The 57,671-nt window shown below is 51.2% G+C and carries 46 protein-coding genes, 1 other RNA gene and 2 pseudogenes; 28 read left to right on the forward strand and 21 right to left on the reverse strand.

Features of this window, described 5'->3' with window-relative positions:
- Positions 1-199: 199 nt before the first annotated feature.
- The 3 genes and pseudogenes from DBY90_RS07360 to DBY90_RS13335 form a co-directional block, all read left to right on the forward strand.
- Positions 200-643: pseudogene (locus DBY90_RS07360) on the forward strand (RHS repeat protein); the annotation flags it as partial.
- Between the two features lie 83 nt (positions 644-726).
- Positions 727-879 carry a hypothetical protein gene (locus DBY90_RS13330; RefSeq protein WP_234405115.1) on the forward strand — a complete coding sequence of 51 codons (153 nt, stop codon included), beginning with the start codon at positions 727-729 and terminating at the stop codon, positions 877-879.
- A complete protein-coding gene (locus tag DBY90_RS13335) occupies positions 842-1,099 on the forward strand; it encodes a hypothetical protein (protein ID WP_209283190.1) in 258 nt (85 codons plus the stop codon). Before DBY90_RS13330 ends, DBY90_RS13335 begins: the two co-directional genes overlap by 38 nt.
- Positions 1,100-1,193: 94 nt before the next feature.
- On the opposite strand, the gene DBY90_RS07370 is transcribed toward DBY90_RS13335, so the two are convergent.
- The 5 genes from DBY90_RS07370 to DBY90_RS07395 form a co-directional block, all read right to left on the reverse strand.
- The gene (locus tag DBY90_RS07370) at positions 1,194-1,853 is read right to left on the reverse strand and encodes a phosphoesterase (RefSeq protein ID WP_070490963.1); all 660 of its coding nucleotides are present in this window, start codon (positions 1,851-1,853) and stop codon (positions 1,194-1,196) included.
- A gap of 113 nt (positions 1,854-1,966) precedes the next feature.
- The gene (locus tag DBY90_RS07375; protein ID WP_199904705.1) at positions 1,967-2,815 is read right to left on the reverse strand and encodes a hypothetical protein; all 849 of its coding nucleotides are present in this window, start codon (positions 2,813-2,815) and stop codon (positions 1,967-1,969) included.
- 33 nt (positions 2,816-2,848) lie between these two features.
- Positions 2,849-4,078: an ATP-binding protein gene (locus DBY90_RS07380; RefSeq protein WP_107986918.1), complete on the reverse strand. Its 1,230-nt coding sequence runs from the start codon at positions 4,076-4,078 to the stop codon at positions 2,849-2,851.
- 1,444 nt (positions 4,079-5,522) lie between these two features.
- Positions 5,523-5,735, reverse strand: a complete 213-nt coding sequence (locus DBY90_RS12845) for a hypothetical protein (RefSeq protein ID WP_141743812.1) — start codon at positions 5,733-5,735, stop codon at positions 5,523-5,525.
- 129 nt (positions 5,736-5,864) lie between these two features.
- The gene (locus tag DBY90_RS07395) at positions 5,865-6,347 is read right to left on the reverse strand and encodes a metallophosphoesterase family protein (RefSeq protein WP_234405116.1); all 483 of its coding nucleotides are present in this window, start codon (positions 6,345-6,347) and stop codon (positions 5,865-5,867) included.
- Positions 6,348-6,496: 149 nt separating this feature from the next.
- Between DBY90_RS07395 and DBY90_RS07400 the strand changes: the two genes are divergently transcribed.
- The 3 genes and pseudogenes from DBY90_RS07400 to DBY90_RS13665 form a co-directional block, all read left to right on the forward strand.
- The gene (locus DBY90_RS07400; RefSeq protein WP_070490969.1) at positions 6,497-7,390 is read left to right on the forward strand and encodes a metallophosphoesterase; all 894 of its coding nucleotides are present in this window, start codon (positions 6,497-6,499) and stop codon (positions 7,388-7,390) included.
- A 1,297-nt stretch (positions 7,391-8,687) separates the two neighbouring features.
- Entirely contained in the window at positions 8,688-8,876 is a 189-nt protein-coding gene (locus DBY90_RS07405) for a hypothetical protein (protein ID WP_003782610.1), read from the forward strand.
- Between the two features lie 32 nt (positions 8,877-8,908).
- Positions 8,909-9,886 (forward strand): annotated as a pseudogene (locus DBY90_RS13665) (tyrosine-type recombinase/integrase); the annotation flags it as partial.
- 142 nt (positions 9,887-10,028) lie between these two features.
- Here the strand turns inward: DBY90_RS13665 and ssrA are convergent.
- Positions 10,029-10,391: a transfer-messenger RNA gene (gene ssrA / locus DBY90_RS07420) on the reverse strand.
- A gap of 114 nt (positions 10,392-10,505) precedes the next feature.
- Positions 10,506-11,720: a pyridoxal phosphate-dependent aminotransferase gene (locus tag DBY90_RS07425; RefSeq protein WP_070490971.1), complete on the reverse strand. Its 1,215-nt coding sequence runs from the start codon at positions 11,718-11,720 to the stop codon at positions 10,506-10,508.
- A 208-nt stretch (positions 11,721-11,928) separates the two neighbouring features.
- On the opposite strand from DBY90_RS07425, the gene DBY90_RS07430 reads away from it, so the two are divergent.
- The 5 genes from DBY90_RS07430 to uvrC all read left to right on the forward strand — a co-directional run bounded on the left by DBY90_RS07430 (position 11,929) and on the right by uvrC (position 17,580).
- Positions 11,929-13,047, forward strand: a complete 1,119-nt coding sequence (locus DBY90_RS07430; protein ID WP_107986922.1) for a methyltransferase — start codon at positions 11,929-11,931, stop codon at positions 13,045-13,047.
- Positions 13,048-13,087: 40 nt separating this feature from the next.
- Entirely contained in the window at positions 13,088-13,771 is a 684-nt protein-coding gene (locus DBY90_RS07435) for a 16S rRNA pseudouridine(516) synthase (RefSeq protein WP_039405933.1), read from the forward strand.
- Between the two features lie 499 nt (positions 13,772-14,270).
- On the forward strand, positions 14,271-15,206 hold the full coding sequence (locus DBY90_RS07440; protein ID WP_070490976.1) for an immunity 49 family protein: 936 nt from the start codon (positions 14,271-14,273) through the stop codon (positions 15,204-15,206).
- Between the two features lie 79 nt (positions 15,207-15,285).
- Positions 15,286-15,606, forward strand: a complete 321-nt coding sequence (locus tag DBY90_RS07445) for a stress response protein (RefSeq protein ID WP_070490978.1) — start codon at positions 15,286-15,288, stop codon at positions 15,604-15,606.
- Between the two features lie 138 nt (positions 15,607-15,744).
- The gene (gene uvrC / locus DBY90_RS07450) at positions 15,745-17,580 is read left to right on the forward strand and encodes an excinuclease ABC subunit UvrC (protein WP_070490980.1); all 1,836 of its coding nucleotides are present in this window, start codon (positions 15,745-15,747) and stop codon (positions 17,578-17,580) included.
- Between the two features lie 67 nt (positions 17,581-17,647).
- Here the strand turns inward: uvrC and DBY90_RS07455 are convergent, their stop codons facing one another.
- The 7 genes from DBY90_RS07455 to DBY90_RS07485 form a co-directional block, all read right to left on the reverse strand.
- Positions 17,648-18,370: a thermonuclease family protein gene (locus tag DBY90_RS07455; RefSeq protein WP_070490983.1), complete on the reverse strand. Its 723-nt coding sequence runs from the start codon at positions 18,368-18,370 to the stop codon at positions 17,648-17,650.
- 69 nt (positions 18,371-18,439) lie between these two features.
- The gene (rpiA, locus tag DBY90_RS07460) at positions 18,440-19,111 is read right to left on the reverse strand and encodes a ribose-5-phosphate isomerase RpiA (protein WP_070490985.1); all 672 of its coding nucleotides are present in this window, start codon (positions 19,109-19,111) and stop codon (positions 18,440-18,442) included.
- Between the two features lie 70 nt (positions 19,112-19,181).
- Positions 19,182-19,661, reverse strand: coding sequence for a 2-C-methyl-D-erythritol 2,4-cyclodiphosphate synthase (ispF, locus tag DBY90_RS07465; protein WP_039856019.1), 480 nt, complete (start codon positions 19,659-19,661; stop codon positions 19,182-19,184).
- A 259-nt stretch (positions 19,662-19,920) separates the two neighbouring features.
- Positions 19,921-21,780 carry a dihydroxy-acid dehydratase gene (gene ilvD, locus DBY90_RS07470; protein ID WP_070490987.1) on the reverse strand — a complete coding sequence of 620 codons (1,860 nt, stop codon included), beginning with the start codon at positions 21,778-21,780 and terminating at the stop codon, positions 19,921-19,923.
- Between the two features lie 304 nt (positions 21,781-22,084).
- The gene (locus DBY90_RS07475) at positions 22,085-23,539 is read right to left on the reverse strand and encodes a LutB/LldF family L-lactate oxidation iron-sulfur protein (RefSeq protein WP_070490989.1); all 1,455 of its coding nucleotides are present in this window, start codon (positions 23,537-23,539) and stop codon (positions 22,085-22,087) included.
- Positions 23,536-24,237 carry a LutC/YkgG family protein gene (locus DBY90_RS07480; protein ID WP_070490991.1) on the reverse strand — a complete coding sequence of 234 codons (702 nt, stop codon included), beginning with the start codon at positions 24,235-24,237 and terminating at the stop codon, positions 23,536-23,538. The genes DBY90_RS07475 and DBY90_RS07480 overlap by 4 nt, the downstream gene beginning before the upstream one ends.
- A complete protein-coding gene (locus DBY90_RS07485) occupies positions 24,234-25,013 on the reverse strand; it encodes a (Fe-S)-binding protein (protein WP_070490993.1) in 780 nt (259 codons plus the stop codon). The genes DBY90_RS07480 and DBY90_RS07485 overlap by 4 nt, the downstream gene beginning before the upstream one ends.
- A 427-nt stretch (positions 25,014-25,440) precedes the next feature.
- On the opposite strand from DBY90_RS07485, the gene DBY90_RS07490 reads away from it, so the two are divergent.
- Positions 25,441-26,850, forward strand: coding sequence for an MFS transporter (locus DBY90_RS07490; RefSeq protein WP_070490995.1), 1,410 nt, complete (start codon positions 25,441-25,443; stop codon positions 26,848-26,850).
- 286 nt (positions 26,851-27,136) lie between these two features.
- Positions 27,137-28,690, forward strand: coding sequence for a YdgA family protein (locus tag DBY90_RS07495; protein ID WP_070491037.1), 1,554 nt, complete (start codon positions 27,137-27,139; stop codon positions 28,688-28,690).
- 293 nt (positions 28,691-28,983) lie between these two features.
- On the opposite strand, the gene DBY90_RS07500 is transcribed toward DBY90_RS07495, so the two are convergent.
- Positions 28,984-30,525 carry an L-lactate MFS transporter gene (locus tag DBY90_RS07500; protein ID WP_070490997.1) on the reverse strand — a complete coding sequence of 514 codons (1,542 nt, stop codon included), beginning with the start codon at positions 30,523-30,525 and terminating at the stop codon, positions 28,984-28,986.
- A 183-nt stretch (positions 30,526-30,708) separates the two neighbouring features.
- Between DBY90_RS07500 and DBY90_RS07505 the strand changes: the two genes are divergently transcribed.
- The 4 genes from DBY90_RS07505 to trxB all read left to right on the forward strand — a co-directional run bounded on the left by DBY90_RS07505 (position 30,709) and on the right by trxB (position 34,224).
- Positions 30,709-30,975, forward strand: a complete 267-nt coding sequence (locus DBY90_RS07505) for a hypothetical protein (RefSeq protein ID WP_003743117.1) — start codon at positions 30,709-30,711, stop codon at positions 30,973-30,975.
- A 140-nt stretch (positions 30,976-31,115) separates the two neighbouring features.
- Positions 31,116-31,841: a hypothetical protein gene (locus tag DBY90_RS07510; RefSeq protein ID WP_070490999.1), complete on the forward strand. Its 726-nt coding sequence runs from the start codon at positions 31,116-31,118 to the stop codon at positions 31,839-31,841.
- Positions 31,842-31,994: 153 nt separating this feature from the next.
- Positions 31,995-32,996 carry a porphobilinogen synthase gene (gene hemB / locus DBY90_RS07515; protein ID WP_070491001.1) on the forward strand — a complete coding sequence of 334 codons (1,002 nt, stop codon included), beginning with the start codon at positions 31,995-31,997 and terminating at the stop codon, positions 32,994-32,996.
- A 277-nt stretch (positions 32,997-33,273) separates the two neighbouring features.
- Positions 33,274-34,224, forward strand: a complete 951-nt coding sequence (gene trxB / locus DBY90_RS07520; protein ID WP_003743113.1) for a thioredoxin-disulfide reductase — start codon at positions 33,274-33,276, stop codon at positions 34,222-34,224.
- Between the two features lie 448 nt (positions 34,225-34,672).
- Here the strand turns inward: trxB and ftsH are convergent, their stop codons facing one another.
- A complete protein-coding gene (gene ftsH / locus DBY90_RS07525; protein WP_070491026.1) occupies positions 34,673-36,628 on the reverse strand; it encodes an ATP-dependent zinc metalloprotease FtsH in 1,956 nt (651 codons plus the stop codon).
- A 64-nt stretch (positions 36,629-36,692) separates the two neighbouring features.
- Entirely contained in the window at positions 36,693-37,313 is a 621-nt protein-coding gene (locus DBY90_RS07530) for an RlmE family RNA methyltransferase (protein WP_070491029.1), read from the reverse strand.
- A gap of 108 nt (positions 37,314-37,421) precedes the next feature.
- Between DBY90_RS07530 and yhbY the strand changes: the two genes are divergently transcribed.
- Positions 37,422-37,706 carry a ribosome assembly RNA-binding protein YhbY gene (yhbY, locus tag DBY90_RS07535; protein ID WP_019271240.1) on the forward strand — a complete coding sequence of 95 codons (285 nt, stop codon included), beginning with the start codon at positions 37,422-37,424 and terminating at the stop codon, positions 37,704-37,706.
- A 197-nt stretch (positions 37,707-37,903) separates the two neighbouring features.
- Here yhbY and DBY90_RS07540 read toward each other — a convergent pair whose 3' ends face one another.
- The gene (locus DBY90_RS07540) at positions 37,904-40,105 is read right to left on the reverse strand and encodes a TonB-dependent receptor (RefSeq protein WP_070491031.1); all 2,202 of its coding nucleotides are present in this window, start codon (positions 40,103-40,105) and stop codon (positions 37,904-37,906) included.
- A 250-nt stretch (positions 40,106-40,355) separates the two neighbouring features.
- On the opposite strand from DBY90_RS07540, the gene DBY90_RS07545 reads away from it, so the two are divergent.
- The 9 genes from DBY90_RS07545 (at position 40,356) to ruvB (ending at position 49,224) form a co-directional block, all read left to right on the forward strand.
- Complete coding sequence (locus tag DBY90_RS07545) at positions 40,356-42,125, forward strand: ABC transporter ATP-binding protein/permease (protein WP_070491033.1); 1,770 nt, start codon at positions 40,356-40,358, stop codon at positions 42,123-42,125.
- Positions 42,126-42,359: 234 nt separating this feature from the next.
- A complete protein-coding gene (locus DBY90_RS07550; RefSeq protein WP_107986924.1) occupies positions 42,360-43,670 on the forward strand; it encodes a DUF2130 domain-containing protein in 1,311 nt (436 codons plus the stop codon).
- A gap of 143 nt (positions 43,671-43,813) precedes the next feature.
- Positions 43,814-44,221: an NfeD family protein gene (locus tag DBY90_RS07555; protein ID WP_070493284.1), complete on the forward strand. Its 408-nt coding sequence runs from the start codon at positions 43,814-43,816 to the stop codon at positions 44,219-44,221.
- 39 nt (positions 44,222-44,260) lie between these two features.
- A complete protein-coding gene (locus DBY90_RS07560) occupies positions 44,261-45,220 on the forward strand; it encodes an SPFH domain-containing protein (RefSeq protein WP_070493281.1) in 960 nt (319 codons plus the stop codon).
- 297 nt (positions 45,221-45,517) lie between these two features.
- The gene (locus DBY90_RS07570; RefSeq protein ID WP_070491781.1) at positions 45,518-46,753 is read left to right on the forward strand and encodes a multifunctional CCA addition/repair protein; all 1,236 of its coding nucleotides are present in this window, start codon (positions 45,518-45,520) and stop codon (positions 46,751-46,753) included.
- A 248-nt stretch (positions 46,754-47,001) separates the two neighbouring features.
- On the forward strand, positions 47,002-47,355 hold the full coding sequence (locus tag DBY90_RS07575) for a hypothetical protein (protein ID WP_003743101.1): 354 nt from the start codon (positions 47,002-47,004) through the stop codon (positions 47,353-47,355).
- A 90-nt stretch (positions 47,356-47,445) separates the two neighbouring features.
- The gene (locus tag DBY90_RS07580; protein ID WP_234405117.1) at positions 47,446-47,751 is read left to right on the forward strand and encodes a hypothetical protein; all 306 of its coding nucleotides are present in this window, start codon (positions 47,446-47,448) and stop codon (positions 47,749-47,751) included.
- Positions 47,752-47,814: 63 nt separating this feature from the next.
- Positions 47,815-48,123 carry a hypothetical protein gene (locus DBY90_RS07585; RefSeq protein ID WP_070491768.1) on the forward strand — a complete coding sequence of 103 codons (309 nt, stop codon included), beginning with the start codon at positions 47,815-47,817 and terminating at the stop codon, positions 48,121-48,123.
- A gap of 69 nt (positions 48,124-48,192) precedes the next feature.
- Positions 48,193-49,224 (forward strand): Holliday junction branch migration DNA helicase RuvB, encoded by a 1,032-nt coding sequence (gene ruvB, locus DBY90_RS07590; RefSeq protein ID WP_070491766.1) that lies wholly within the window; start codon positions 48,193-48,195, stop codon positions 49,222-49,224.
- Between the two features lie 118 nt (positions 49,225-49,342).
- On the opposite strand, the gene DBY90_RS07595 is transcribed toward ruvB, so the two are convergent.
- Complete coding sequence (locus tag DBY90_RS07595; protein WP_070491777.1) at positions 49,343-51,367, reverse strand: site-specific recombinase; 2,025 nt, start codon at positions 51,365-51,367, stop codon at positions 49,343-49,345.
- Between the two features lie 156 nt (positions 51,368-51,523).
- Entirely contained in the window at positions 51,524-52,315 is a 792-nt protein-coding gene (gene nadE, locus DBY90_RS07600; protein WP_070491764.1) for an NAD(+) synthase, read from the reverse strand.
- Positions 52,316-52,798: 483 nt separating this feature from the next.
- Between nadE and DBY90_RS07605 the strand changes: the two genes are divergently transcribed.
- Positions 52,799-54,826: a BCCT family transporter gene (locus DBY90_RS07605; RefSeq protein ID WP_070491762.1), complete on the forward strand. Its 2,028-nt coding sequence runs from the start codon at positions 52,799-52,801 to the stop codon at positions 54,824-54,826.
- Positions 54,827-55,034: 208 nt separating this feature from the next.
- Here the strand turns inward: DBY90_RS07605 and DBY90_RS07610 are convergent, their stop codons facing one another.
- Positions 55,035-57,506 carry a heavy metal translocating P-type ATPase gene (locus DBY90_RS07610; protein ID WP_070491760.1) on the reverse strand — a complete coding sequence of 824 codons (2,472 nt, stop codon included), beginning with the start codon at positions 57,504-57,506 and terminating at the stop codon, positions 55,035-55,037.
- Positions 57,507-57,671 lie beyond the last annotated feature (165 nt).

Raw genomic sequence — 57,671 nt, forward strand, 5'->3', positions numbered from 1 at the left:
GGGAAGCGGTCGATGTGTTTGGCAATCATGGCTTGTGCGGTTTGCTGGAAGAAGGTGCTCATGGAAAATCCCCTAAATGTCTTGGTGGGAATTTAGGGGATTTTGGGGAATTTTGCAAAGGTCTCAGGACGGTCTGCCGACCCGGCGCACCAATGCGCTGGGCCATACCTTCGGTTACCATTACGACAAAGCCCGCCGCTTGGTCGGCCTCACCAATGAAAACGGTGCGCGCTACCGTTTTGCCTACGACGTCCTCGACCGCCTGATTGCCGAAAGCGGCTTCGACCATAAGCTGACCGGCTACCGCTATAACGCCGGCAACGAGCTGGTCGAGCAGCGCGAATTCGGCGACGATGCTTCCCTCGCCGCCAAACTGATGGCGCAACTGGGCGGACAGCCCGTCCCCAAAAAAGACGCCGCCCCGCTTTCAGACGACCTCGACAGCCAAACCCCGCTGCGGATTACCGAGTTCAAACGCGATGTATTGGGACGCTTAATCCACACCCTTGCCCGCGATAACGACAAGGTTCAGGAAACCGCTTACCAATACGACCCGAACGGCAACCTCGTCCGCGCCGCCAACCGCCAAAGCATCACCTGCTTCGACTACAACGAAAACGGCCAACTCATTGCCCGGCACCAATGAAAGGTGTCGTCTAAAGAAGAGAACGCCCGAAACGGTTTGCCGACAGCCAAAGCGGTTACGGCGCGGAAGAGATTGCCAATGTGCTGGATCAGCTGGCGTTTGCCTACCATTTTTACGGGCACACAGGCGAGGCATACCAGCAGAACTTGGCGGACAACGGCATCACCCTGTCGGTCAAAATCAAAGAATTGGAATTTGACCGACAGGCAAGTTGTCGGAAGGCTGTATGTTGATTTTGGAAGTGGAACAGAAGAAAGGGGACAAGCAGTTTACGCTTTCGCCTGTGCCGTTAAACGAGATCATTCATTTTATGCAGGACACTTGGCGGTATTGCTGATGCAAAAAGGACGGATTGAAAACCCGTCCTTTTGTTCTGTCGGCTGTTTTTCAGGCAGCCTGCACTATTCAAGGCTACCTGAAAATTCATTTCTAAAATATAGTGGATTAAAATAAAAATGAGACAAGGCGGCAACGCCCGTCGTGTACAGATAGTACATAAGGGCGTTGGTAACGCCGTATCGTTGCAATTTTAATCCACTATAAAAGCTCATTCATTCAATGCTGCCAATCTCGCCCGAACTTTTGCAGCCGCATCTTCCGTGCTGTTGCCGACGATAACATTTTGCTTGTCGTCGAAATACTGAACGGCAGGGAGGTCGCGCAGGAAGCTGTCAATATCTTGTTCGGTCAGGAAACGGCCGTGCATATCCCAGCCGACATTGAGGGCACGCCCTTTGACGGCGGCCATGCGGTCGTGCAGATGGCCGTAGAGGTGGTATAGGCCGTGGTGGATGCCGTCCCATTCGTATAAGGGATAGTGGCACAAAATCGCGGTATTGCCGATTTCGGGCAGTTTGAGCCGCAGGTAATGGCTGGCGGACGAGAGCAACGGATGGCCGTCGGCTTTGCGCGTGTTGAGGAAATGTGCTTCGTTTTGCCGAATCAGGTAGTCGTGGTTGCCGTAAATCAAATGGTGTTGCCCGTTAAGCCGTTGCAGCACGGCTTCGATGTGTGCGGGCTTTTTGGCAAAGCAGACATCGCCGAGGTTGTACACAGTGTCTTGCGGGGTAACGACGCGGTTCCAGCAGTCGATCAGGTATTCGTTCAACTCGTCGGCGTTATCGCTTTGCAGGCGAAATTGCGGGCAGTATCGGGCGATGTTGGGATGGGAGAAGTGCCAGTCGGCTGTGAAATAGGTTTGAGGCATGGGATACTCGGTTTCTGGTCATCTGACAATGAAAAATAAGGTGCAGGCTGCTTTAGAGGTCGTCTGAAACGGAGTTGGGGCGATAAAAAGCAGCCTGCACTTTTTTTGCCCGCCTATCTGCCGGTCAATACCAACCGTTGGCAGAAGGCTTCCCAATCGGCAAGGGGCACAACGCGTTTGCCGTCTGCTAACCGGTGCACATCGGAAGCGCAGGCGGTGTGCCAATAGGTGTAAAACGGTAGTTTGGCGATGTCGGCTTCCAATACGGCAGGAGCGTTATTTTGTCCTGGCGTATGCACAATCGGCAGGCCGAAATAGCTGTATTGGCCGTCTACGGCTTGGTTGTCTGTGTGGTCGGTTTGGCAGCGGTGTTTACCGGTACGGACAAACCGGCGGCAGAATGCGTTCCAATCGTGCAGAAATACGGCGGCTTGCCCGTCTATCAGGTTTTGGGCGGAACCGATGCTGCTGTCCCGCCAAAACGGGTAGAACGGCAATTCGGCGATGTGGTGCTCCATGACGACCGGACAATCGCCCTGTCCTGCCGGCCGCATTACCGGAACGCCGAAACAGGCGGTTTCAGGCAAGGCATGTGCAGGCTGCATGAAGGTGTTTTGCAGGATAACGGCCGCTTCTGCAGGGTCAATACCCAAACTGTCTATGGCAGGCTGCAAGGTTGCAGGCAGGTCGCAAAAGCAGCCTGCACCTTCCGGCAGGCAGTACACCGAGTTGTGCGTATGGGCCAGCGGTGCCGCCCATAGGGTAACGGGCGAGGTGCGGATTCGGCTGCCTGCGGTAAAACGTCCCGAACCATCTTGGACGACTGTGCCGTACACCACGGCATACTCGGATTTGCCGGGCGTGTGGTGGCGCGTGAAGGTCCAGTCGGTAAGCTTGCAGGAGATGAGGGTGCCGTCGTGGAAATGTTCGGATGGGATGGGGTTGGCGGGGGTGTTGGGCATGGTTCATTCCTTGAAGGGCGGTTTCAGGTAGCCTCAAACATAGGCCGCAGGCACGGCAACCAAATTCTCCGCCAACCAGATTTTTTGCGGGTACTGGTTGATGATCGTGCCGTGGGCGATGCCCAATTCGTTTGCCGGCAGCGTGTTGCGCAGCAGGTTGAAAGCGGCGGCCATTTTTTTATTGGGATTGGCGGTGGCTTTGATTTCAACGGGGTACAGCATCTGCTGGTGTTCGATCAGTAGGTCGATTTCTTTTTGATTGGTGTCGCGGTAAAAATAAATCGGCGGTTCTTGGCCTTGGTTGTGGAAGGATTTGATGATTTCGCCCACGACAAAAGTTTCAAAAAACTGCCCGCTCTTGGCTCCGTTTTGAATGGTTTCCGGCGTCAGCCATTTGGTCAGGTAGGCCATCAGACCGGTGTTCAGCATATAGACTTTCGAGGTTTTGATGGCGCGTTTGAGGTGGTTGTTGCCATAGGGTTGCAGCAGATAGACGATGCCCGATGTTTGCAGCACGGTGAGCCAACGCTTGACGGTATCCACCGATACGCCGATTTCCTGGGCCACGCTGCTGTAATTCAATAATTCCCCGCTGCGGGCTGCAATAGCAATCATGAACCGAGTGAAATTGCCGCTGCTGCCTACATTGACCAATTGGCGCACGTCGCGTTCGATATAGGTGGCGACATACGACGCATAGTAAACCTGCCAGTCGGTTTCGGGCTGCTCGTATAAGCGCGGCATATCGCCGCGGTGGATAATCTGCCAGATATTTTCGTGTTCGGGCAAACTGGATACGGGGTTTCGGTCGGCCAAATAGCCTTCGTCCGGCACAAAGGCCGTCTGAAAATCATCGCCGCGCATTTCGCGCCACGACAATCCGTTTAATTTCAATACCGCAATGCGCCCGGCCAGGCTTTCGCTGACGTTTTGCATCAACTCAAAAGCCTGCGAATCGGACAGCAGATACAGGCCGTTCTGCTTGCGCCGGTCTATATCCATTTTCACCTGGGGGAACAGCTCGGGGGCGTATTGGACTTCGTCCACAATCAGCGGCGGCGTGTGGTTCAATAAAAACAGTTGCGGCTCGTTTTTGGCTTGGTCGAGCAGCAAGGGATCGTCTAAGGTAAGGTATCCGTATTCGGGCGCAATGTGCTGAAGCAGCGTGGATTTGCCGACCTGCCGCGCACCAGTCAGCAACACGGCGGGAAATTGGGCGGACAGCTTTTGCAGAACGGGTTGCAGGTGACGTGGGTAATACATAACAAAATCCAGTTTAATTTAAGACATAATCTTAGGTTAAACTGGGTTTTTGCGCAATACTTCTTGATTTTGTGTGGTGATGATGCCGTAGGCTGCACCGCGAAACAGCCGCCATATACACTCCTCGTTATACAGGCGGACATAGTCCTCGGGTGTGATGCGCCACTCATTCTGGCTGTTGGGCAGGTCATCAACAATGGAGACCGGGCTGCATGAAACGGTAGATTCTCCAGCTGTACAAAAGTTACGTAAAGAGTTGACATCATTGAGCAATCAGCGAGAACAACAGGAAGTAGCTGCTGATGGTGACGCCTACAGGTACGCTACCCAGACTGAAAAAGAACCGCTCGTTCCAGTTAGGCAAGCTGACCGACAAAGGCACGTCTGTACAACTGCTGAAACTAGAACATGCTCTTTCGCAGCTACAGAGCATTTTTGACGTGGTTCAGATGGCGCCAAGGGGGTGAGCTTATGGAGTACGGCACACAAGCCTCCCTGCTTCAACCAAACTCAACAGAACAGCAACGGATACTACGTTCGATCTGTGTCGACATCAATGTAGTCTTGGAAACGGTACAAGGAACCCAAAATCCTTCCCATAATCTACTACACCCAGCCAAAGATATTCAGTCCCGTCCTTCCCAAACGCCATCGGTATCTCGACCCCCAACTACAACCCTGACGACTATTGGTGGAATCAATATTAACCAAACCGCCAGCTAATAAAACAAGCCGCCCTGATTTGGGTGGCCTTTTTGTCATCGGGTGGAGAGATACATCTCACGAATCTGCTCTTAGGTGGGTTTGGTTAAACCCCATGGTCATTGACACAGTGCAGGATGAATTTATTGCTTCGGCAAACATAACGCTCCATCCACCAACTTGCATATATTTCCATGTCGGCGTATTCGACCATTTCCCTTTTTATCATCAGCCCACCTACCAACCCGACAGCCATCGAGCCAAACCCGATGGGAGAAAACAAGCTTCGCCCTCGCTCGGTTGAGACCGAGCTCAGAGTATGCCGACGGGCTTCTTATCGAATCCCGTCTCGCCAACCCGACGGCCATCGGTTCAACCCCGATGGAAGAAAACCAGCTTCGCCCTCGCTCGGTTGAGACCGAGCTCAGATTATACCGACGGGCTTCATACCGAATCCCATCTCGCCAACCCAAAGGCCATCGTGTCAAACCCGATGGAAGAAAACCATTTCAAAATTCCAAAATCACCGATGTATATATACTATATATGATATATATATTCTTATAATAGGTATTTATATTATATATATAAATATAAGTATGCGCTTTAAACAAAAAAAGCAATCTCTATAACACATCTTAACTCCACTTTCCCCAGACCTATAATTTCAAAAAATTTGGGAGGTAAAACAATAAAAGTTTTACCTCCCGAGAAAAATTTTTCCGGAATCTTCATATATCGCTCATATTTTTTCAGAGTCTCTTCCTCCAAACGGTCGAGCAACAGTGAGCACATAACCAGTCACCAGCCGCGCCTGCCCTTCCAGCTGCGTATCAATCGCCATATCCTCGCGAACCATCAGTAGGTGCATGACAAAATCGTAGTGCCATTCGCTGTTGTGGTGGATGCTGTATTCCAGACTGCCTGAAACGGTTTGCCCGTCTTCGGCCAGCACAAGGTTAAATTCAGCTGTGGCGTTTTCCAGCGGGTAGATGGCGAGGTTTTGATTTTTTCGGACATAAGAAAAGCCTTTAAACGTTGATTAACCCTAAGATAAAGAGTAGGTTTAATTGTCGTTTAAAGGCTAGGGGGAAAACCGCTGTATCCATGCCCATTCTTCGTTGTACAGGCGGACATAGTCCTCAGGCGTGATGCGCCGCTCGTTTTGGCTGTTGGGCAGGTAATCAAAAATATAGGCGAAATCGGCCACGGAAACCTGCGCCAGATTGCAGTTTTGCTCAAACTGTTTGGCGCTGACTTGGTGCTGCCTGAAATTGCTGAACAGCGTGCCGCCGACAAAGGTCCAGCCGTTGATTTGCACGGTTTTGCCCGCGCGCAGATAAGGTTCGTCGCGCAATTGCAGGCGCACATCGCTCATGTTTTCATGATAATAATCGTGATTGCCAAGCACAAAAACATAGGGCTTGCCCGCCTCGTTGCAGGCTGCCTGAAACTGCCGCATGGCGGCCAAACCGTTGCCGAAATCGCCGGCGTGGGCAATCACATCGGCTTCGGGATGAAGGGCATAGGGGCTGCCGTGGGTGTCAGAAAGGAGCTGTATTTTCATATAGATATGGTTTCAGGTAGGCTGCAACGGGAGATGGGAAACGGTTCGCCGGTATTGTATCATTCCATCTGAAACCGTTTGACACGATTGGCGCCGAGTATCGGCGTTGATGGTTCACGCTCATCAATCATTCATAGAAAGTCCTCTTAATGCCGACACGCACCGTCCAACTCAACTACATTTCCGATATCCATCTGGAATGGCTGTTCGACAAACGCGGGCTGCTGCAAACCGATGTACTGGACGCAATCTACCGCCCCCTGTTCCGCTGCAATAAGCAGCCTGCAACGCAACACAATCTGTTGATGATTGCCGGCGATTTGACCGAGGCCAGGAAGTTCCACTATTTCGTGCCGTTTCTGGAAAGCGTGATTGCCGACAACGGCTTTGACCGAGTGTTTTATGTGATGGGCAACCACGAATATTACGGCGATGCCCTACATAAGGCAGTCGGACGAATTCAGGTGGCTCTGGAGGGCAGCCCGATGCTGAAGGCGCACATGAGCATCCTGCATAATCAGTGTGCGATTCTCGACAACGGGCGCGTGCAGATTATTGGCGCACCGTTTTGGTATCAGGTGGCGCATGGGGACGAATATGCGGTGGCGCAAAGGTTGAGCGATTACCGCTACATCAAGGTCAAACGTGGCAATCGTTACGCCAAGCTGTTGTACCGCGATGTGCTGGCGGCACATCATCAAAGCGTTTGCTTTATCGAAGACACGCTGCGTGCCAGCCCGTCCGGCGTGCAAAACATCTTGTTCACCCACCACCCGACCAGCCGCCTGTTCGGCGATGCCGACCTGGGCTACGGTACGGTACTGCCTGCACAGTGGGCGGAGGATGCGGAAATCGGGCTACCTGAAAAGCTTGCAGCCTGCATTCACGGCCACGCCCACCAACACCTGCCCGTTTGTTATGCCAACGAATACGGCATTCCAACGGTGAGCAACACCATCGGCTATTATCAGGAAGAGTTTAAGCCCGACAGCCCGGCGGGACAGCAGCAAATCAAAGACGGGCTGCCGTTTTTGATGGTGTGAACCAGGCAGCACATCAAAGCGACAAGAGGGATAGTTTGCCATCCCTCTTTTTTTTCTGCATCATCAAATCAAAATCAACCGTGTCATTGATACTTTCGGCTGCTGCCTGAAGGCTGAATGGAGCCGTTATTCTGCATGCTCAAAGATACCGATAGACGGAAATCTATCTATTCTATTGATAATATTAAACAATCCATTGACTCATTGAATAAAAACAAATATTGCGGGTAATGAAAACAGTATCAACGACGGAAGCATCTACAACGGACCCAGGTACTCTCCGGTCTTTAGGGGAGTGCTGCCGGTCGTTGGTATGCATCATCACCTCTTGCTTAGGTTTTATCTTTCACTGAGTGAAAGAACCAGGTCCTTGCAATCATCTTTCAGCCAAGCAAAGCTGTCTGCCTCAATACCCCTTTTGATTGCGGACTTGGTCTCGGCAATATGCCCATTGCCCATCGGTATGATTTTCTGCATCGATGCAGATATGCTGTGAGCAAACCTTAAAGTGACTTTAACCCGGCATGCATCCCAGTAGTTGCCGGTGGTGGTACAGATATCGTTTGCACCGATGTGCGGACCTGATTTTGTCAGCCACCGATAAACCAGGTCCGGATAACGCCAGCGATACCTACATCGGCGCACAGGATATTGGAACCCTGTCCGCTCAATCGGTGCTTGATTAGGCTCAACAGATGGGAAAGTGTGCCTGACCAGGTTCTCCGTTTAGTGAGTTTTACTAAGCTCTCGGGCATAAACCTCTTAAAAAAATATCAATTCATTGATATTTAATGTTATTTTTAGTTTATATTAAAAACCATGCTGCGCTCATCATTAACAGAACCTAGTTCCATTACATGAATACACTTGCGGCCATCGTACTTTTTATAGGGATAATCAGCTACGCCAATCCAAAATGACCTGTTATCCACTCAGTGAACCAGGGCTTTTCCAAGTTTCAAACCGCCATATGGTTTGCCGATATTCATCCTACTTTGAGAATGAGCTGAAAAAATTTTAGGGCTTTTTGCTGCTAATATAGTTGGTACCGATATAGGCAATAGATACGTACCTGACATTGTTGCTTATCCCAACGGTAAATCACTCGCCCCGACGCAGTGTGGAACACAATCTGCCGTGGACAATGGATTAACTAAGCCGCTAAAAGGCGAACTTTAACTTTGGAGAAAAAAATGCAAACAGAAAGCCGACTCAGGTTGCCTGAACTACCACATGGTTGGTTACGGTACTACGGCCACTTACTACAAGTCCTAATTACTCATATGGAGGATTGAATATGTTGAACCAAATCCAGTTAAAACGTTACGCCGAGTTGTCAGGCTATACAGAAAAGGCTTTAAGGGACAAAATCAGCACCGGCGTTTGGGTAGAGGGACTCCACTACTACCGTGCACCCGACCGCCACATCTTAATCAACGTAAAAGAGGTAGAAAAATGGCAACGAAACGAATGCCAACCGGCTTAGTTATTCGCGACCGTAGTATCAAAATATGGTTCATGTATCAGGGTAAACGATGTTGGGAAAGCCTGCCGCTTAAGCCCACCACCGCCAACATCCGGCACGCCACCAAACTCCGGGAAGAAATATCTACCCGAATCGCCATCGGCGTATTCGATTATGCCGAATTCTTCCCCAACTCCAAACGGGCGGAAAAAACGGAGCGCAGCCCCACTTTCCGTGAGATGGCCAAAGCCTGGCTAGCCACCGTTAACCAGCTATCCCACTCCACCCTATCCCGCTATCGCGGCATGCTCAACAGCCACGTCCTGCCCAAAATTGGCGACATACCGATAGACCGTATTCAATACAGTACCCTAGCCGGGCTGCTGGCTACCTTAGACTGTAGCGCAAAAACTCGCAACAACATCGCCACCGTTATTCGGCAGCCGTTTGTTCTTGCGCTCCGCGACGGTAGGATAAAAGACAACCCCGCCCAGCATCTGGCCAATGCCAAAGTGCAGAAAGAGCCGCCTGACCCGTTCACGCTCGAAGAAGCCGAAGCCATTCTAGGCTACCTGAAAAATGAACCTGTGTTTCACAATTACTTCGAGCTGGCCTTTTTTAGCGGTATGCGTACCAGCGAGCTCATCGCTCTCACTTGGCAGGACATCGACTTCCAGAGGCAGTGCGTGCGCGTGAACAAAGCATCCGTGGCTGGCAAGCTGAAAAGCACCAAAACCCACAGCTATCGAGACATCGAGCTCAATAGCCGCGCCTTGGAAGCTTTACGTAGGCAATGGCAAAGAACAGGACTCGCAAGCGGATACGTTTTCATCAATCCGAAAACTGGCAGCCCATTTGAGAACGACAAAGTGCCGTGGAGACCTTGGCAGCACGCCATAAAAATAGCGGGGGTAAGGTACAGGAAACCCTACAACACCCGCCATACATTTGCTACACTCAACCTCATGGCCGGAGCTAACCCCATGTGGGTAGCCCGTCAGATGGGACACAGCACTATGAAAATGCTACTTGAAAACTATTCCCGCTGGATTGACTTGGCCGACAAGCAGCGTGAAAAGTCCAAAATCGAGCAGCTTTTTGGTGGGAAATGTGCCAATGGTGTGCCAAAAAACACAGAAATGGAGATAAGTACAGGATACTTATCGGATATCTTGGTGGAGGCGGGGGGAATTGAACCCCCGTCCGAAAGTCCTCTACAGAGCGTTCTACATACTTAGTCGTGTCTATTTAAAATCTCGTTCCTATCATGCCGACCGACAGGCCTTCTAGGAACCAGTTACCTTAAATCTTATTTCCCGCCAAGTAACCCGGCGGAAAACCAGTCAATGTAGAATGACGTTGCGGTAGCTTGCGCTACACAGCCCATTGACCAACTGCTGCAACGGCAGGCCTTAAGCGGCCAGTGCGTAAGTTTCGTCGTTTGCGACTATTTAGATTCAGTGTTTTACGGGAAATCTGAGACCCCGGTATGCCCGCATCTGCTTTGCAACCCCCGTCGAAACCAAGATCGCCCCCAGATGGGAAACGTGATTATACGCATATCAGGCTGTTTTGCCAAGCAGAACGGGCACAACAAAGGTCGTCTGAACACGCAAATCATGCTTTCAGACGATCTTTCGCCTTATTCGATTATTGCCGGTAAGTCTGCAAGAAGCGTTCGAGTTTGCCCATGGCTTCTTCGATTTGGTGGGTGTACGGCAGGGTAACGATGCGGAAATGGTCGGGGCGTATCCAGTTGAACCCGGTTCCTTGGACGAACAAGACTTTTTCGCGCACAAGCAGGTCGTAGATGAATTTCATGTCGTCATGGATGCCGTACATTTCGGTGTCGATTTTCGGGAACATATACATCGCGCCCATCGGTTTGACGCAGGAAAGTCCGGGAATTTGGTTAATCAGTTCCCACGCTTTATTGCGCTGCTCCAACAGGCGGCCGCCGGGCAGGATAAATTCGTTGATGCTTTGATAGCCGCCCAAAGCGGTTTGGATGGCGTGTTGCATGGGCGTGTTGGCACACAGGCGCATGGAGGCGAGCATATCGAGACCTTCGATATAGCCTTTGGCATGTTCTTTCGGGCCGTTGAGCACCATCCAGCCTTGGCGGAATCCGGCAACACGGTAGGCTTTGGAGAGGCCGTTGAAGGTGATGGTTAACAGGTCGGGCGCGAGCGCGGCGATGTGGTGGTGTACCGCGCCGTCGTAGAGGATTTTGTCGTAGATTTCGTCGGCGAAGATGATCAGACCGTGTTTGCGCGCCAATTCGGCGATTTCGAGCAGGATTTCTTTGCTGTACACCGCGCCGGTGGGATTGTTGGGGTTGATGACGACGATGGCTTTGGTTTTGGGCGTGATTTTGGCTTCCATATCGGCAAGGTTGGGAAACCAGTCGTTTTCTTCGTCACACAAATAATGGCGCACCGTACCGCCCGCCAAAGTGGCGGCAGCCGTCCACAGCGGATAGTCAGGCGCGGGAATCAGTATTTCGTCGCCGTCGTTCAAAAGCGCCTGCATGGACATGGTAATCAGCTCGGACACACCGTTGCCGATATAAACGTCGTTGACCGAAATATCGCGCAGACCTTTAGTTTGATAATAATGAACGATGGCCTTGCGGGCGGAATACAGCCCTTTGGAATCGCAATAGCCCTGCGCGGTCGGCAGGTTGCGGATTACGTCCACCAAAATTTCATCGGGCGCTTCAAAGCCGAACGGCGCAGGGTTGCCGATATTGAGCTTGAGGATTTTATGACCTTCTTCTTCCAGTTGTAGGGCTTTTTTGTGCACAGGGCCGCGGATGTCGTAGCAAACGTGGTCCAGCTTGGACGATTTGGGAAATTTCTCCATGATGTGTGTTCCGTAAAATTGTTAACAATGGGAGTAAATGTACTCCGTTTACAGGCGGAAAGAAAGTATTTTATGCAACTGAGAATAGGTCGTCTGAAACCGCATTTCAAATTTCAGACGACCTTTATTACATCCCTATTCCGCTTTCAATACATACTTCCCGAAATATAGTAAACTTGCCGTCAGTTTTCCTTTCCTCCTTCCTGTCATGTTCCCCATTATCCCCACCGACCGCGCCGCTGCCGAATGGCGCAACGAAAGCACGCAGAAGCCGCCCAAGCAGGCGGTTTATGTGCATGAAAGCAATGCCGCCGATATTCTGAAAAACGCCCACGCCCAAACGGCAACCGTTTGGACGGGCGATTTCCACAACGCCAAGCAAGTCTTGGCAGCGATGAAAAAGCGCGTCCGCAGGTCGTCTGAAAAAACAAAAAACGCGCCTGCCGATATTCAGACGGCCTTCCACACCCACCGTATGAAACAGGCGCAGCAAAGCCGCGTGTTGAACATGCTTGCCGTCGAAATCGGCACGGGTTTTCAATTAAGCAACCCGCGTGCGCCCGACGTCCGCGCCGCCCTTGCCGATGTGTATGCCGAGCCGAACGACGCGCCGTTTTTGCTGCCGCTCAACCAGCTTTTGGGTTTTATCGGCGCACACGAATGGCACAAAAAAGGCATAGACATTCCGCAGCTTGACGGCAAAATCCACGTCCCCTTCGGCGTATTCTCGCCCCTGCGCGGCGAATATTTGGACTTAATCGCCCAAGCACCGTTGAATCCCCATATTCAGACGGCGTTCGACATCGGCACAGGTTCCGGCGTTATCGCCGCCATCCTCGCCAAACGCGGTATTCCCGAAATCACCGCCACCGACACCAACCCCAAGGCCATCGCCTGCGCAACCGCCAATCTCGCCCGCTTGGGGCTGGACAAACAAGTCGTCGTCCAAGCCGTCGATTTGTTTCCCGAAGGACGCGCCGACCTGATCGTCTGCAACCCGCCGTGGCTGCCCGCCAAACCGACTTCCGCCGTCGAAACCGCCCTCTACGACCCCGGCAACGCTATGCTGACCGCCTTCTTAAACGGCGTGCGGCAGCATTTAAATCCACAAGGCGAAGCGTGGTTAATCATTTCCGACTTGGCGGAACATCTGCACTTACGCGACCGTGATTTTCTGGAACAATGTTTTCAGACGACCTCTTTAGAAGTGGCCGATATTCTGAAAACCAAACCGCGCCACCGCAAAGCCGCCGACGAATCCGACCCGCTCGCCTTCGCCCGCAATCGGGAAACCACTTATCTCTATCGTTTGAGAGCGAAGTCCTGATATACAATTAGGTCGTCTGAAACCCACACCCGCCATTCCCATGCAACTGATCAAATACCTCCAATCCCAAGGCATAGGCAGCCGCAAACAATGCCAGTGGCTGATTCAAAACGACTGTGTCGAAATCAACGATACGGTCTACAACGACGCCAAAGCCGACATCGATCCCGCCGAAGTCCAAACGCTGCGCATAGACGGCGAAGACATCGTCGTCGTACCCATGCCTTATTTTTATATCCTGCTCAACAAACCCGCCGATTACGAAACCTCGCACAAACCGCAGCAATACCCCAGCGTTTTCAGCCTTTTCCCCGACCATATGCGCAATATCGACATGCAGGCGGTCGGCAGGCTGGATGCGGATACGACGGGCGTTCTGCTGATTACCAACGACGGGCAGTTCAACCACCGCGTTACCTCGCCGAAACACAAAGTGCCCAAAATCTACCGCGTTACCCTGAAGCATCCTGCCGATGACAGCTTGTGTGAAACGCTGAAAAACGGCGTCCTGCTGCACGACGACAACGAAACCGTCCGCGCAGCCGAAGCCGTTTTGGAAAATCCGACCACCCTGCTGATGACCATTACCGAAGGCAAATATCATCAAGTCAAACGTATGGTCGCCGCCGCCGGCAACCGCGTCGAACACCTCCATCGGGACGAATTCAACGGACGAACGGTAGAAAATTTAGCCTCAGGGGAGTGGAAATTCATCACAGTTTGAAAATTTTGAAGTTTTTTCAAAAAAATTTTAACCATTATGATTTTTTTTATTTGTTTTAAAACATGATGATATGATTGTTAAGATGTCATTAACCAAACTTAACGCCATCATTCGTGAACTATTATATAATTCGCGTGTCTGAGTAACACTTGCTTCGAGAGAAGTGAGTAAGTGAGTAAGACGTTTTCCCCGTAATGTGTTTGGCCATCTATACTTTTCCCCTTAGTATAGATGGTTTTTTTTATCTGCAATTTTCTCAGCCCTTCCTACCGTATAGCTCCCTTCCCTTAATCAGGCAAATAGAGTGGACTGGTAAAACAAATTATTTTATTCACAGACTGATGCCGAATGCCTGTTTGCTTAGCTGGATATAGTTCCGGGTAAAGGTTAAGCGAGACTGGCCTATAAAGCAGCGAAAGCGGAGAAAAATTTACAAGACATGGAAAGAACCTTGGATAATGCCGCAACTGTTGCCTAAAACCAATATAAGGAGATAACAATGGGGCACAATATGATGACCACCCAAAAATGGTATGAGCATATTACTAATGTAATCATAGGCAATACTGCTAATTTCAATAGCGGTTGCCTTGACTCTATAGATTATGTAGATGAAAGAAAAGGCGTTCCGCTTGCAGCTATGCAACATATTTTCATGGACGTTAGAGCTGCAGCTTCCCATGCCTATCTATTTGAACATGATCTTAAGAAATTCAAGCAATATGCTTATGTTGCAGGAAAGCTGGGAGTTTTGCTGAGTGTAAATTCTACAGACCCTGAACCCTTCTTTTTTCCCTGCGATATGCTCAACATTCAAAATCCGATGTTTCTGATGCTGATGAGCGACAGCCCGCAGCTGCGTGAGTTTCTGGTGCGCAATATCGACAACATCGCCAACGATACAGAAGCCTTCGTAAACCGCTACGACCTCAACCGGCATATGATTTACAATACTCTGCTGATGGTGGAAGGTAAGCAGCTTGAACGTTTGAAACAACGTAGCGAGAAAGTCTTGGCGCACCCCGCACCTAACAAATGGCTGCAAAAGCGGTTGTACGATTACCGCTTCTTCCTCGCTTTCGCCGAACAGGATGCAGAGGCGATGAAGGCCGCCTTAGAGCCGCTTTTCGATAAAAAAACCGCGCGTATGGCTGCCAAAGAAACATTGTCCTATTTCGATTTCTACCTGCAGCCGCAAATCGTTACCTACGCCAAAATCGCATCCATGCACGGTTTCGATTTAGGCATAGACCACGAAATCGCACCGAGGGATTTGATTATTTACGATCCGCTACCGGCAGACGAATACCAAGACATCTTCGATTTTATGAAACAGTATGACTTGTCTTACCCGTATGAATATCTGCAGGATTGGATTGATTACTATACGTTCAAAACCGATAAGCTGGTGTTTGGTAACGCGAAGCGAGAGTGAGCCGTAAACCTCTGAGCACCTGTTTTATAGATTTCAATTTTGCAAAGTACTCATTCAATCCTACAAACAGGAGGTCATCATGTTAATCAAAAAAGGCTTGCTTTCTACTTTGTCCATTGCACTGATAATGGGTTTTTCCGCCCAAACTGCCGATGCAGACACCCACAAACGCCGCCATCCGCGAACTCAAGCCGAACATGGCAAACTGCACCCCGCCTGCAAAAAGTACCTTGACCGCCGCGCTGCATGGTACGAATACAAAGGCAACCGTGCCGAATTGAAAGAAAACCGAAAAGCCCGCAAAGCCTTCCGTGAGCTACCCTATAAAGAACAACGCATCCAATGCCGCGCCGCTTACGAAGCATTTGATGATTTCGATCACGGCAAATTCCGCCGTTAACAATCATACCGGCAAAGGTCGTCTGAAAACGGGTTTTTATTTGAGAAAACCTGTTTTCAGACGACCTTTTGTTATATTCCCGGAATACAGTTTCCCCTATAATTCCGACTTTCCAGCCCCTATACTACCACCCGCCCCATGACCACGGACTTCGACATCCCCCTTTTCCTCAAAAACCTGCCCAACCTGCCCGGCGTATACCGTTTTTTCGACGAAGGCGGCAACGTCTTATACGTCGGCAAAGCGGTTAACCTCAAGCGGCGCGTGTCCGGTTATTTCCAGAAAAACGACCATTCCCCGCGCATCGCATTGATGGTGAAACAGATTCACAACATCGAAACCACCATTACCCGTTCCGAAGCCGAAGCCCTGATTCTCGAAAACAACTTCATCAAAGCCCTGTCGCCGAAATACAATATTCTTTTCCGCGACGACAAAAGCTATCCTTACCTCATGCTCAGCGGACATCAATATCCGCAGATGGCGTATTACCGCGGCACGCTGAAAAAGCCCAACCAATACTTCGGCCCCTATCCCAACAGCAACGCCGTGCGCGACAGCATACAAGTCCTGCAAAAAGTCTTCATGCTGCGTACCTGCGAAGACAGCGTGTTCGAACACCGCGACCGCCCTTGTCTGCTTTACCAAATCAAACGCTGCACCGCGCCCTGCGTCGGACACATCAGCGAAGAAGACTACCGCGACAGCGTGCGCCAAGCCGCCACTTTTCTCAACGGCAAAACCGACGAACTGACCCGCACCCTACAACACAAAATGCAGACTGCCGCAGCCAACCTGCAATTTGAAGAAGCCGCCCGCTACCGCGACCAAATCCAAGCGCTCGGCATCATGCAGAGCAACCAGTTCATCGACAGCAAAAACCCGAACAACCCCAACGACATCGACCTGCTCGCGCTCGCCGTTTCCGACGGCCTCGTCTGCGTACACTGGGTCAGCATACGCGGCGGGCGACACGTCGGCGACAAAAGCTTCTTCCCCGACACCAAAAACGACCCCGAACCAAACGGGCAAGATTACGCCGAAGCCTTCGTCGCCCAACACTATCTGGGCAAAAGCAAACCCGACATCATCATCAGCAACTTCCCCGTCCCCGACGCATTGAAAGAAGCCTTAGAAGGCGAACACGGCAAACAAATGCAGTTCGTGACCAAAACCATAGGCGAACGCAAAGTCTGGCTGAAAATGGCGGAACAAAACGCACAAATGGCGATTGCACAACGCCGCCTGCAGCAAAGCAGCCAGCAACACCGCATCGACGAGTTGGCAAAAATCCTGAACATGAATTCAGACGACCTCAACCGCCTCGAATGCTTCGACATCAGCCACACCCAAGGCGAAGCCACCATCGCCTCCTGCGTCGTGTACGACGAACAAAACATCCAACCCTCGCAATACCGCCGCTACAACATCACCACCGCCAAACCCGGCGACGACTACGCCGCCATGCGTGAAGTCCTCACCCGCCGCTACGGCAAAATGCAGGAAGCCGAAGCCAACGGCGAAGCCGTCAAATGGCCCGATGTCGTATTGATTGACGGCGGCAAAGGACAAATCGGCGTCGCCGTATCCGTATGGGAAGAACTCGGGCTGCACATCCCCTTGGTCGGCATCGCCAAAGGCCCCGAACGCAAAGCCGGCATGGAAGAACTCATCCTTCCGTTCACCGGCGAAACCTTCCGCCTGCCGCCCAACAGCCCCGCCCTGCACCTCCTGCAAACCGTGCGCGACGAATCACACCGCTTCGCCATCACGGGGCACCGCAAAAAACGCGACAAAGCCCGCGTTACCTCATCCCTCAGCGACATCCCCGGCGTGGGCAGCAAACGCCGCCAAGCCCTACTCACCCGCTTTGGAGGCCTGCGCGGCGTCGTTGCCGCCAGCAAAGAAGATTTGGAACAAGTCGAAGGCATCAGCAAGGCATTGGCGGAAACCATTTACGAGCATCTGCATTAAACGACGGGATGAATAAAGCAAGAGGTCGTCTGAAAAGTTTTCAGACGACCTCTTGCTTTACATTACCCTACCAAATCCCCAACCAGTTTTCTTCCGATTTTGAGTTTCCGCGTCCTTCTTGTACCTCGCGTTCACCCCTTCGGAAATCCCACGGAGCTTGCGGATTTTTACCGCTCCACAAACCTTTACGTTTTTGTTTTGCCTGCTTTTGGCCGGCGGCGTAATCGGCATAGGCGGTTTTGCTTTGCTGTTTTTTGGCATAGCTGTCGTAATGCCATGCCGCGCCGTCGCGCAGCTGCATAAGGTTCAAATCGGTTGTCCCAACGGATACCTGCGCAACTTCGCGTTTGTAGCGGTCTTTTTCGAATACGCGTACTTTCACTTTTTTGCCGTCGGCTTCGGCAATCAGGTTGTCACGCGAACGCGTACCGTATGCCTGATTGATCTCGGGCGCGTCGATATACGCCATGCGGATTTTGTGTTTTGCACCGTCTTCGTCGATGACGTGAAGGGTATCACCATCGTGGATTTTGGTGATTTTTCCGTGATAGGTATAAGGGGCTTTTTTGTATATGCCAGTCTTGCTTTGTTCGTTTTCAGACGACTTTGACCTGATTATATCGGTCAGTAGCGCACCGACGGACTCTAAGCCGAAATGACGGCTGTCTGTAATATCGGAAACAATCTGAACGCTTGATCGGATAAGTTCGGTATCGCGTGAGCCGTAACCCAATGCGCCCAATACGGACAGGAAAACGGGCAGCCATTTGAGCATGGTAGTGGTCTTCATAATTTGAGAATGATAAGGTCGTCTGAAAACCGATATTGGTTTTCAGACGACCTTCGTTGTTTATTGCCTTTAATTTTGTCCGGGCTTGATGACTTTGGCGCCCTGCTCTGTTCCTAAAATCAACAAATCCGCGGCGTTACGGGCGAAGATGCCGTTTTCGACAACGCCGGTAATTCGGTTGATTTCATCTTCCATAGTCAGCGGACGGTCGATATTCAAGCCATAGACATCGACGATTTGGTTGCCGTGGAAAGTGGTGCAATCCAAGCGCAATTCAGGTTGCCCGCCCATTGCCAAAAGTTTGCGCGACACCAGCGAACGCGCACCGGGCAATACTTCTACGGGCAGCGGGAATTTGCCCAAACGCGATACATATTTGCTCTCGTCGGCGATACAGATGAATTTATCGGACGCGCTGGCGACGACTTTTTCGTTCAGATGCGCGCCGCCGCCACCTTTAATCATTTGCAGCATATGGTTCACTTCGTCCGCGCCGTCAACATAGACAGCCAGCCCCATCACATCGTTCAGCGATACTTCGGGGATGTCGTATTGCGCCATCAATTCGCTGGACTTTTTAGAAGTCGAAACCGCGCCTTTGATTTTTTTGCCGCTTTTGCCCAACGCTTCAATAAACATATTCACGGTCGAGCCTGAGCCGATACCGATGTATTCGTTTTCAGGTACGAATTCCACCGCTTTCTCGGCGGCAATGCGTTTCAATTCATCTTGAGTAGCCATGATTTCTCCTTAATGGGATGTCGGTTGATGGGCATATGTTAACATTTTCATGCCGTTTGTGCTTGCCTGCTTACGCTTTTTCCAGCAACACCGCCGCCTGCGCCTCGATGGCTTCCATGCGCCCCAGATAGCCGAGCTTTTCGTTGGTTTTGCCTTTAATGTTCACACAGGTCGTCTGAATGCCTAAATCAGCGGCAATGTTGGCGCGCATGGCGGGAATGTGCGGCGCGAGTTTGGGCTTTTGCGCAATGATGGTCGTATCCACGTTCACAACGTGCCAGCCTAAAGCCTGCACGCTCTTATACGCTTCGCGCAACAATACGCGGCTGTCGGCATCTTTGAACTCGGCAGCGGTATCGGGGAAATGGCTGCCGATGTCGCCCAAGCCCGCCGCGCCGAGCAATGCGTCGGTAATCGCGTGCAACAGCGCATCGGCATCGGAATGACCGAGCAGGCCTTTTTCAAACGGGATGTTTACGCCGCCGAGAATCAAATCGCGGCCTTCGACGAGTTGGTGGACATCGTAGCCTTGTCCGATACGGATATTCATGTTTTGTCCTTTTTTCAATGTCAGGTCGTCTAAAAACCGTTTTTCAGACGACTTCATATTTAAATGTCTAAATCCGATATTTGAGCGGCCTCCTGCCTGATTGGCCATCAACATTTACTTGGTACTTTCACTACTTACACAAGCAGCAAAATGAATTGCCGATAGATAGGCTATAAATACTGTTTTGCGATAAGGATTGATTCAAATCGGAAAAAAGGCAGGAGGTTTTCAGACGACCTCCTGCCCGTAATATACCGAATCAGCGCTCGATTTGCGATACGTCGCGCACCGCGCCTTTGTCGGCGGAAGTCGCCATGGCACCGTAGGCGCGCAGGGCGGCGGAGACGTAGCGGTCGCGGTTTTCCGGTTTCCACGCTTTGCTGCCGCGCGCTTCCATTTCGGTTCGGCGTTTTGCGAGTTCTTCGTCAGACACTTTCAGGTTGATGCTGCGGTTGGGGATGTCGATTTCGATGGTGTCACCTTCGTGCACCAAACCGATGGCGCCGCCTTCCGCCGCTTCGGGCGAAGCGTGGCCGATGGAGAGGCCTGATGTGCCGCCGGAGAAGCGTCCGTCTGTTAAGAGGGCGCAGGCTTTGCCCAAGCCTTTGGATTTCAGGTAGGAAGTCGGGTACAGCATTTCTTGCATGCCTGGGCCGCCTTTGGGGCCTTCGTAGCGGATGATGACGATGTCGCCGGCGACGATTTGGTTGCCCAAAATGCCTTCTACTGCGGCTTCTTGGCTTTCAAACACGCGGGCGCGGCCGGTGAATTTGAGGATGCTCTCGTCCACGCCTGCGGTTTTCACCACGCAGCCGCGTTCGGCGATGTTGCCGAACAAAACCGCCAAACCGCCGTCTTGCGAGTAGGCGTGTTCGACGTTGCGGATGCAGCCTTTTTCGCGGTCGAGGTCGAGGGTTTTCCACATGCGGTTTTGCGAGAACGCTTGTGTGGTGCGCACGCCGCCGGGTGCGGCTTTGAAGCGTTCGATGGCGTGGGTGTTTTCGGGATTGGTCACGTCCCATTTTTCGATCGCGTCTTTCAGCGTCGGCGCGTGGATGGTGTACACGTCGGTGTGCAGTTTTCCCGCTTTGTCCAGTTCTTTCAGGATGGCGAAGATGCCGCCGGCGCGGTGCACGTCTTCCATGTAGTAGTCGTGGTTGTTGGGCGCGGTTTTGCAGATGCAGGGCACGACGCGGCTTAAGCGGTCGATGTCGGCCATTTTGAAATCCACGCCCGCTTCATTGGCGACGGCGAGTAAGTGCAAAATGGTGTTGGTGGAGCCGCCCATGGCGATGTCCATGGTCATGGCGTTTTCAAACGCTTTTTTGGTGGCGATGCTGCGCGGCAACACGGTTTCGTCGTCTTGCTCGTAATAGCGTTTGGTGATTTCGACAATCATACGGCCGGCTTCGAGGAACAATTCTTTGCGACCGGCGTGGGTGGCGAGGTAGGAACCGTTGCCGGGCAGGGACAGGCCGAGTGCTTCGGTCAGGCAGTTCATGGAGTTGGCGGTGAACATGCCGGAGCAGGAGCCGCAGGTCGGGCAGGCGTTTTGTTCGACCTCTTCGACTTGCTGGTTGCTGACATTGTCGTCCGCCGATTCAATCATGGCATCAATCAAGTCCAAGCGGCGTTCGGGCTGGATGTTGGCCACGCCGATGACTTTGCCCGCTTCCATCGGGCCGCCGGAAACGAAGATGGTCGGGATGTTCAGGCGCATGGCGGCAATCAGCATGCCCGGAGTGATTTTGTCGCAGTTGGAAATGCACACCAACGCGTCAGCGCAGTGGGCGTTGACCATATATTCGATGGAGTCGGCAATCAAATCGCGGCTGGGCAGAGAATACAGCATGCCGCTGTGTCCCATGGCGATGCCGTCGTCGATGGCGATGGTGTTGAATTCTTTGGCGATTGCGCCGGCTTTTTCAATTTCGCGGGCAACCAGTTGGCCCATATTGTGCAGGTGGACATGGCCGGGCACGAATTGGGTGAACGAGTTGGCAACGGCGATGATGGGCTTGCCGAAGTCGGTTTCCATCACGCCGGTGGCGCGCCACAATGCGCGCGCGCCCGCCATATTGCGGCCGTGGGTGGAAGTTTTGGAGCGGTAGTCTGGCATTTTGCATTCCTTTATTCATATAATGAGGCCGTATCTAACAGGCAGGCTTCGCATTCTGAAATGCGCTGAAATGATTGCCTGCGGCCTATAAAAATAGTTTGGTATTTTATACCAATTATGTTTGGCAAAGAACCGCTATTTTATAGTAAAACTAAGCAGTATTTGCTTATCCTGTGTTTGCTTCAACAATAAACAGAAGGTCGCCTGAAATGCTTTTCAGACGACCTTCTGTAACTTTTCACAAGAAAAAACTTAGACACATATCATGTTCAAATATGGGTCATTGCCTTTATGATTTTCAGCTTTACGCTTTTTCTTTTTGGCGCATCTTTTCCGCCATCATTTCATGCAGCGTCTTTTTGGCAGGTTTCATCGGAACACGGTTGTCCGTCCAGCCCAGTTGCTTGCTCGGCGTCAATGCACGGAATTTGGTAGCCGCCCAACCGAAGGCGCGGTAAGTTTTGCTGCCGCTGAAAATGCCGTTGAACGTGCGCCATGCCATTTGTTCGCCGAAAGTATGCGATGCGCCTTGTCCGCGGATAGGATGCGGTACAACTTCGGTCGGCGAACGTTGCGCTTCGACACGCAGGCGCTGCATTTGCTCGGTAATCGGGATACGCACCGGACAAACTTCCACACACGCGCCGCACATGGTACAGGCGGTCGGCAGGTCACGAGTAGCGTCCAAGCCTAACAGGTGCGGAGAAATAATCTCGCCGATAGGGCCGGGATAGGTGGTGCCGTATGCCGCGCCACCAATACGGGTATAAACCGGACAATGGTTCATACACGCGCCACAACGGATACATTGCAAGGTGCGGCGCATTTGGTCTTCGGCATAGGCTTGGCTGCGACCGTTGTCGAGCAGAACCAAGTGCATTTCCTGCGGACCATCCAGCTCTTCACTACGGCGTGGACCGGTAATCATGTTGAAATAGGTAGTAATGTTCTGACCGATGGCAGAACGCGGCAGCAGGCTGTACAAAGGCGGAACGTCCGACAGCTTGGCTACAACTTTTTCAATACCGGTAATGGCGATATGCACGGGCGGTACGGTGGTACTCAAGCGACCGTTGCCTTCGTTTTCAACCAAACACAGTGTACCCGTTTCAGCAACAGCAAAGTTTACGCCGCTCAAGCCGACATCGGCAGTGCTGTAAATATCGCGCAGGGCTTTGCGGGCAAAGCCGGTCAGTTGGTCTACGTCATCTGTCAGCGGCGTGCCGAGGTTTTGGTGGAAAAGTTCGCTAACCTGTTCTTTGGTTTTGTGAATGGCAGGCATCACGATATGGGTCGGTTTTTCGCCTGCCATTTGGACGATAAACTCACCCAAGTCGCTTTCCACCGCTTTAATGCCTTTTGCTTCAAGATAATGGTTCAGCTCGATTTCCTCGCTGACCATCGATTTGCCTTTGACCATCAGCTTGCCGTTTTTGGCAGCAATGATGTCGTGGATAATTTCGCAGGCCTCGGCCGGAGTTTCCGCCCAGTGTACTTTTACGCCCAACTTAGTCAGGTTTTCTTCCAGCTGCTCCAGCAGGGCGGGCAATTTGGACAGAGAACGCTGACGGACGTGTTCGCACAAATCACGCAGGCTTTGCAATTCTTCTTCGTCGGTCAAAACGGCTTTGCGCTTAGTCATCAGCATATCCATCGCGGTACGCAGACTCTTACGCAAAGGCTTGTCTTGAAGGGAAATTGCGGCGTTTTGTTTGAAAGTTTCCGGCTTCATGTGGAACTTGATGGTTTGCGTAGTCATGCGTTTTCCTCCAAATCGGCAGGGGAAATGTGGTCAGGCAGGATGGCGAGGATGACCAAATCACGCGGACCGTGCGCGCCGTAAGCAAGCGTCAACTGAATGTCTGCGGTTTTGGACGGGCCGGAAATCAGGAAAACATTGGTCGGCATACCGTTTTCCACCAGTTTTTCGCCTTCGACGGCGTTGTGAAATTCGTTATACATTTTCGCCGTATCAAACAGGCAGAAATGCACGGGTGGAACGAGGCTTAAAGTACGCGGTTCTTCTGTACTGGAAAACAGCATCAGCGTACCGGTACGGGCGATGCCACATTGCGAGCCGCTAAAGCCTGCATCAATGTTTGTGAAGAACTCGGTTTTCCAAGTATCGATTTCGCGCTCGAAAGCAATCGGTTCGATATTACTCTCCACCAGCGCGGCTCGGGCGATTTGTCCGTGTTCGGTCGCCAACGGCAGCAGGATGTTTTTCAAACCTTTGCCTTCGGCAGCTTGACGGAATACTTGCGGCCAGCTGGTTTTGGTCACCCAATAAATTTCGGTTTTGACCGCACGCATAGCGGCAGCCCAATGTTTCAGACGCTCAACTTCGCTTCCCCAAGAAACACCCATTTCACGGTAATAATCAAAAACCGCAGGCTCTTCCATCGGCAATGCGTCGGCTTTTTTCAGTTTTGCCAAAATATTTTCGCGCGCGCTCATGCTTTGCCTCCGGTACGTTCCAGCAAGAAGGATGCGATGTGTTTCGGACGCGGCATATTCGGCTCGTCCTTAGCGATTTTGCCGCCGATATTCATCATGCAGCCGCAGTCAGCACTGATGATTTCGGTCGCACCGGTTTCTTTCAGCGCGGCAACTTTGTCGGTTACCATCGCGCCGGAAATATCCGCCTGTTTGACAGAGAATGTACCGCCGAAGCCGCAGCATTCGCTTTCATGGTCGTGAACGATGCGTTCAACGTTTTCCATCCCGTCAATCAGCTGCCAGCCTGAAATATGGACGTTCATTTCACGGCGGGCGGCGCAGGAAGTGTGGACAGCGACTTTGACAGGCTCGCCCTTGTCTTCAGGTTTGTAGCCGATGGCAAGCAAGAAATGAGTAAACTCAATGATGCGGTTGGCACAATCAACCGCTTTGGATTCGTATTCTGTATTTTTAAACAGAGTAGGCCAGTGATGTTTCATCATACCGCCACACGAGCCGGACGGTACGACGATCGGCCAGTTCTCAGGGAAGAGGTCAAGTTGCGCTTTGGCGACATCAAACGCCTCGATCGGATGACCGGAAGAGTAAGCGGGTTGGCCGCAGCAGCTTTGCGCCATCGGGAAATGAACCCGTATGCCTTGTTGCTCAATTAAAGTAATGGCATCCATGCCTGCTTCAGGCATAAAAATATCGAGGACGCAGGTGCCGAAGAAATAGACATCTGTCGGCTTGCTGTCGAATGTAGTGATTTTGGGTGGGGTGATTGCGCTCATTTTTTCGTTGACGGGAGTACCCGTTTTTCTTTGTATAAATAGACGGCTACTTTAAGTAATTGCATGTAGGCGGTCAAGTATAATTTTAAAAAATAATATTGGAATCGGATGACTGCTAAGACCTAATACCCACATATATTGAATCGTCTTCATATATGCTAATTATTATCATTATGATTAATATCTAATATATTCATAATTAAACAATACCCGAAATAAATTGCTTATGAACTCGCTGCTGCCATAACGACTGTCATTCCATCACTCAACTTCAAAGGACGTCTGAAACTCATCGCTTAAAAGTACATGGCTCAAACAATATTCTAAAACTGAATCAGATTTACAATATTATTTGCCAATAGCTGCCTTTTGCTACCCTTACCCTCTTTCAGACGACCTCCTTTCAAATCAGTTACAATTCAACCCTATGAACACAACCGAATCAAACGTTTCGGAAACGCCGCCCGTCCGCCCGTCCCGCTGGCTGCCGCTGCTGCTGGCAATTGCGATTTTCATGCAAATGCTGGATGCGACGATTCTGAACACCGCCCTGCCCGAAATTGCCAAAGATTTCCAAGTATCGCCGCTCAATATGCAGCTGGCGGCGATTTCCTATACGCTGACCGTCGCCCTGCTGATTCCCTTAAGCGGCTATTTGGTGGACAGATTCGGCACTAAAAACGTATTTTTCGGCTCAGTCGGCATTTTTATGCTCGGTTCGGCATTGTGTGCGGCGGCAACGAATCTGCCCATGCTGGTGATGGCGCGGGTGATTCAGGGTATAGGCGGGTCGATGTTGGTACCCGTACCGCGCCTGACGATTTTGCGTGTGTACGACAAATCCCAACTCTTAAACGCCATCAATTATGCCGTAATGCCCGCGCTGATCGGCCCGATATTCGGTCCTCTGGTTGGCGGCTATTTGGTCGAATACGCATCTTGGCATTGGATTTTCCTGCTGAACCTGCCCATAGGGCTGCTCGGCGTCTTGCTGGGCTGGCGGATTATGCCCGATGTCAAAGGCGAAAATACGGTTCTGGACTTGAGCGGCTACCTGACTTTCGCTTCGGCGGCGTGTCTCTTGATGTTGGCAGTGGAAATGGTGTCCCACTCTGGCGCAGTTTGGTTTTCGCTCTTGCTCGCCATCGGCGGTACAGCCTTCGCCCTGCTCTACTACCGCCACATGAAAACCGCCGCCAACCCGATTTATGCGGCGGATTTGTTCCAAGTCCGCACCTTCCGACTGGGTCTGACAGGCAACCTGTTCAGCCGGCTCGGTATCAGTTCCATTCCTTTTTTGCTGCCGCTATTGTTTCAAGTCGCATTCGGATTCGCCGCCAGCGTATCCGGCTGGCTGGTCGCGCCCGTCGCTTTCGCCTCGCTTGCCGTCAAACCGCTCATCAAACCCCTGATGTCGCGCTTCGGCTACCGCAACGTGTTGATTTGGAACACGCGCCTCCTCGCCATATTGATTATGCTGCTTGCCCTACCCGACGCGGACACGTCCTTAAGCGTATGGATTGTCCTGCTGCTCCTCATCGGTACCTGCAACTCCATCCAGTTCTCCGCCATGAACACCCTGACCATCGCCGACCTGCGTGCGCACCAAACCGGCAGCGGCAACAGTCTGATGGCAGTCAACCAACAACTCGCCATCAGTCTCGGCATTGCGCTCGGCGCACTTATCCTGCAAAACTGGTCACAAAGCAGCTTCACCGCAGGCAACCTCCACCTTTCATTCCGCCTCACCCTGCTTTCCATCGGCTTGATTACCCTCGTCTCCAGCATCATATTCAGCCGCCTGCACATTTCCGACGGACGCAACCTAACCGACTGAACATTTCCCAAAACCGAAAAGGTCGTCTGAAAGATATTCCACGCTTTTACCCGCAACACCCATTCGGCAAAGCAACTAACGAAAATAGTAAAAAACGCACCTGAACATCAGTCAAAATTCAATACAGACATATCCAAACATTACCCGCCAACACCTACCTAACAATCAAAAAACAGTCCAAAAATTTTCAGACGACCCATATTCTTCACAGGAAGCCGCCACACTGAAAAGACAAGCAAAGCAAAAAATGCTATGCTTAATGCTTTCAATCTGTGTGTCTGAAGCAATGAAAAAGTATCTTATCCCGGTTGCTGCCGTAGCCGTAGCCGCCGCACTTGGCACCCCCTACTACCTCGGCATCAAAGCAGAGGAAAGCCTTACCGCACAACAAAAAATCTTACAAGAATCCGGTTTTCTAACCGTAGAATCGCATCAATACGAACGCGGCTGGTTCAGCGCAACGGAAACCACCGTTATCCGCCTGAAGCCTACTCTTCTTCAAAATACGCAAAAATACCTGCCCGACAACCTGAAAACCATCCTGCAAGAGCCGATTACGGTTATCAACCACATCAGCCACGGACCGTTTGCCGGCGACATAGGCACTCAGGCGCACATCGAAACCGAGTTCAAATATCACCCTGAAACCGAAAAAGCATTATCACGCTTCTTCGGCAAACAAACGCCGGTAACGATGAGCAACACCATCTATTTCAGCGGCAGCGGCAAACTGGATTTGAGTATCCCCGCTTTCGATTACGAAGAGCTTTCCGGCATCAAGCTGAACTGGAAAGGTCTGAGCGGGCATACCGACTATAAAAAAGATTTCCAAAGTTATAGCCATGACTATCTGGCTCCCTCCCTTCAAGTCAAACTGGCGGACAAGGGCGACATTTCTCTAGAAAACCTACATTTCCAATCTGAAACCACAAGCGGTCTCAACAAACTGTCTTTAGGCAAAAGCAGCACTACGCTGGATAAATTCCTGCTCCAGTGGAAAGACAACATCGATTACAACATCAAACTGAATGAATTGGTAAACTTGGTTACCAATCTACAAATCGGTGCGTTTATCAATCCGACAGGCAGCATCCCTCCGTCAAAAATTGAAGTCAGCAAACTGAAATTTGAAACCGATACTCACGAAGCGGACAAGTTCATCAACAGCGAAGGCCGCTTCCAATTTCAAGACCTGACTTACGGCGACGAAAAATACGGCCCATTGGACATCAATATTGCCGCCGAACACTTGGATGCCTCCGGCCTTCTTGCGCTGAAAAATAAATTTGCCGAAATCGCAGATAAAAAAATGAGCGAAGAAGAAATCCAAAACGCCTTGATACAGACCGCCAAGAACGAGGCTTCAAGCCTGTTTACCAATAATCCTATCTTGAATGTTAAAACCTTCAAATTCACTATGCCTCAAGGCGATGTCGATGTCAGTGGCAAACTGCTGTTTAAAGGTCTGGCAGCAAAAGATTTGAATAGCCTCAGCGATATGCTGAAAAAAACCGAAGCCGGATTTGACATGGCGGTTCCGCAAAAACTGCTCGAACAACTGGCAATCAGTCAGGCACGCAGTATTTTCAGCGTCAATCCCGACGATGAGGCAAATGGGCAGGCAGGTATCGAAGACGTTACCGAAACCCTGCGCCTAATGGTGGACAGCACCATCCGCAGCATGGCGGACGAAAAATATCTGGCGCTGGAAAACGGTACAGTCAAAACCAAGATAACTTTGCAAAACAATGAATTGAAACTTAACGGCAAAGTCCTGCATAATGATCCTGAACCGGATTTTGATGATACGGATATGGTTTCCGAACCATCTCATCCATAAACCGAAAGGTCGTCTGAAAATTCAGACGACCTTTTTTCTTAGCAGGTTTAATTTATAGTAAATATACAAAATAAGAATGACTCTTTCGTTATTCCCTCGAGGCAAGAGGAGTCTGATTTTTAGAAATATTCAAAAATCACCCTAATTTCGAATTTCCAAACTCCTCTCCACAAAAATGACTGGATGGAGAATCTCATATAAACCCGCTATATCGACACAGCCTCCAATCATAACCAATATCAAAAAGGTCGTCTGAAAACTTTTCAGACGACCTTTTGCTCATCAATCCGCTTTTAACGGAACAACCCCAATGCCTTGACGAACACCATCACCACGCCGTAAGCCAGCGGGACGCCGACCAACGTCCAACGCCACCAAACCGAAAAACCGCCTGCCGCAACTTTTTCCTGCAACAAGTAGGCATCGGAAACGGCGGTTTCATCATCGGGATTGCCGCTGTGCGCCGCTGTTTTAATGTCGGTTTCGTGGTGTTTTTCATGAACCGATCTGACGGCAAGGTTGCACAGCAAACCGACAATCAACAATCCTGCCATGATGTACATGGTAACGCCGTATGCCTGCGCGGCGGGAACACCGCTGTCGATTTGGCTTTGGCGGATGTAGTTCACCAAAACCGGACCGATCACGGCAGCGGTTGACCACGCCAGCAAAATACGTCCGTGAATCGCGCCGACCTGATAAGTACCGAACAAGTCTTTCAAATAAGCCGGAATCGCGGCAAAACCGCCGCCATACATGGAAATGATGACGCAGAATCCAATAATAAACAAAGCCTTGTTTCCACTTTCGCCAATGGACGGAACGGCAAAATACAGCAGCGAACCGAGTACGAAAAAGATGGTGTAGGTATTTTTACGTCCGAGTTTGTCGGAAACGCTGGACCATAAAAACCGCCCGCCCATATTGAACAGGCTCAAAAGGCTGACGAAACCTGCCGCCGCCCCAGCGCCGATTGCCGCTTGTTTGCCGACCGACGCCTCTGAAAACAGCTCCTGAATCATGACCGAAGCCTGCCCCAAAACGCCGATACCAGCAGTCACGTTCAGGCACAACACCCAAAACAACAGCCAAAATTGCGGCGTTTTCATCGCTTGGGAAACATTGACATGATTGCTGCTGACCAGCTTGTTTTTCACTTTCGGCGCGACATAGCCTTCAGGTTTCCAACCCTCCGCCGGCACGCGGATGGTGAAGGCGCCGAACATCATCAACACAAGGTAAAACAGCCCCAAAACGACAAAAGTCGGTGCAACGCCGACCGACACGTCGTCTGAAAACGCATTCATCAACGATACGGACAAAGGCGAAGCAAGCATCGCACCGCCGCCGAACCCCATAATCGCCAAACCCGTCGCCATGCCCGGTTTGTCGGGAAACCACTTCATTAAAGTGGACACAGGACCGATATAGCCCAGCCCCAAGCCGATGCCGCCGATCACGCCGTTACCCAAATAGAGGAGAAACAGATTATGCGTACTGACGCCGAGTGCCGACACAAAAAAGCCCAAGCTGAAACAGCACGCCGCGACAAACATCGCCTTGCGCGGGCCGACACGCTCCATCCAAGTGCCGAACAACGCGGCAGACGCGCCCAACATAGCAAGCGCGATACTGAAAATCCAGCCCACAGTCGTCAGCTTCCAATCCCCGGCGGCGGATTCGGTAATGCCGATAAGCTTGGTCAGCGGCGCGTTAAACACGGAATACGCATAAATTTGCCCGATGGCAAGATGCACCGCCAAGGCGGCAGGCGGCACCAGCCAACGGTTAAAACCCGGTTCGGCAATCGTCGCCTCACGGTCTAAAATTTTCATAAAAGCCTCTTAATGTCTAATGAAAAACAGCGTTCTCCGCGAGGAAAACGCCTTAAATTGTTGACAATATTGTACCACGCTTCTGCATGGGCTTTACTCCGCTTAACATGAGTTTTTTGAGTAAGAAAGAGAAAAATCATTCATAATATGGACTTACTTCCACCTAATCATGCACGCTCCCACATGACTTTTATCGCTCTTACCAATATTTTCCTGATTGTCTTATTTGTTTTCACTATGCTGTTCGTTCGGTGGCGCAACCGTAAACTCAAGCAGGCATACCTCGCACGGATTCTGAAACAACCCGAAACTTTCGAATGGCTCTCACGCAATCTGAGCGGCGATGAGGTCAAAGATATTCAAGCAATCCGCACACATTTCGGTTTGCCATTACAGGAATCCAAACAACTCATTAATATTTTCCGCAGTCAAAACCCCGGCAAAATGTAACGCCTATTTTCAGACGACCTCGACTTCCCCATCAAGCAACCATTCAAGCCCAAATCCCTCCGCTTGAAAAATATTTTGCTATTGACTGCATTTTTGTGTTAAATAACGTAATCTGTCACTAAACAAAATAATATCTCATTATGGCAAACATTAAACTCAAAACACATCTTTCTTACATCCTGCTCGCTTCCGTATTGCTTTCCGGCTGCCAGAATTATGAGGTAGACCAAAGCCGTCGCAGCAAAATCGCGCAATTTGCCATCAACCATCCTGTTGCGGCGCAAGTGATCGGCGTTGAAGACAAAAACTCGACCAACCTGACCAGCAACGCCGCACGCTTTGCCACCCGGACCGGTTTAGACGACCGTGCCAACGGCGAAGGACGCGGGACGCAGGTCAATGCCGTCCGTCAAGCCTTATGGCAGGCCGCTATTTCCTCCCAATTTGACAGCGAAATTGCAGACAGGGCCGGCAATGCCTATCTGACCGATATGGAGATTCGAGAGGGCAAAACCGATTATTACAGCCGTTTCCTTGCCGACCAAGCTGTTGATCAGCGCAACAACCGTATCGGACGCAGCATCGGCAGCGGCAAGCCTGGTGCGGACATGAAAGCACTCCTGCAAAGTGTTTTGTTCTACTACCACAAGGTAGGTCTGTGGACCGCCTCCGAAGTCAAAGCCTCCGGCCGTAAAGTATGGAGAATCAGCCAAGAAAAATTAAGCGAAGCAGAATATCGCCGCGCTTTGAAAAACATCGCTCCGCTGAACACCAACGGAATGTTGCCGAACGAACAAAACCTCAAAACGGATACGTTCAAAGAAATTAAAAAAACAGTCAAAGTGATTACCAAAGTCGAAGACTGATTCGTATCAACATCCTACCTACTGCTTCAGTAATCCCCCAAAACGGCGTAAACTGTCGCAAACCCATTTTCAGACGACCCCTGCTTGCAAAGAGGTCGTCTGAAAACATTTCTCCTGCCGATTTAGCTGTTTCCAGAAGGACAAAGGACGATTATGAACTTCCCACCGCGTTACGTTTCCGCCACCCGTATGCGCCGCATGCGCAAAGACGATTTCTCCCGCCGCCTGATGCGCGAGCATACCCTGACCGCAGACGATTTGATTTACCCCGTTTTCGTACTCGAAGGCAGCAACCAAGAAGAAGCTGTCTCCTCCATGCCCGGCGTGAAACGGCAAAGCCTGGACAAATTATTGTTCACCGCCGAAGAAGCCCTCAAACTCGGCATCCCCATGCTGGCACTCTTCCCCGTCGTTACCCAAAATAAAACCGACTTGGCGGAAGAAGCCTACAACCCCGAAGGACTCGTGCCAACCGTCGTACGTACCCTGCGCGAAAAATTCCCCGAACTCGGCATCATGACCGACGTCGCTCTCGACCCCTACACCATCCACGGGCAAGACGGGCTGACCGATGCAAACGGCTACGTCCTCAACGACGAAACCATCGAAGTTTTGGTGAAACAAGCCTTGTGCCATGCCGACGCAGGCGCGCAAGTCGTCGCTCCGTCCGACATGATGGACGGCCGCATCCTCGCCATCCGTGAAGCCCTTGAAGACGCAGGGCACATCCACACCCGCATCATGGCGTATTCCGCCAAATACGCTTCCGCTTTTTATGGCCCGTTCCGCGATGCGGTCGGCAGTTCCGGCAATCTGGGCAAAGCCGACAAGAAAACCTACCAAATGGACCCCGCCAATACCGACGAAGCCCTGCACGAAGTCGCCCTCGACATTCAGGAAGGCGCGGATATGGTGATGGTCAAACCCGGTCTTCCTTATCTTGACGTTGTCCGCCGCGTCAAAGACGAGTTCGGCGTACCGACCTACGCCTACCAAGTTTCCGGCGAATACGCCATGCTTCAAGCCGCGATTCAAAACGGCTGGCTGGACGGCGAAAAAGTCATACTCGAAAGCCTGCTCGCCTTCAAACGCGCCGGTGCCGACGGTATTCTGACTTATTACGCTCTCGAAGCTGCCAAATTACTGAAAAAATAAAACACACATAACGGCATTGGTTTTCCTGTAAACTATCCCAATGCCGGACATTGTAAAGCCAGCAAAAAGCTGATTGAAAAGCAAAAGGTCGTCTGAAAATGTTCAGACGACCTTTCCTCAATATACCTTCCAAATAACTGATTTACCATTCACAATCGACCCTTGTTAATTTCAATACTGCCAACATATCCCCATCATGCAAACGGACGCAGCTTAGATTTTCAAGTAAAATCTACCTCGTCTGAAACACACTCAATCTCTCAGTAAGGAAAACATCATGAGCAACCATCACAAACTCATCATCCTCGGCTCAGGTCCTGCCGGCTACACCGCCGCCGTCTATGCCGCCCGCGCTAACCTCAAGCCCGTCATCATTACCGGTGTCGAACAGGGCGGACAACTGATGACCACCACCGAAGTCGACAACTGGCCCGCCGACGCGGAAGGCGTACAAGGCCCGGAACTGATGGCGCGTTTCCTTGCCCATGCCGAGCGTTTCGGCACTGAAATGATTTTCGACCAAATCCACACCGTCGATTTACAAAACCGCCCCTTCACCCTCAAAGGCGACATGGGCGAATACACTTGCGACGCGCTGATCGTCGCTACCGGCGCATCCGCCAAATATCTGGGGCTGCCCAGCGAAGAAACTTTTGCGGGCAAAGGCGTATCCGCCTGCGCGACCTGCGACGGTTTCTTCTATAAACAACAAGACGTGGCAGTCGTCGGCGGCGGCAATACTGCCGTAGAGGAAGCCCTTTACCTCGCCAACATTGCCAACACCGTTACCCTGATTCACCGCCGCGACAGCTTCCGCGCCGAAAAAATCATGGTGGACAAACTCATGCAGCGCGTTGAAGAAGGCAAAATCATCCTCAAGCTCAACAGCAATCTGGATGAAGTCTTGGGCGACGAAGGCGGCGTTACCGGCGCCCGTCTGAAACACAACGACGGCACTACCGAAGACATCGCCGTCAAAGGCGTGTTCATCGCCATCGGCCATAAACCCAACACTGACATTTTCAAAGGACAACTCGATATGGACGAAACCGGCTACCTGAAAACCAAAGGCGGTACGGGCGACAACGTCGGCGCGACCAATATCGAAGGCGTATGGGCGGCAGGCGACGTCAAAGACCACACCTACCGCCAAGCTATCACCAGCGCAGCCTCAGGTTGCCAAGCCGCACTTGATGCCGAACGCTGGCTCGACCGCCAAGGGTTGTAAAACAACTCTGTACTGGGTAAAGGCAGCTCGATTAACTCATTCCAAACGGACAGGCTGCGAACCCGATGTCCATATGGCATTCTAAAAAGTAAAGTATAAGAAAAGGTCGTCTGAAAGGTTTTTAGCGAAACCCGCTATGTTTGTTTTCAGACGACCTTTTTGTTTAAATCAGGATATTTCAAACAGAGCAACCACATTACAACCCTCTAATTCTGACAACCGTCATTCCTCTTTCTACTTATAGTGGATTAAATTTAAATCAGGACAAGGCGACGAAGCCGCAGACAGTACAGATAGTACGGCAAGGCGAGGCAACGCTGTACTGGTTTAAAGTTAATCCACTATATAACAATAAAACTATACAAACTGTACTTCCTCGCCTTACCTGTTTTGTAACAGTCATAATAAAATAAAAACGGCAGCTTTAATAAGCTGCCGTTTTCCATATTTATGATTTATTTGCCGAGTCTTCAAAAGCTTCAATTGGAGCAGATTCCTGAACAACGGTTTCCTGAGGTTCAGGCTCTGTTTGAAGTTCGGATGGTTCCGCATTATCCTGACGTATATTGTGGCTATAATCTTTAGGCGGGCTAGGTTGTTTGCCTGCCATAATTTCCAACACTTGATCACGATCGATGGTTTCCCAATCCATTAAGGCTTTGCACATGGTTTCCATTTTATCGCGGTTTTCATCAAGGATTTTGTAGGCCACCTGATATTGTTCGTCCAAAATACGGCGTACTTCAGCATCAATATCTTGTTGCGTTTTTTCAGAAATGTTTTGAGAACGGGTAACGCTGCGTCCCAAGAACACTTCACCTTCATTCTCTGCATAAACCATTACGCCCATTTTATCGCTCATGCCGTAACGGGTTACCATCTCCCGCGCTATTTGCGTAGCACGTTCGAAATCATTGGACGCGCCGGTGGAAATACGGCCGACGAAGATGTCTTCGGCAATACGACCGCCAAACAAGATGGAAAGCTGACTCAACATTTGGTCTTTATACATGCTGATACGGTCGCGTTCGGGAAGCTGCCAAGTCAAACCGAGCGCACGGCCGCGTGGCATGATGGTTACTTTATGAACGGGATCAGTAAACGGCAGGCTTTCGGCAACAATCGCGTGACCAGCTTCATGGTAGGCAGTCGCACGTTTTTCGTCTTCATGCATTACCATGCTGCGGCGTTCGGGACCCATATAGATTTTGTCTTTGGCATCTTCAAAATCGCTTTGGTCGACTTTGGTTTTATTCCGACGGCCTGCAAACAGGGCGGCTTCATTAACCAAGTTTGCCAAATCCGCACCGGAAAAACCAGGAGTACCTCGGGCCAAAGAACCCAAATCAACAGATGCATCCAAAGGCACTTTTTTTGCGTGTACTCTCAAAATCTGTTCGCGGCCGCGAATATCGGGTAGTGGAACCACCACTTGTCGGTCGAAACGGCCAGGACGTTGTAAGGCAGGATCTAATACGTCCGGACGGTTGGTTGCGGCAATGACGATAACGGTCTGGTTGCTTTCAAAACCGTCCATTTCTACCAAAAGCTGGTTCAAGGTTTGTTCGCGCTCATCATTACCGCCGCCCAAACCGGCACCGCGCTGACGGCCGACAGCATCGATTTCGTCAATAAAAATGATACAAGGGGCGTTTTTCTTCGCTTGTTCAAACATATCGCGCACACGGCTTGCACCGACCCCGACGAACATTTCAACAAAGTCAGAACCTGAGATGCTGAAGAACGGTACGCCTGCTTCGCCTGCTATGGCTTTTGCCAGCAAAGTTTTACCTGTGCCCGGACTGCCCGCCAGTAAGATACCGCGCGGAACGCGTCCGCCCAAACTTTGATAACGGCTTGGAGCTTTCAGGTAATCAACGATTTCCTGCACTTCCTCTTTTGCCTCATCACAACCGGCAACATCAGCAAAGGTAACTTTGTTGGCATCTTTGTCCAGAAGGCGGGCACGGCTTTTACCGAAAGAGAATGCACCACCCTTACCGCCACCACCGCTTTGCATACGCATAAAATAAAACCATGCGCCAATCAACAGCAATACCGGCAACAGGCTGTAAAACAGGCTGGCGAGCATGCTTGGTTTTTCTTCGGGGATAACGTTGACGCGGACTTTATTGTCCAAAAGCGTTTTAACCAAATTATCGTCCAAAGGCGCATTGGTGAAGAAAGAGGTTTTATCGGTACGCTCCCCCCTAACTAGATAGCCGATGATAGCGGAACCTTCGATATTGACACTTGCCACTTCACCGTTGTTTACCTGTTGGATAAATTGAGAGTATTCGATTTGCTGCTTGTTTTCCTGCTTGCTGGTCAGAGCGTTGAATGCGGCCATCAGGCCGACGCACAAAGCAACCCAGAGCAGAATTGACTTAAAGGTATTCCCCACTTAGCCAGGCTCCATGATATAAAGATAAACGAAAGAAAGATTTTAAAACACGCTGCTTGTATTGTCAGCGTTTATTTTTTCCTAATAAATAAATCTCACTGGAACGATTGCGCGATGCCTCGGGCTTGCGCGTCTGCACCGTTCCGAAGATTTCACGCATGGCTGCCATATATTCCTGATAGCCCGCTCCCTGAAATACTTTCACCAAAAAGCTGCCGCCCGTTTTTAAATGATTGACTGCAAAGTCCAAAGCCAGTTCGCACAAGTAAAAGCTGCGTGCTTGGTCGGTTACAGCGTTACCCGACATATTGGGTGCCATATCGCAAATTACAAGGTCTAGCGGACGGTCGTCCAGCAAGGTCTCAAATTGCGCCAATACGTCATTTTCCCTGAAGTCTCCCTGAATAAAAGAAACACCTTCTATTTCATCCATGGGCAGGATATCCAATGCGAACACGCGCCCTGAATTGCCGACCAGTTTTGCCGCGACTTGCGACCAGCTTCCCGGCGCGCTGCCTAAATCCGCCAAAACCGTGCCGGGTTTGATTAATTTGTCTTTTTCGTTGATTTCCAGCAGTTTATATGCGGCGCGGGCGCGATAGCCGTCTTTTTGTGCCATGTGGACGTAATGATCGTTGACGTGTTCGTGAAGCCAGGCTTTTGATGATTTTGAACGTACTGCCATAATTTATTTAATGATATAGAGAAACGCCGTATTGTACGTTATTTTCCCCCGAGATTGCGCCAAATCGCGTACAATGCCGCATTATTCTTTCTTTTCAAGCATTAGAACATGACTGACAATAAATTAAGCACCAAAGAAATTTTGGAATTGAAAGCCCGCGCCCATCACCTTCATCCCGTTGTAATGGTGGGACAACAAGGCTTGACCGAGTCCGTTATCAAAGAAACCGATGCCGCCCTGACAGCGCATGAGTTAATCAAAGTCCGTGTATTCGGCGACGACCGAGCCGAACGCGTTGAAATTTGCAATGCGTTGTGCGAAGCCGTCGATGCGCAACTGGTTCAGCATATCGGTAAGCTGTTGGTGTTGTGGCGTAAAAACTTGGAGGCTTGAGAAAGCGTTTGGTTCCAAACAATGAGAGGTCGTCTGAAAAACCATCAAGGCTTTCAGACGACCTTCGTTTAATAAATCTTGAAATCAGTATAGAAACAACAGCAGATTATTTATCCCTTGATATAAAAGGTCGTCTGAAAACCCTGATTGGGGATTTTCAGACGACCTTTGTCTTTGCCGGTTGGTCTGTTCGGATATTAGAAATCCAATTCCGCTTTCAGCCAGTAGGTACGCGGCATGCCGACGACGGCGAAGCTGCGGTCGTATTGGCCGCGCTGTACCTGCCAATAGTTTTTGTTGAACAGGTTTTCCACCGAGCTGCTGACGGTCAGGGTATTTTTGCCGAGCTTGGTTTTGTAGCGCGCGCCTACGTCAACCAAGGTATAGGACGGCAGTTTATATTGGCGTTCAGTATCTTGGAAAGACTTACCGTAGTATTGGATATTGCTTTTCAAAGTCAGACCTTGGACAAATGGCGTATCCCATTCGATACCTGCTTTGGCAATAACACGCGGGCTAGCAACCTGATTACCATTTGTTAAAGTATTATTGTAACGCGGATAATCCTTCAACTGCGCTTTCAGATACATAATGCCAAAGCTCGGACGAAGGGTTTTATTCATCAGGTTGGCATACGTATTAAACTCAACACCACGGTTGATTTCTTTACCATGCTGCTCTTGCGTATTGCGCCAATAACCCGGACGGACGATTTGGAAAGCGTTCAGGCTGGTTACAACATCACCCCAGTTTTTTCGTACACCCATTTCAATCTGTTTGCTGACACGAGGTTTGGACATTTCTCCAGTATCCTCGTTAGTCGCACCCGGTTCCAAATCTTGCATATAGTTTCCATACACTACCATACCGGTATTAGGCACCCAAGCCGCTGCAAACATCGGACTGAATCGTTTTTTGCTGAACTTCACAGTAGAAGAGCGGCGGTTTGCATCAGTTTTTGCATTGCCTGTCAAATTTGGATGAGCAGTTTGTTTTACCCATTGATAACGTCCGCCCAAGGTTAAACGGATAGTATTATCCGCGAAACCCAAAGTATCGGATATTGCAAGGCTGGGAGTCTCATAAGTCGTATGCTCTGTGCCTTGTATATTGGCAGGATTGTTGCGGTGGGTAATAGGGAAAACAGGGTTGTAGATGTTGGTATCCAAGGCATCGCCGTTGCGCGTTCCCTGATCGTGGTCGCGGTGTCGTTTAATATAATCGAATGAGGTAGCCCAATTGTGAACAACCGGACCGGTTTCAAATTCACCACGCACTTTCAAATTACCGCTTGTTGTGCGTGAAAGGAATTCAAACGGTTGTGCGGCCTGCGCCGTGTAATTACCTAAATTACCGCCTTTTGCACGATTTTTCATGAGCAGTTGTGTAAACGAACCTTTATACACAGACTCCATATAACCTAAACCACCACTAACCTGCATATTGTAGTCAGTATCGTATTCGAAAGTCAGTGCATTCGTCATAGTCTTAGTTGTTTGCTCCTGCCAAGACGGGACAAGCAGGGTTTTGCCGCTCGGTGCGGCAGGCATGGCAAAGTTAAGATCCTGCATTTCATGAATACGCGCACGACCTCCCTCTGTATTACGGTGGTTATACATCGAATCGAAAGACAGACGTAATTTCTCACCACGATAATCAGTATTTAATGCAAATTCCTGATTATCTTCCTTATAACCTTTACGGGCGGTTTCACCTTTGCGGTATTTACCATTGAAACGGATGCCAAACTGTTTGTTTTCACCAAAACGCTGACCGATATCGATTGCGCCTTCGGTACGATTTTTACTGAAAACCGCTAAACCGATTTTTCGGTTGCCTTCATCGGATGCTTTTTTGGTTTCGATGTTGACAGAAGAACCTGCTGCACCTTCAGGGTCCATACCGACAGTGGAACTTGAAGCACCTTTAATCAACTGTGCAGAAGAAACGCCGGCAGTCGGGGTGTGGTAATAAGAATAAAGACCTGCCAAGCCATTGATGCTAAACTGGCGGGCATCAAGTTGCAAACCACGGACATAGACGCCTTGAATGGTGTTGCTTTCACCGCCGAACTGCATGGTAGAGGCATCGTTCTTGGCGATTGTATCGACTAATGTACGGGATGCGTTGTTTTCCAATACTTTTTCATCGTAATTGACAACCGTAATCGGCGCTGTGAAAGCATTGGCTTTACCAAGTAGTCCCAAGTTCACGCGGTCGCGCAAGTCGCCGTCGCTGGCGATGGAGTAAGAGCGGGCGGCTTTGACGCGTTTGGCGTCGGCGCGGACATGGACTTCCTGCAACTGCTGTTGCACTGGGGCTTCGGGCGTCGCTTCATCGGCGGCATAAGAAAACGCGCTCATAATCAAAAGCGGCATCAGGGCTAATTTGCTGTTCATAGATTCCTTCTGTCTCTGAGGTGGGTTATTTTTGTTGCAATAAGCGTTAAAAATCACAAAGTAATTTTGCTGCGGAATTATATTTGATAACATTCTGCTTTTCTATAAAAAGTGATGATAACTATTTGTAAAAACAAAAATACAACATAAACCAAAACTTTTTCTATCGTAATTGTTAATTATTTTATTAGGCGGAGAATCAGGGTTTCAGACGACCCCTGCCCGCTGCCTGCCTCAAGAGACAACGCACATGCAAAAATGGCAAATCGAGCTTTATTCCACGCCGTCTTGGCTGTTACAGACCTTATTGATGGTCGCCGCCGCCTCGGCGGTGATTCTGTTTTTGGCACGCGAAACGCGCTTCGGGCGGGAGTTTGCCTATATCCTGCGGCTGTGTCTGACGCCGAAAAGCGCGGTCAAAGTCTTGCTGCTGATTACGGCGATGATTGCGCTGCTGCTGACCGAAGTGCGGCTGAATGTATTGAGTACCTTTATGTCCAAAGGGCTTTACGACTCGATGCAGGATTTGAACGCCTCCGCGTTTTGGATGTTTGCAGCGATGAACGCGGGCGTGGTGTTGGTGCGGGCGTTTAACAACGTCGTCAACGACTTTCTCGATCAAGGCTTGGCGATTAAATGGTCGGAGCGGCTCAATGAAGTGCTGACAACGCGCTGGCTTGCCGACAAAAACTACTACCGCCTGCAAATGCGCCGCCATGCGCCGGACAATATCGACCAGCGTATCCAACAAGACGCGCAGGATTTCATCGCCTCGACCATAGAATTTGTACGCGGCATGGTCAATTCGGTCGTTACCTCGCTGGAATTTGCCGTTGTTTTGTGGGGCTTGGCGGGCATCCTGACCGTATTTGGCATCGACATTCCGCACGGCATCGTTTGGTTTGTCTATATGTTTGTGATTTTGGCGACCTTTATCGCCATGTGGATAGGCAACCCTTTGATTCGTTACAACTATGAAAACGAAAAACTCAACGGCGACTATCGTTATTCCCTCATCCGCGTGCGCGACCACGCCGAAAGCGTGGCGTTTTACAGCGGCGAACAACACGAACACGACCAGCTTGCCGACCGCTTCAAAGCCATCATCCGCAACCGTTGGCGCATCGCCCGCCAAAGCGTCTGCTTGAGCGGCTTTAACGATATGTTTACCAACGGAATCAAGCTCTTCCCCATTATTTTGCAAGCCCCGCGCCTGTTTGCCGGGCAAATCAAAATCGGCGACATCCAGCAGACCGTCCAAGCCTTCGCCCGACTGCAAAACGCCCTGTCCTTCTTTCGGATGTTCTACAACAAATTTACCGCCTACCGCGCCCGACTGGAGCGTCTGTACGGCTTTTTACTGAGTACGGAAGAACACCACAGCGCACAACAACCCGACATTACCGAAGTTTCAGACGACCTCTCGCTGGAAAACGTCGCCCTGTTCCGCCACAACGGCGAAATCCTGTTGAGCGGCATCAACGTCAACCTTAAAAGCGGTGATTCGCTGCTGATACGCGGCCCGAGCGGTTGCGGCAAAACCTCGCTGCTGCGCGCACTGGCGGGGCTTTGGCCGTTCGGCAGCAGCGGCAAAGTCAGCCGTCCGCCGCATCAAGACATCCTCTTCCTGCCGCAACGCCCGTACACGGCGCAAGGCAGCCTGCGCGACGCGATTTGTTACCCCGACATCGACAAACAGCATCCTGAGTTAGCCGAAGCCATGAATACCTGCCGCCTAGGTTATCTCGTTGATAAATTGGACAAAACCGACGACTGGCAACACAAACTCTCCCCCGGCGAACTGCAACGCGTCGCCTTCGTCCGCGCCCTGCTCTCGCAGCCCAAAGTCATCCTGCTCGACGAGGCCACTGCCGCCTTGGACGAACCGACCGAAGCCCTGCTCTACCGCGCTTTGAAACGCAAACTGCCGCAGAGCATCATCATCAGCATCGGCCACCGCAGCACGCTCAACGAGTTTCACGATTTCAGTCTTGATGTCGGCAACGTAGCTTGCGATTAAATTTATAGTGGATTAAATTTAAATCAGAACAAGGCGACGAAGCCGCAGACAGTACAGATAGTACGGCAAGGCGAGGCAACGCCGTACTGGTTTAAAGTTAATCCACTATAAAGCGACGAGGTCGTCTGAAAACCCGTCAGGGTTTCGCCAAAACGAGCGCAGCGAGTTTCGCTAAAACTTTTTCAGACGACCTTTCTGCTAAAATCACACGCTTCAAATACAAGGGAACCCGCCATGCACGAAATCAAATGCCCGCACTGCCACACCGCGTTTACCGTCAACGAAGCCAGTTACGCCGACATCCTGAACCAAGTCCGCACCCAAGAATTTCAAACCGAAATCCACGAGCGCCTGCAACAGGCGCAGATGCAGTTTCAAAGCGATATGCAGCTTGCCCAAGCGCAGGCGCAAAATCAGTTCGACAAAATCCTAGCCGACAAAAACCACGAAATCGCCGCCCTATCCAACCAAATCAACGCCTACGAAAAAGACAGCAAACTCGCCGCCGCCGAGATTGAAGGTCGTCTGAAAGCGCAAATCGCCGAACAAGATAAATTGATTGCCGAACTGAAAGCGCAGGCAAAATCGCTGGAAACGGCGAAAAACATGGAAAAAGAGCTGGAAATCACCAAAGCCGTTTCCGAAAAAGAGCGCGAATTGGGTAATCTGAACACGCAGCTTATGCTGCAATCCAAAGAAAACCAGTTGGAAAAACAAAGCCTGCGCGAAAAATACGAAGCCGAACTCAAACAAAAAGACGAAACCATCGCCTTCTACAAAGACTTCAAAGCCAGACAGTCCACCAAAATGATAGGCGAAAGCCTCGAGCAGCACTGCGAAACCGAATTCAACCGCATCCGCACCACCGCCTTTCCCCAAGCCGTCTTCGGCAAGGACAACGACGCCAAAGCCGGCAGCAAAGGCGACTACATCTACCGCGAAACCGACGAAGAAGGCAACGAAATCATCTCCATCATGTTCGAGATGAAAAACGAAAACGACGAAACCGCCACCAAAAAGAAAAACGAACACTTTTTCAAAGAGTTGGATAAAGACCGCAGAGAGAAAAACTGCGAATACGCCGTCCTCGTCTCACTCTTGGAAGCCGACAGCGAACTCTACAACAACGGCATCGTCGACGTGTCCTACGCCTATCCGAAAATGTATGTCGTACGCCCGCAGTTCTTCATCCCCATCGTCTCCCTGCTGCGCAACGCCGCGCTCAATTCATTGAAATACAAACAAGAATTGGCACAAATGCGCGCGCAAAACATCGACATCACGCACTTTGAAGAAGACTTGGACAAGTTCAAAACCGACTTCGCCCGCAATTACGAACTCGCCCACCGCAAGTTCCACACCGCCATCGACGAAATCGACAAAACCATCAGCCACCTGCAAAAAACCAAAGAAGCCCTGCTCTCTTCAGAAAACAACCTGCGCCTCGCCAACAACAAAGCAACCGACCTGACCGTCAAAAAATTAGTGCGCAAAAACCCGACCATGAAGGCCGCCTTTGCCGCGTTGGAGAAAAAAGAGGATTGAGGCTCGTATAAAGCCAAGGTCGTCTGAACACGATTTTCCCTGTTTTCTGACGACCTTTCCCGAGTCAAAGCCGTTTGAATATTTCCTGCGATACGGCTATGATGAACCCTGTCCCTACACATTGATAATGAAAGGAATCCCGCATGACCGCTTGGTTTATTGCCGCTGCCGCCGTCCTAATTGTCGAACTGTTTGTCGGCACTGTATATCTCTTGGTGGTCAGCGCGGCTTTGTTCGGTGCGGGATTGGTGTATTGGCTGACCGGTGATACTTCGATTGCCGTTGTTGCGGCAGCCGTTTTGTCTGCCGCCGGTATCTGGGTAGTACACAGCAAGTTCAAAAAAACTGCGCCCCGTCAAGAATTGAATGATGATTTGGACATCGGACAGACCGTTCATATCCTCCGCCACCTTCACGGCGATTGTTATGAAGTTTCTTATCGGGGGACGCGCTGGCAGGCGCAGACTGAAAATGCCGACGCCGTTCAGACGACCTCTACCGCCGTGATTACCGGTAAAAACGGTAATGTTTTACTCATTCGTTTGAATTAATTCAATAATCCGCCCTGTTGTGGTTTAAAAGGAAAAACAATGGAATTTCTATACAGCTTCCCCGTCATCCTGCTGATTGTCGTCATGATTTTCGGCTTCAAGTCGTTTATCGTCGTGCCGCAACAGGAAGTTTACGTCGTCGAACGTCTCGGCAGATTCCACAATGCGCTGACTGCCGGTCTGAACATCCTGATTCCTTTCGTTGACCGTGTCGCCTACCGCCACTCGCTCAAAGAAGTACCGTTGGACGTTCCCAGCCAAGTTTGTATCACCCGCGACAACACCCAGCTTACCGTTGACGGCATCATCTACTTCCAAGTAACCGACCCGAAACTCGCTTCCTACGGCTCCAGCAACTACATCATGGCGATTACCCAGCTTGCCCAAACCACGCTGCGTTCGGTTATCGGCCGCATGGAGTTGGACAAAACGTTTGAAGAGCGCGACGAAATCAACAGCATCGTCGTTTCCGCGCTCGACGAAGCGGCAGGCGCATGGGGCGTGAAAGTATTGCGTTACGAAATCAAAGACTTGGTTCCGCCGCAAGAAATTCTGCGTTCTATGCAGGCGCAAATTACTGCCGAACGTGAAAAACGCGCCCGTATCGCCGAATCCGAAGGTCGCAAAATCGAGCAAATCAACCTTGCCAGCGGTCAGCGCGAAGCGGAAATCCAACAGTCCGAAGGTGAAGCGCAAGCCGCCATCAACGCGTCAAACGGTGAAAAAATCGCCCGTATCAACCGCGCACAAGGTGAAGCCGAAGCCCTGCGCCTGGTTGCCGAAGCAAACGCCGACGCCATCCGCAAAATCGCCGAGGCAGTCCGCGCAGAGGGCGGTTCCGAAGCCGTCAACCTGAAAGTTGCCGAACAATATGTCGAAGCCTTCAGCAATCTAGCAAAAGAAAGCACCACACTGATCATGCCCGCCAACGTCGCCGACATCGGTAGCCTGGTTTCAGCCGGACTGAAGATTGTTGACGGCAACAAAGCGGCAAAATAAACCTTTCGTTTTGCCACGAGGTCGTCTGAAAACGAGTGCAATGCGTTTCACTACCATAAACAGCGAATTTGCCGAACCGTTTTTCAGACGACCTTTATTCGCATGATGGCAGACAGAATGCCCATCTGACCAAGCTTCAATATAGTGGATTAAATTTAAATCAGGACAAGGCGACGAAGCCGCAGACAGTACAGATAGTACGGCAAGGCGAGGCAACGCCGTACTGGTTTAAAGTTAATCCACTATACATTCTGATTGTTACCAAAGACCAATTCAATGACCCAGAAAACACACACCATCAAAACCTACCTCGTCGGCGGCGCCGTCCGCGATTATCTTTTGGGCTTGCCCGTCAAAGACCGCGACTGGGTAGTCGTCGGCGCCGACGCGCAAACTATGTTGGCGCAAGGCTTCCAGCCGGTCGGCAAAGATTTTCCCGTGTTCCTCCATCCAGACAACCACGAAGAATACGCCCTCGCCCGTACCGAACGTAAAACCGCCAAGGGCTACGCCGGTTTCAGTTTCCACGCCGACAAAGACGTTACGCTGGAGCAGGATTTGATGCGCCGCGACCTGACCATCAACGCAATGGCGCAGGATTCAGACGACCTCATCATCGACCCTTTCGGCGGACAACAAGATTTGAAGGCAGGAATTTTGCGACACGTCTCACCAGCCTTTGCCGAAGACCCCGTCCGCATCCTGCGTACCGCCCGTTTTGCCGCGCGATACGGGTTTGAAATCGCCGAAGAAACCATGAAACTGATGCGACAGATGGTGGAAAACGGCGAAGCGGACGCTTTGGTCGCCGAGCGCGTTTGGCAGGAATTGGCGAAAGGTCTGATGGAAAAAAATCCCCGAAAGATGATTGAAGTGTTGCGCGAATGCGGCGCGCTCAAAGTCTTGCTGCCAGAAGTCGATGCCCTCTTCGGCGTACCGCAACGCGCCGACTACCATCCCGAAATCGACAGCGGCATCCATACCCTGATGACGTTGCAACGCGCCGCCGATATGGATCTGAGCCTGCCCGAACGTTACGCCGCCCTGCTGCACGATTTGGGCAAAGCCAAAACCCCGCCCGAAATCCTGCCCAAACACCACGGACACGACCTCGCCGGCGTCGAACCCGTACGCGAAGTCAATCAGCGGCTGCGTGCGCCGAGACAATGCGCCGAGCTTGCCGAACTTGTCTGCCGCTGGCACATCATGTTCCACCAAGTCGAGCAATTCAAAAACAAAACCATCTTAACCGTCCTAAAAAAAACCGACGCTTTCAGACGACCCGAACGCTTCGCCGCTGCCTTAAATGTCTGCATTGCCGACACACAAGGTCGTCTGAATCGAGAAAATACGCCCTACCCGCAACGCGCGCACTGGCTCGCCCTGCTCGAAGCCGCCAACCAGGTAGATGCAGGCAAAATTGCCGCCGAGTGCCGCGCACAAGGGAAAGCACACCTTATCGCCGAAGAAATCGACCGGGAGCGGTTGGCACAAATCGCCCCGCTGCAAAAAGCGTATAAGGCAGAAAAATAGGAGGCTATTGATGACATCTTCGCGTTATAAAATCGAGCGCATGCCCGACTGCATTGCCGTATCTGCACGTGTTGTACAAAATTTATATTACTTGCACCGGTTCGTTTTACCTCATTTATCTCCAATTGGAGACTTGCATAAATGTTTGCGGATCTTACCGCTTTCCTTTAAAATTCCTCAATAAAAGAAGTTAGGTTTTCTATTGATGGGATTATTAAATTTGAGAATAAAATCAGAGAAGGACAATAATGCAAAAACAATTCGATTTATTAAATAATATATGCTCAATATTTTTTTCGGCTCCAGAAAAGTTTAATTTATTAGAGTATGAATATAAATTTAATCCAGAAGAAGCCTGGGTTGGAACGAAATTAATAACTAAACTTGACGGCAATCCAGTACAAATAACACTATCAGAGCAAAATGAAGACAAATTGATGGATTTATGTCAAGAACTACATGATGAAATGCAAGCTCATACCGGTGGTGATTGGAGAAAATTTATTCTGACTATCAATGAAAGCGGAGAAGCTAACACAAAGTTCATTTATGAAATCCAATCTGTTCTGGATGAACTTGAAGATGAAGATTATTTTGCTTAAGATGAAATATGGTTAATTTTTGATGAGTTTTTAAAACTTATTGAAAGTTAACCATATTTTTTAATTATTGAACGTTAGTATAGTTTTCTGTTGTCAGAAATTTCCGAATGGCAGTTTCGTGACAATATTCCCAAAGCTCCTGTTGTAAGAGGAAGGGAAGCTAAGTACCCAAACAAAAACTACTACCAAAATGGTATAAAACAACCAAAAAACGATATCCCCAATATCTTACGTATCCAAAAATGCAAACAAGGCGCATGGTCTTTCGATTATCAGGAAAAAACCATACTTATTGGCGATTTTTTTGACAGCCGTGATGCTCAGATAATCAATACTGAATTGAACCGGTTTATCCCAGTATCCGCTAAAGCCCGTCAACTTTCAGACGACCTTTAAAACAGCCGCCGCCATATCCGCTATAATCTGCCTCTCAGCTATTTAGTTCCAACCATAAAAATCATGACCATTCAGACCGATTTATTGCCTAAAATCAACAACGAAGATTACCAACGCCTCATCCTCAAACACAGCGTAGAATTCAGCGAAGGCGAAATCCGCCTGTTGAACGAAATCCTCGAAAAATTCAACTTCGACGTCGTTCAGGCGCAGGCATTGGCGCAGGCGGTGATGCAGCAGGTGCGCTTCGATCCCAACGCCTACCACATCGACAGCGACGACGAAGACACCACAGGCGTCTGCCCACACTGCATCAACCCGCCCATGCCGCCCCTGCGCGATTACCTCGTTTGGCGCGAAACACGCGGCTAAACCTCTTTTAAAAGGTCGTCTGAAACGGCAAACCGTTTTTCAGACGACCTCAGACACACCGGAAAACCCATGCTGCAAACCGACAACCTGACCGCCGCCCAGCCCCAGCGCATCATCACCGCCCAAAGCATCTCCTCGCAGGAAGAGTTGCTCGAGCGCGCCCTGCGCCCTAAAACGCTGGACGACTATATCGGGCAAGACAAAGCCAAAGAACAGCTCGCCATCTTCATCCAAGCCGCCAAAAAACGCGGCGAAGCACTAGACCACACCCTGCTCTTCGGCCCGCCCGGGCTGGGCAAAACCACGTTGGCGCACATCATCGCCAAAGAGCTGGGCGTCAACCTGCGCCAAACCAGCGGCCCCGTCCTCGAACGCGCCGGTGACCTTGCTGCCCTTCTGACCAACCTCGAGCCGCACGACGTATTGTTCATCGACGAAATCCACCGCCTCAGCCCCGTCGTCGAAGAAATCCTCTACCCCGCGCTCGAAGACTACCAACTCGACATCATGATAGGCGAAGGTCCTGCCGCCCGTTCCGTCAAAATCGACCTTCCCCCCTTCACGCTCGTCGGCGCAACTACCCGTGCAGGCATGCTGACCAACCCGCTGCGCGACCGTTTCGGCATCGTTGCCCGTTTGGAGTTTTATCAAAATCAAGACCTTGCCACGATTGTTAGCCGTTCCGCCCAATTACTGCAACTCGACATGTGCGAAGAAGGCGCAATGGAAGTCGCCAAACGCAGCCGAGGCACACCCCGCATCGCCAACCGCCTGCTGCGCCGCGTACGCGATTTTGCCGATGTGAAAAACAACGGCGTAATCGATGCCGCCATTGCCGATGCCGCTTTAAGCATGCTGGATGTGGACGCACAAGGTTTAGACGTCATGGACAGAAAATTCCTCGAAGCCATTCTTCACAAATTCAGCGGCGGTCCCGTCGGCCTCGATAACGTTGCCGCCGCCATCGGCGAATCCACGGACACCATCGAAGACGTTATCGAACCCTACCTCATCCAACAAGGCTTCCTGCAACGCACCCCGCGCGGCAGAATGGCAACCGAACGCGCCTACCTGCACTTCGGCTTGAAAATGGAAAAATAAGCGTATTGAAATGAAGAAAGGTCGTCTGAAACCGGATTTTTGGTTTTCAGACGACCTTTTTGTATCCATTCAAATGGAAGACTTGAGTAAGGATAAAGGCAAATGCTTTTCTCGCAAGCTAGTGTTTGTCCTCACCCTCTTTAGCAGTATCTTTCCCGCCGTCTTTATCTGTCTGAACCGGCGTAACCGGGAAAAACAAGATCAGCGGGTTTGCCTTAATCTGCTGCCAGAAGCTTTTGCACAAGTTGCCGACGCTGCCGATTTTCGTGCCGCGCGAGCGCAGGGCGACGAAGAGGGCGAGGGTGAAGCTGACGATGAGGTTGACCAAGCCGATGGCGAGGACGCTGCAAATGCCGAGCATGAATGTGCCTAAGCCGACGTTGCCGCTGACGGCTGCATAGCCGAGATTGGCGGAGGAGAAGGCGACGTGGCGGATGTCCAGCGGCAGTCCGAGGAGGTGGCCGAAGTAGCCGGTCATGCCCAAGAGCATACCGAAGATGAAGTTGCCGACCAGCGAGCCGTAGTGTTTGTGGATGTAGGCGGCGAGGACGCGGCGGGGTTTGGGGCGCATGATTTTGCGCAACAAGGGGTTGAAGGGCAGGCGTTGGCGCAGGTTGAGGTAGTCGGCGCGGTTGTCGAAGAAGCCTGCGATGATGCCGGAACAGAACAGCCACAAACCTGCGATGGCGGCATACCATAGGGTCGGATGATTGATGATGTCTATGGATTTGAACTGGTAGGCGGTGGTGTGTGCATCGAGTATGGGCTGTTGGTGCAGATGGGCATAGCCGAACGATATGGCGCACGCCAAGAGGATGGCGATGGAAACGTTGCCGAAGACGGCAACGCTTTGGGAGCGGCATACGTCGATAAGGAGCTTGGCGAGTTTGTTGTCCACTGCTTTGCCGCCTTCGTTGAGATCGACTTGTTCGGCGAAGCTGGCGGCAGTCATGGCGGGCTGTTTGGTGGCGACGGTGCAGTGCAGCATGTGGATGATCATGAATCCTATGCCGTAGTTTAGCCCTGCCAACAAGGAGGTTACGAAGGGGCTGAAGCCGAGTGAGCCGATATGGATTTTATACAGCGCCATCAGGGCGATAATGACGCCGCCGCCTGCCGCGGAGTAGAACATTTTGAAATATTCTTTGCGGTTGCGGGTGATGTAATGCTCGCCGTGGTGGCTTTTGTTTTCGGTAATGCTGCGGGCGAGCATACGGATGCTGCTGCGGCGCAGGTGGCGGGTGCTGTATTGCTCGACCGCGGCGTAGATGAGTGAATTCATCAGCGTAATGGTCAGGCGGTTGCGGTTGCCGGCATCGGTTTGGATGTCGGTGAGCAATTTCAGACGATCTATGGTCTGCTGGAGCCGTTCGAGCAGGTGGGCGACTTTGACGGACGAGCCTGATCCTGCGCCCGTCCCTTTTCGGCGCAGATAGTCGATCTGGCTGCAACATTGGTCGAACATGACTTCGAGGTGGGCGGTGTCGTAAGGGGTGGTGTCGTTGCGGTAGTGTTCGACCAGTTTGGCGGTTTCGCGCTGGAGAGCGACGAAGGGCGAATCGGCTTCGAGTAGGCGTGGGGCGATGCGGATGAGGTCGGGTTCGAGGGCTTCAGACGCAATCCAAATGGCGAGCATTTCAATGGCGCGCAGGCGTGCGTCAACCAACTGGCGGCAGGCGTTTTGCAGCAAGGTGGGATCGACGCTGGTACGGATAAGGTCGTACAGGCTCAACCATTGGCGGATGCTGAGGGTTTGCAGCCATCTGTCGTCGTTTTCCGAATGGAAAAGATAGAGGAACACTTCGCGCAGGTTGGCAAAATCTTTATAGGACGGGCTGAAACGTTCGTATATGCGTATGCCCATCTCGCGGGTGAAGCTGTGGCGCGAGAAGATGCCGAGTTTGATCAAAGCCGGATAGATGTGGACTTGCGAAAGCCAGTGGTAAAAGCGACCGCTGAAGTTTTTTGCGAGTGCCTCGTCTTGTTTGAGCGTGGCGATAATCAGGTCGAAGCGTTCTGCCGCCTGTTTTTTGCCGCCGCGCCGCAGGAATTTGATTAAGGCGTTTAGGATAAGGACGAAATCGGTGTCGGTCAGGCTTTGGGAAAGTAGAGGATGTAGATTTTGGTGAGTAATTTTTTCCATTGCAGTATTTTTACACAAAACGGCGGGTTTGATAAGTTCGGGTAATTTATGCAACCTGCTGTAAGCACATTCGATATTTTGGAGCAATGTTTGACGATTTCAACCCTCTTTGCTTTGAAAAGGTCGTCTGAAAACCGGTTTCAGACGACCTTTCGCTTATTTCAGCATCTCTTCGGGAATTTTGCAGACGGGAATCGGATTGACTTTGTGTTGCATGGCTTTGTGCAGGCGGGTGTAAATTTCCAAGACTTCGCGCTGCCTGCCTTCAAAATCTTCGGGGCGGCGCGTACCGTAAACGCTCATCGCCCATTCGAGTTCCGGATAGCTCGCGCCCATCTGTTCTTCGTCCGTGCGCTCCGTATCCCAAAGCCCGTCGGTCGGCACGGCTTTTTGGATGGATTCGGCGATGTCCAGTTCGGCGGCAATTTGATAAATCTGCGTTTTGGTCAAGTCGGCAATCGGGCTGATGTCCACGCCGCCGTCGCCGTATTTGGTGAAAAAACCGACACCGAAATCTTCGATTTTGTTGCCCGTACCGGTAACCAGCAAACCGTTTAGCTGCCCGTAATAATAAAGTGTCAGCATCCGCAGGCGGCTGCGGGCGTTGGCAAGCGCAAGCTGTTTGGCGGGGAACTCGGTTTCATCAACTTCGACATCGGCGGCAAAAGTATCGAAAGTCGGCGTCAAATCCACACTCATCCCGCTTACATTTGGAAATGCCTGCTCCAATCGGCGGATGTGTTCCTGCGCGCGGCTGACTTGGTCGGCTTTTTGGCGGATGGGCATTTCAAGCAGAAGGACTTTCAACCCCGTCCGTGCCGCTATGGCGGAAACGACCGCGGAATCGATACCGCCGGAAACGCCGACGACAAACCCCTTGGCGTGTGCGGTGGCGGCATAGTTTTTCAGCCAGTCGGCAATATGGCGGATAACGGCTTGGGTCTGCATAGTCAGGCTCCTGATTTGAAAGGGGGAATCATACCCGATTTTGAAAGGCTGCGGCATATGGATCGGACAGGTCGTCTGAAAATCAACTTCACAGCTTTCAGACGACCTTCCACTCGTTTTTATCGGCAATAAAATCTTACTGAGATTTCGCACAACCTTTCCCAATTTGAAACAATTCCCTGATTTTGTTATTATTCCTTCAAACAAAGAAATAATCATCATCAATTTTGTCTCACTCAGCCCTCATTACGGCCGATTCATCTGTGCGTTTTTACTCCCTTTTCCCCTTGTTTTTTTCATCCGGCAGGACGGTCTAAACGCCATTCATGTTTTGTCTGCGTTTATATAGTGGATTACCAAAAATCGGGAAGGTCTCGGATCTCGTCCGACAGACCATGTTTTATTCCCAGTTTTTGTTAATCAACCATATACGGCCTTGCGCCCGCGTCCGCCTGCCTCACCATCCTAAAAGGAGGTCAAGGTTTGTCTTTATTTCATTTTTTACGCAATCGGTCTTCGTTTAATCCTTTTGTCGTCTCGGTAACGCTCGCTTTCGTGCTGCTGGTCATCGGCATCGCGCTTTTGGTGCCGCAACAGGCGGAAACCGTCCTCAATGCCGCAAAAGCTGGCGTGTTCAAAAATTTCAGTTGGTTTTACATCTTGGCGTTTTCTGCCTTTTTCTTCTTCCTGCTCGCCCTTTCAGTCAGCAGCTTCGGCAACATCAAACTGGGCACCAACGAAGAAGAGCCTGAATTTAGCTTTTGGTCTTGGATTGCCATGCTCTTTGCCGCAGGTATGGGCGTCGGGTTGATGTTTTTCGGCGTGGCGGAACCGCTCACCCACTACCTTTCCCCCATCACGGAAGGCGGCGACGGGATCAAACAACAAGACGCTTTGCTCCATACGCTTTTCCACTGGGGCGTACATGCCTGGTCGGTTTACGCCGTCATCGCCTTGGCGCTTGCCTATTTTGCCTTCCGCTACAAACTCCCGCTCTCGTTGCGTTCCTGCTTCTATCCCTTGTTGAAAGAGAAAACCGACGGCAAGGCGGGCGACATCATCGACATTCTTGCGCTGGTCGCCACCCTGTTCGGTATCATCACCACGCTCGGCTTCGGCGCGACGCAGTTGGGCGCAGGCTTGGAACAACTGGGCTGGATTGAAGAAAATACCTTTTCCATGCAAACCGTCATGATTTTCATCGTCATGGGCATGGCAATCGCTTCTGCCGCCTCCGGCATAGGCAAAGGCGTGAAAATACTGAGCGAATTGAACCTGACCTTTGCCTTCGCGCTGATGTTCTTCGTCCTCGCCACCGGCCCGACCCTCCACCTGCTTTCCGCTTTCAACGACAACCTCGGTACTTACCTGAGCAACCTCATACAACTTAGTTTCAAAACGTACAGCTACGAACAAAACCACACCGAATGGTTCGGCGGCTGGACCATCTTATACTGGGCGTGGTGGTGTTCTTGGGCGCCTTTCGTCGGACTCTTCATCGCCCGAATCTCGCGCGGACGCACCATACGCGAATTTATTTTTGGCGTTTTGGCCGTTCCTTCCTTGTTCTGCGTCATCTGGTTCACCATCTTCGGCGACACCGCCATTTGGATTAACGACCACGTCGCAGGAGGCGCACTCGGCTCATTGACCGGGACGCCCGAAAAACTCCTTTTCCGCTTCCTCGAATACCTGCCGCTGCCGACCATTACCGGATTCGTCAGCCTCACAGTGATCGCCCTCTTCTTCATTACCTCCGCCGACTCCGGCATTTACGTCCTCAACAACATCGCCTCCCGCGACAAAAGCCTGATCGCCCCGCGCTGGCAGGCAGTGATGTGGGGATTGTTGATGTCTGCCGCCGCCATCGTCCTCTTGCGCTTCGGCGGACTGCCCACCCTGCAAACCATGACCCTCATCGTCGCCCTGCCTTTCGCCATGCTCATGCTGGTTATGTGCTTCAGCCTCATGCGCGGGCTAAACGCCGACCACAAATACTTCAGCACCGCCGTTACCGCTTCCAGCGTCTATTGGAGCGGCGACAACTGGCAAGACAGGCTTGAGCGTATGCTGAACCAAACGCAGGAACAAGACATCCTCAAGTTCCTCAAAACCACAGCCCTGCCCGCCATGCGCGAACTGGGCGAGGAGCTGTCCGACAAATACAGCCTGAGCGTCAACATCCAAACCCACTTCGACCGCGAAGAACCCGCCGTCGAATTCACCATCCACAAAGAGTCCCTGCGCGACTTCATGTACGGCATTAAAACCATCAAGCGCGAAGTGTCCGAACAACTTATCAAAGACGGCCACCTCCCGCACATCCGCCACAACGTAACCTACGAACCTTACACCTACTTCTTCGACGGCCGCAGCGGCTACGACGTGCAATACATGAACCGCCGCGAACTCATCGCCGACATCCTCAAGCAGTACGAGCGTTACCTCAACCTCCTGACCGATGTCGGACAAGAACTCATGTCGCACCAGCAAACCGAATTGGCGGAATAAGTTTTGTTTGAATAAGTTGCAACAAAGGTCGTCTGAAAACGGATTTCCCGTTTTCAGACGACCTTTCTTCATGTATTTGCAACTCCCGTAGCGTGGGCTTTGCCCACGAAAAGCCACCACCCAATCTATCTTTCAAAAACCCAAATAAAAACGTCGTCTGAAAACCCCAAATCCGGTTTTTCAGACGACCTCTTTCTTCCAAAATTAACTATTTTCTTTTCTTCAACAATCTCAACGCATTACCCACGACAAACAGCGAGCTGATGCTCATGCCTAATGCGGCAATCCAGGGTTTGACGTAGCCTAAGACGGCGAGCGGGACGGCGATGATGTTGTATGCGCTTGCCCAGGCGAGGTTTTGGCGGATGATTTCGCGCGTGCGGCGGGCTTGGGCGATGGTAGCGGGCAGGATGTTCAAGTCGTCGTTGAGCAAGACCAGATCGGCGCCGTCGCGTGCGACATCGGCGCCTGCTGCGACGGCAGCGGATACGTCGGCTTGGGCGAGGACGGGGGCGTCGTTGATACCGTCGCCGACCATCAAGACTTTTCTGCCTTGTTTCTGCAATTCTTCAACATAGGCAAGCTTGTCTTCGGGTGCGGCTTCGGCGCGGCAGGTGTCCAAACCGAGCGCCTGCGCGACTTGTGCGACGGCATTTGTGCGGTCGCCGCTGAGTAGGTGTGTGCGGATGCCTTGTTGTTTGAGGATGTTGAGCATGGCGGCGGCGCTGTCTTTGATTTGGTCTTCGAGCAGGAAAACAGCTTGAAAACCGCTTTGGTTGCCGAGAAACACCATGCTGCCTGCGTGTTGGATGTCGGCGGCTTCGTCAGGCAACACGCCGGCTATTCCAGCGACGAAATCGGCGCGTCCCAATGCCCAAACTTGGGTTTCGCCTTTGTAGGTCATTTGCGCGCTGACGCCTTGTCCGATGCGGTTGACGCGTTGGGAAACTGTGTATTCGGGCGCGGGGCTGGGGTCGTCTGAAAGCGTGTGGTTCAAGATGGCGCGGGCGATGGGGTGTTCGGATTGATATTCTAGAGCTTGTGCGGCGGCGAGCGCTTCTTCTGTTTTCAGACGACCTAAGTTGATGATTCGGCTGACGGAAAGTTGTCCTTTGGTCAGCGTGCCGGTTTTGTCGAACACGACGTTGTCGATTTGGGCGAGTGTTTCGAGGCTTTGTTTGCCGCTGATTAACACGCCTTCGTCGGCAAGCGCGCCTGTGGAGGCGGCAAGCGCGGTCGGCGTGGCAAGCGAGAGTGCGCACGGACAAGTGATAACGAGCAGCGCGACGGTAATCCACAAGGCGGTTTGCGCGTCGGCATACCATGTCCAGCCAATAAAGACAGGGATAGCAAGCAGCAATTCGCCGAACACGAAGCTGGAGGCGTATTTCTCAGCAAGCTCGGCGGCGCGCGGTTTTTGGGCGAGCGCGCGGTCGAGCAGTTTGACGATGTGCGACAGGCGCGTGTTGTTGCCGGTGCGGTCGGTTCGGATAACAAGCGGGCTGCCCGTATTGAGCGTGCCTGCGGTAACGCTTTCAGACGACCTTTTGACAACAGGCAGGCTCTCGCCTGTCAACATGGCTTCGTCCACTTCGCTCTCGCCGGACAACACCGTGCCGTCCACAGGAATGACCTCGCCCGGTTTGACGACGATCACGTCGCCCGCCTGAAGCTGTACAACCGCCGCTTCTTCGATTTCCTCGCTGTCGGGATAAGACGGAAGGCGGTGGCAGAACGCGGGAACGAGTTTTACCAGCCGCTCCGCCGCATCCCCTGCCCTGCGCCTTGCGATTTGTTCCATAAACCGCCCGCCCAACAGGAAAAACAGCAGCATGGCGATGGATTCGAAATACATCCCCTGCCCCGCGTTGACGGCAAGGCTGTAAATACCCGCGACAAAGGTCATCACGACGGCAATCGCAATCGGCGTATCCATGCCGACGCGGCGGTTTTTCCAATCGCGCCACGCGCCGCGGTAAAACGGCAACGCGCTGTAAAACACGACGGGCAGCACCATCAAAAAGCCGCCCCAGTGCAGGATTTCCAAAAACAGCGGCTCGATTTCTCCGCCGTAAAGATAGGTCGGTACGGCAAACATCATCGTCTGCATCATGCCCAAACCCGCCACCGCCAGTCTGACGATAAACTGTTTGCGCTCTTTCTGCGCCTGCGCCTCAACTTTTTGCGCATCGTAAGGCGCGGCGGTATAACCTGTTTTGCGGATTTTCAAAAGAATGTCCGACAGCGCGATTTTGCCCTCGTCCCAGACCACGCGGCAGCGGTGCGTACTGTAATTCAAATCCACGCGAACCACGCCCGCCGTCCGCAAAAGCTGTTGCTCAATCAACCACACGCACGCCGCGCAGGTAATACCGCCCAGCATCAACACCGCCTCGCGTTCATCCCCTTCCCCGACCTCGACAAAATCCGCCTGCACTTCGGGTAAATCGTACAATTTCAATTGCGACAACATTTCCGGCGGCGGCAATTCGGATTTTTCCGCGTCGGCGGTACGCTGTTTGTAATAATTGCCCAAACCTGCATCAATAATGCTCTGCGCCACCGCCTGACAACCCGCGCAGCAGGTTTCATGGTCTTCATTTTCGTAGCGGACGGTCAAATGGAGGTGTTCGGGGACTTCCAGACCGCAATGGAAACAGGTTCTTTCCGTTTGATTCATAATATGTGCCTGATGGTGTGCGGCAGGTGGTTTGCCGTTTGAAACTTGGATTTGAAATGTTTAAAAATGTAAACTTTATTAAAGTGTCGCTTTTTAGCAGATTTTTAAAAATATTTTACAAAACGTTCATTTTAAAACAATTTGCATATTTTTATTACTTTTATT

The organism is Neisseria mucosa, from assembly GCF_003044445.1.
Lineage (GTDB): Bacteria > Pseudomonadota > Gammaproteobacteria > Burkholderiales > Neisseriaceae > Neisseria > Neisseria mucosa_A.

What these genes read in the sequence shown, in the direction of transcription:
- ilvD (WP_070490987.1), bottom strand. Translation starts at nt 21,780, where the DNA reads ATGCCAGACTACCGCTCCAAAACTTCCACCCACGGCCGCAATATGGCG.
- DBY90_RS07575 (WP_003743101.1), top strand. Translation starts at nt 47,002, where the DNA reads ATGCAAAAACAATTCGATTTATTAAATAATATATGCTCAATATTTTTT.
- DBY90_RS07585 (WP_070491768.1), top strand. Translation starts at nt 47,815, where the DNA reads ATGACCATTCAGACCGATTTATTGCCTAAAATCAACAACGAAGATTAC.
- DBY90_RS07475 (WP_070490989.1), bottom strand. Translation starts at nt 23,539, where the DNA reads ATGACTACGCAAACCATCAAGTTCCACATGAAGCCGGAAACTTTCAAA.
- DBY90_RS07510 (WP_070490999.1), top strand. Translation starts at nt 31,116, where the DNA reads ATGGCAAACATTAAACTCAAAACACATCTTTCTTACATCCTGCTCGCT.
- DBY90_RS07435 (WP_039405933.1), top strand. Translation starts at nt 13,088, where the DNA reads ATGCAACTGATCAAATACCTCCAATCCCAAGGCATAGGCAGCCGCAAA.
- DBY90_RS07370 (WP_070490963.1), bottom strand. Translation starts at nt 1,853, where the DNA reads ATGCCTCAAACCTATTTCACAGCCGACTGGCACTTCTCCCATCCCAAC.
- nadE (WP_070491764.1), bottom strand. Translation starts at nt 52,315, where the DNA reads ATGCAGACCCAAGCCGTTATCCGCCATATTGCCGACTGGCTGAAAAAC.
- DBY90_RS07445 (WP_070490978.1), top strand. Translation starts at nt 15,286, where the DNA reads ATGTTAATCAAAAAAGGCTTGCTTTCTACTTTGTCCATTGCACTGATA.
- ruvB (WP_070491766.1), top strand. Translation starts at nt 48,193, where the DNA reads ATGCTGCAAACCGACAACCTGACCGCCGCCCAGCCCCAGCGCATCATC.
- DBY90_RS07480 (WP_070490991.1), bottom strand. Translation starts at nt 24,237, where the DNA reads ATGAGCGCGCGCGAAAATATTTTGGCAAAACTGAAAAAAGCCGACGCA.
- DBY90_RS07555 (WP_070493284.1), top strand. Translation starts at nt 43,814, where the DNA reads ATGACCGCTTGGTTTATTGCCGCTGCCGCCGTCCTAATTGTCGAACTG.
- DBY90_RS07545 (WP_070491033.1), top strand. Translation starts at nt 40,356, where the DNA reads ATGCAAAAATGGCAAATCGAGCTTTATTCCACGCCGTCTTGGCTGTTA.
- DBY90_RS07375 (WP_199904705.1), bottom strand. Translation starts at nt 2,815, where the DNA reads ATGCCCAACACCCCCGCCAACCCCATCCCATCCGAACATTTCCACGAC.
- DBY90_RS07505 (WP_003743117.1), top strand. Translation starts at nt 30,709, where the DNA reads ATGACTTTTATCGCTCTTACCAATATTTTCCTGATTGTCTTATTTGTT.
- DBY90_RS07490 (WP_070490995.1), top strand. Translation starts at nt 25,441, where the DNA reads ATGAACACAACCGAATCAAACGTTTCGGAAACGCCGCCCGTCCGCCCG.
- trxB (WP_003743113.1), top strand. Translation starts at nt 33,274, where the DNA reads ATGAGCAACCATCACAAACTCATCATCCTCGGCTCAGGTCCTGCCGGC.
- DBY90_RS07485 (WP_070490993.1), bottom strand. Translation starts at nt 25,013, where the DNA reads ATGAGCGCAATCACCCCACCCAAAATCACTACATTCGACAGCAAGCCG.
- DBY90_RS07595 (WP_070491777.1), bottom strand. Translation starts at nt 51,367, where the DNA reads ATGGAAAAAATTACTCACCAAAATCTACATCCTCTACTTTCCCAAAGC.
- DBY90_RS07610 (WP_070491760.1), bottom strand. Translation starts at nt 57,506, where the DNA reads ATGAATCAAACGGAAAGAACCTGTTTCCATTGCGGTCTGGAAGTCCCC.
- DBY90_RS07440 (WP_070490976.1), top strand. Translation starts at nt 14,271, where the DNA reads ATGGGGCACAATATGATGACCACCCAAAAATGGTATGAGCATATTACT.
- ispF (WP_039856019.1), bottom strand. Translation starts at nt 19,661, where the DNA reads ATGAATATCCGTATCGGACAAGGCTACGATGTCCACCAACTCGTCGAA.
- uvrC (WP_070490980.1), top strand. Translation starts at nt 15,745, where the DNA reads ATGACCACGGACTTCGACATCCCCCTTTTCCTCAAAAACCTGCCCAAC.
- DBY90_RS07395 (WP_234405116.1), bottom strand. Translation starts at nt 6,347, where the DNA reads ATGAAAATACAGCTCCTTTCTGACACCCACGGCAGCCCCTATGCCCTT.
- DBY90_RS07530 (WP_070491029.1), bottom strand. Translation starts at nt 37,313, where the DNA reads ATGGCAGTACGTTCAAAATCATCAAAAGCCTGGCTTCACGAACACGTC.
- hemB (WP_070491001.1), top strand. Translation starts at nt 31,995, where the DNA reads ATGAACTTCCCACCGCGTTACGTTTCCGCCACCCGTATGCGCCGCATG.
- DBY90_RS07430 (WP_107986922.1), top strand. Translation starts at nt 11,929, where the DNA reads ATGTTCCCCATTATCCCCACCGACCGCGCCGCTGCCGAATGGCGCAAC.
- DBY90_RS07500 (WP_070490997.1), bottom strand. Translation starts at nt 30,525, where the DNA reads ATGAAAATTTTAGACCGTGAGGCGACGATTGCCGAACCGGGTTTTAAC.
- DBY90_RS07425 (WP_070490971.1), bottom strand. Translation starts at nt 11,720, where the DNA reads ATGGAGAAATTTCCCAAATCGTCCAAGCTGGACCACGTTTGCTACGAC.
- DBY90_RS07405 (WP_003782610.1), top strand. Translation starts at nt 8,688, where the DNA reads ATGTTGAACCAAATCCAGTTAAAACGTTACGCCGAGTTGTCAGGCTAT.
- yhbY (WP_019271240.1), top strand. Translation starts at nt 37,422, where the DNA reads ATGACTGACAATAAATTAAGCACCAAAGAAATTTTGGAATTGAAAGCC.
- DBY90_RS07455 (WP_070490983.1), bottom strand. Translation starts at nt 18,370, where the DNA reads ATGAAGACCACTACCATGCTCAAATGGCTGCCCGTTTTCCTGTCCGTA.
- DBY90_RS07550 (WP_107986924.1), top strand. Translation starts at nt 42,360, where the DNA reads ATGCACGAAATCAAATGCCCGCACTGCCACACCGCGTTTACCGTCAAC.
- DBY90_RS07540 (WP_070491031.1), bottom strand. Translation starts at nt 40,105, where the DNA reads ATGAACAGCAAATTAGCCCTGATGCCGCTTTTGATTATGAGCGCGTTT.
- DBY90_RS07495 (WP_070491037.1), top strand. Translation starts at nt 27,137, where the DNA reads ATGAAAAAGTATCTTATCCCGGTTGCTGCCGTAGCCGTAGCCGCCGCA.
- DBY90_RS07560 (WP_070493281.1), top strand. Translation starts at nt 44,261, where the DNA reads ATGGAATTTCTATACAGCTTCCCCGTCATCCTGCTGATTGTCGTCATG.
- DBY90_RS07380 (WP_107986918.1), bottom strand. Translation starts at nt 4,078, where the DNA reads ATGTATTACCCACGTCACCTGCAACCCGTTCTGCAAAAGCTGTCCGCC.
- DBY90_RS07400 (WP_070490969.1), top strand. Translation starts at nt 6,497, where the DNA reads ATGCCGACACGCACCGTCCAACTCAACTACATTTCCGATATCCATCTG.
- rpiA (WP_070490985.1), bottom strand. Translation starts at nt 19,111, where the DNA reads ATGGCTACTCAAGATGAATTGAAACGCATTGCCGCCGAGAAAGCGGTG.